Annotated in this window: 56 protein-coding genes, 1 tRNA gene and 2 riboswitches (1 of these 59 only partly in view); of the genes, 22 read left to right on the top strand and 35 right to left on the bottom strand. The window is 66.0% G+C overall.

Annotation, left to right across the window (positions count from 1 at the left end):
* Positions 1-1160, bottom strand: the 5' portion of a protein-coding gene (locus tag R5H30_RS09660) for a hypothetical protein (RefSeq protein WP_318328066.1). Its footprint begins 361 nt before the window's first position; the window shows 1160 of its 1521 coding nt (coding positions 1-1160); it begins with the start codon at positions 1158-1160; its stop codon lies beyond the left edge, outside the window.
* Positions 1161-1531: 371 nt separating this feature from the next.
* Positions 1532-1607: transfer RNA gene (locus tag R5H30_RS09655), tRNA-Lys, on the bottom strand.
* Between the two features lie 96 nt (positions 1608-1703).
* Here R5H30_RS09655 and dapF point away from each other — a divergent pair.
* From dapF to R5H30_RS09640, 3 genes are all read left to right on the top strand, one after another.
* Positions 1704-2546 (top strand): diaminopimelate epimerase, encoded by an 843-nt coding sequence (gene dapF, locus R5H30_RS09650; protein WP_412105125.1) that lies wholly within the window; start codon positions 1704-1706, stop codon positions 2544-2546.
* On the top strand, positions 2543-3796 hold the full coding sequence (mtaB, locus tag R5H30_RS09645) for a tRNA (N(6)-L-threonylcarbamoyladenosine(37)-C(2))-methylthiotransferase MtaB (RefSeq protein ID WP_318328064.1): 1254 nt from the start codon (positions 2543-2545) through the stop codon (positions 3794-3796). The genes dapF and mtaB overlap by 4 nt, the downstream gene beginning before the upstream one ends.
* 275 nt (positions 3797-4071) lie before the next feature.
* Positions 4072-4749, top strand: a complete 678-nt coding sequence (locus R5H30_RS09640) for a Crp/Fnr family transcriptional regulator (RefSeq protein WP_318328063.1) — start codon at positions 4072-4074, stop codon at positions 4747-4749.
* A 393-nt stretch (positions 4750-5142) separates the two neighbouring features.
* On the opposite strand, the gene R5H30_RS09635 is transcribed toward R5H30_RS09640, so the two are convergent.
* From R5H30_RS09635 to R5H30_RS09615, 5 genes are all read right to left on the bottom strand, one after another.
* Positions 5143-5928 (bottom strand): cytochrome c1, encoded by a 786-nt coding sequence (locus tag R5H30_RS09635; RefSeq protein WP_318328062.1) that lies wholly within the window; start codon positions 5926-5928, stop codon positions 5143-5145.
* A gap of 13 nt (positions 5929-5941) precedes the next feature.
* Entirely contained in the window at positions 5942-7270 is a 1329-nt protein-coding gene (petB, locus tag R5H30_RS09630; protein ID WP_318328061.1) for a cytochrome b, read from the bottom strand.
* 12 nt (positions 7271-7282) lie between these two features.
* Positions 7283-7843, bottom strand: coding sequence for a ubiquinol-cytochrome c reductase iron-sulfur subunit (gene petA / locus R5H30_RS09625; RefSeq protein ID WP_318328060.1), 561 nt, complete (start codon positions 7841-7843; stop codon positions 7283-7285).
* 166 nt (positions 7844-8009) lie between these two features.
* The gene (locus R5H30_RS09620) at positions 8010-8621 is read right to left on the bottom strand and encodes a glutathione S-transferase (RefSeq protein ID WP_318328058.1); all 612 of its coding nucleotides are present in this window, start codon (positions 8619-8621) and stop codon (positions 8010-8012) included.
* Positions 8622-8708: 87 nt separating this feature from the next.
* Positions 8709-9326: an FMN-binding negative transcriptional regulator gene (locus R5H30_RS09615; protein ID WP_318328056.1), complete on the bottom strand. Its 618-nt coding sequence runs from the start codon at positions 9324-9326 to the stop codon at positions 8709-8711.
* A 62-nt stretch (positions 9327-9388) separates the two neighbouring features.
* Positions 9389-9554: riboswitch (FMN riboswitch) on the top strand.
* Positions 9555-9605: 51 nt separating this feature from the next.
* Between R5H30_RS09615 and R5H30_RS09610 the strand changes: the two genes are divergently transcribed.
* Positions 9606-10082: a 6,7-dimethyl-8-ribityllumazine synthase gene (locus R5H30_RS09610; RefSeq protein WP_318328054.1), complete on the top strand. Its 477-nt coding sequence runs from the start codon at positions 9606-9608 to the stop codon at positions 10080-10082.
* Positions 10083-10146: 64 nt separating this feature from the next.
* Here the strand turns inward: R5H30_RS09610 and R5H30_RS09605 are convergent, their stop codons facing one another.
* Genes R5H30_RS09605 through R5H30_RS09595 form a run of 3 tightly spaced genes read right to left on the bottom strand, consistent with a single transcriptional unit; the run spans position 10147 to position 13341 of the window.
* Positions 10147-10839, bottom strand: coding sequence for a thiamine ABC transporter ATP-binding protein (locus tag R5H30_RS09605; RefSeq protein WP_318328052.1), 693 nt, complete (start codon positions 10837-10839; stop codon positions 10147-10149).
* On the bottom strand, positions 10826-12382 hold the full coding sequence (locus tag R5H30_RS09600; protein ID WP_318328050.1) for a thiamine/thiamine pyrophosphate ABC transporter permease ThiP: 1557 nt from the start codon (positions 12380-12382) through the stop codon (positions 10826-10828). Before R5H30_RS09600 ends, R5H30_RS09605 begins: the two co-directional genes overlap by 14 nt.
* Positions 12358-13341: a thiamine ABC transporter substrate-binding protein gene (locus tag R5H30_RS09595; RefSeq protein WP_318328049.1), complete on the bottom strand. Its 984-nt coding sequence runs from the start codon at positions 13339-13341 to the stop codon at positions 12358-12360. Before R5H30_RS09595 ends, R5H30_RS09600 begins: the two co-directional genes overlap by 25 nt.
* A gap of 38 nt (positions 13342-13379) precedes the next feature.
* A riboswitch (TPP riboswitch) is annotated at positions 13380-13481 on the bottom strand.
* A gap of 93 nt (positions 13482-13574) precedes the next feature.
* Here R5H30_RS09595 and aroC point away from each other — a divergent pair.
* The 6 genes from aroC (at position 13575) to R5H30_RS09565 (ending at position 18100) form a co-directional block, all read left to right on the top strand.
* On the top strand, positions 13575-14675 hold the full coding sequence (gene aroC / locus R5H30_RS09590; protein WP_318328048.1) for a chorismate synthase: 1101 nt from the start codon (positions 13575-13577) through the stop codon (positions 14673-14675).
* Between the two features lie 28 nt (positions 14676-14703).
* Positions 14704-15642, top strand: a complete 939-nt coding sequence (locus R5H30_RS09585) for a DMT family transporter (RefSeq protein ID WP_318328047.1) — start codon at positions 14704-14706, stop codon at positions 15640-15642.
* A gap of 11 nt (positions 15643-15653) precedes the next feature.
* Entirely contained in the window at positions 15654-16253 is a 600-nt protein-coding gene (cobO, locus tag R5H30_RS09580; protein ID WP_318328046.1) for a cob(I)yrinic acid a,c-diamide adenosyltransferase, read from the top strand.
* 10 nt (positions 16254-16263) lie between these two features.
* The gene (locus R5H30_RS09575; protein WP_318328045.1) at positions 16264-17022 is read left to right on the top strand and encodes an SDR family NAD(P)-dependent oxidoreductase; all 759 of its coding nucleotides are present in this window, start codon (positions 16264-16266) and stop codon (positions 17020-17022) included.
* 332 nt (positions 17023-17354) lie between these two features.
* Positions 17355-17540 (top strand): hypothetical protein, encoded by a 186-nt coding sequence (locus R5H30_RS09570; protein ID WP_318328044.1) that lies wholly within the window; start codon positions 17355-17357, stop codon positions 17538-17540.
* 119 nt (positions 17541-17659) lie between these two features.
* Positions 17660-18100, top strand: coding sequence for a hypothetical protein (locus R5H30_RS09565; RefSeq protein ID WP_318328043.1), 441 nt, complete (start codon positions 17660-17662; stop codon positions 18098-18100).
* On the opposite strand, the gene R5H30_RS09560 is transcribed toward R5H30_RS09565, so the two are convergent.
* The gene (locus R5H30_RS09560) at positions 18010-19560 is read right to left on the bottom strand and encodes an alkaline phosphatase D family protein (protein WP_318328042.1); all 1551 of its coding nucleotides are present in this window, start codon (positions 19558-19560) and stop codon (positions 18010-18012) included. The genes R5H30_RS09565 and R5H30_RS09560 overlap by 91 nt on opposite strands.
* Before the next feature lie 202 nt (positions 19561-19762).
* The gene (locus R5H30_RS09555) at positions 19763-20632 is read right to left on the bottom strand and encodes a branched-chain amino acid aminotransferase (protein ID WP_318328041.1); all 870 of its coding nucleotides are present in this window, start codon (positions 20630-20632) and stop codon (positions 19763-19765) included.
* 172 nt (positions 20633-20804) lie between these two features.
* Between R5H30_RS09555 and R5H30_RS09550 the strand changes: the two genes are divergently transcribed.
* From R5H30_RS09550 to dxs, 5 genes are all read left to right on the top strand, one after another.
* Complete coding sequence (locus R5H30_RS09550; RefSeq protein ID WP_318328040.1) at positions 20805-21317, top strand: MarR family winged helix-turn-helix transcriptional regulator; 513 nt, start codon at positions 20805-20807, stop codon at positions 21315-21317.
* Entirely contained in the window at positions 21314-22015 is a 702-nt protein-coding gene (locus R5H30_RS09545; protein WP_318328039.1) for a response regulator, read from the top strand. Before R5H30_RS09550 ends, R5H30_RS09545 begins: the two co-directional genes overlap by 4 nt.
* A gap of 84 nt (positions 22016-22099) precedes the next feature.
* A complete protein-coding gene (locus R5H30_RS09540) occupies positions 22100-22342 on the top strand; it encodes an exodeoxyribonuclease VII small subunit (protein ID WP_318328038.1) in 243 nt (80 codons plus the stop codon).
* Between the two features lie 5 nt (positions 22343-22347).
* Positions 22348-23253 carry a polyprenyl synthetase family protein gene (locus R5H30_RS09535; protein ID WP_412105124.1) on the top strand — a complete coding sequence of 302 codons (906 nt, stop codon included), beginning with the start codon at positions 22348-22350 and terminating at the stop codon, positions 23251-23253.
* A 14-nt stretch (positions 23254-23267) separates the two neighbouring features.
* Positions 23268-25196: a 1-deoxy-D-xylulose-5-phosphate synthase gene (dxs, locus tag R5H30_RS09530; protein WP_318328037.1), complete on the top strand. Its 1929-nt coding sequence runs from the start codon at positions 23268-23270 to the stop codon at positions 25194-25196.
* 3 nt (positions 25197-25199) lie between these two features.
* Here the strand turns inward: dxs and R5H30_RS09525 are convergent, their stop codons facing one another.
* The 16 genes from R5H30_RS09525 to R5H30_RS09450 form a co-directional block, all read right to left on the bottom strand.
* On the bottom strand, positions 25200-26054 hold the full coding sequence (locus R5H30_RS09525; protein ID WP_318328036.1) for an SDR family oxidoreductase: 855 nt from the start codon (positions 26052-26054) through the stop codon (positions 25200-25202).
* Positions 26055-26171: 117 nt separating this feature from the next.
* Positions 26172-26399, bottom strand: coding sequence for a hypothetical protein (locus tag R5H30_RS09520; RefSeq protein WP_318328035.1), 228 nt, complete (start codon positions 26397-26399; stop codon positions 26172-26174).
* Positions 26400-26638: 239 nt separating this feature from the next.
* A complete protein-coding gene (locus R5H30_RS09515; protein WP_318328033.1) occupies positions 26639-26866 on the bottom strand; it encodes a hypothetical protein in 228 nt (75 codons plus the stop codon).
* Between the two features lie 48 nt (positions 26867-26914).
* Positions 26915-27625 carry a YjbF family lipoprotein gene (locus R5H30_RS09510; RefSeq protein ID WP_318328032.1) on the bottom strand — a complete coding sequence of 237 codons (711 nt, stop codon included), beginning with the start codon at positions 27623-27625 and terminating at the stop codon, positions 26915-26917.
* Positions 27604-29760 (bottom strand): YjbH domain-containing protein, encoded by a 2157-nt coding sequence (locus tag R5H30_RS09505; protein WP_318328031.1) that lies wholly within the window; start codon positions 29758-29760, stop codon positions 27604-27606. The genes R5H30_RS09510 and R5H30_RS09505 overlap by 22 nt, the downstream gene beginning before the upstream one ends.
* 162 nt (positions 29761-29922) lie before the next feature.
* Positions 29923-31824: a polysaccharide biosynthesis protein gene (locus R5H30_RS09500; protein WP_318328030.1), complete on the bottom strand. Its 1902-nt coding sequence runs from the start codon at positions 31822-31824 to the stop codon at positions 29923-29925.
* Between the two features lie 223 nt (positions 31825-32047).
* A complete protein-coding gene (locus R5H30_RS09495) occupies positions 32048-32662 on the bottom strand; it encodes a sugar transferase (RefSeq protein WP_318328029.1) in 615 nt (204 codons plus the stop codon).
* Complete coding sequence (locus tag R5H30_RS09490; RefSeq protein ID WP_318328028.1) at positions 32659-33507, bottom strand: NAD-dependent epimerase/dehydratase family protein; 849 nt, start codon at positions 33505-33507, stop codon at positions 32659-32661. Before R5H30_RS09490 ends, R5H30_RS09495 begins: the two co-directional genes overlap by 4 nt.
* Positions 33504-34757 carry a glycosyltransferase family 4 protein gene (locus R5H30_RS09485; protein ID WP_318328027.1) on the bottom strand — a complete coding sequence of 418 codons (1254 nt, stop codon included), beginning with the start codon at positions 34755-34757 and terminating at the stop codon, positions 33504-33506. The genes R5H30_RS09490 and R5H30_RS09485 overlap by 4 nt, the downstream gene beginning before the upstream one ends.
* A 67-nt stretch (positions 34758-34824) precedes the next feature.
* Positions 34825-35604: a carnitinyl-CoA dehydratase gene (locus tag R5H30_RS09480; protein ID WP_318328025.1), complete on the bottom strand. Its 780-nt coding sequence runs from the start codon at positions 35602-35604 to the stop codon at positions 34825-34827.
* Complete coding sequence (locus R5H30_RS09475) at positions 35592-37631, bottom strand: acetate--CoA ligase family protein (RefSeq protein WP_318328024.1); 2040 nt, start codon at positions 37629-37631, stop codon at positions 35592-35594. The genes R5H30_RS09480 and R5H30_RS09475 overlap by 13 nt, the downstream gene beginning before the upstream one ends.
* A 270-nt stretch (positions 37632-37901) precedes the next feature.
* The gene (locus R5H30_RS09470) at positions 37902-39062 is read right to left on the bottom strand and encodes an acyl-CoA dehydrogenase family protein (RefSeq protein WP_318328023.1); all 1161 of its coding nucleotides are present in this window, start codon (positions 39060-39062) and stop codon (positions 37902-37904) included.
* Complete coding sequence (locus tag R5H30_RS09465; protein WP_318328022.1) at positions 39059-39517, bottom strand: DUF1810 domain-containing protein; 459 nt, start codon at positions 39515-39517, stop codon at positions 39059-39061. The genes R5H30_RS09470 and R5H30_RS09465 overlap by 4 nt, the downstream gene beginning before the upstream one ends.
* Before the next feature lie 18 nt (positions 39518-39535).
* The gene (locus R5H30_RS09460) at positions 39536-40288 is read right to left on the bottom strand and encodes a class II aldolase and adducin N-terminal domain-containing protein (RefSeq protein ID WP_318328021.1); all 753 of its coding nucleotides are present in this window, start codon (positions 40286-40288) and stop codon (positions 39536-39538) included.
* 117 nt (positions 40289-40405) lie between these two features.
* A complete protein-coding gene (locus R5H30_RS09455; RefSeq protein WP_318328019.1) occupies positions 40406-41401 on the bottom strand; it encodes a DNA topoisomerase IB in 996 nt (331 codons plus the stop codon).
* 51 nt (positions 41402-41452) lie between these two features.
* Entirely contained in the window at positions 41453-41926 is a 474-nt protein-coding gene (locus tag R5H30_RS09450; RefSeq protein ID WP_318328018.1) for a VOC family protein, read from the bottom strand.
* Here R5H30_RS09450 and ade point away from each other — a divergent pair.
* From ade to R5H30_RS09435, 3 genes are all read left to right on the top strand, one after another.
* Complete coding sequence (ade, locus tag R5H30_RS09445; RefSeq protein WP_318328017.1) at positions 41925-43727, top strand: adenine deaminase; 1803 nt, start codon at positions 41925-41927, stop codon at positions 43725-43727. The two genes, R5H30_RS09450 and ade, sit on opposite strands and share 2 nt — an antisense overlap.
* The gene (locus R5H30_RS09440) at positions 43724-45187 is read left to right on the top strand and encodes an AMP nucleosidase (RefSeq protein WP_318328015.1); all 1464 of its coding nucleotides are present in this window, start codon (positions 43724-43726) and stop codon (positions 45185-45187) included. Before ade ends, R5H30_RS09440 begins: the two co-directional genes overlap by 4 nt.
* Positions 45188-45335: 148 nt before the next feature.
* The gene (locus R5H30_RS09435; RefSeq protein ID WP_318328013.1) at positions 45336-45623 is read left to right on the top strand and encodes an HU family DNA-binding protein; all 288 of its coding nucleotides are present in this window, start codon (positions 45336-45338) and stop codon (positions 45621-45623) included.
* Positions 45624-45686: 63 nt separating this feature from the next.
* Here R5H30_RS09435 and R5H30_RS09430 read toward each other — a convergent pair whose 3' ends face one another.
* Both R5H30_RS09430 and R5H30_RS09425 read right to left on the bottom strand, forming a co-directional pair.
* A complete protein-coding gene (locus R5H30_RS09430; RefSeq protein ID WP_318328012.1) occupies positions 45687-46220 on the bottom strand; it encodes a cysteine dioxygenase family protein in 534 nt (177 codons plus the stop codon).
* Between the two features lie 65 nt (positions 46221-46285).
* The gene (locus R5H30_RS09425) at positions 46286-46939 is read right to left on the bottom strand and encodes an ATP-dependent Clp protease proteolytic subunit (RefSeq protein ID WP_318328011.1); all 654 of its coding nucleotides are present in this window, start codon (positions 46937-46939) and stop codon (positions 46286-46288) included.
* Between the two features lie 99 nt (positions 46940-47038).
* Between R5H30_RS09425 and R5H30_RS09420 the strand changes: the two genes are divergently transcribed.
* The gene (locus tag R5H30_RS09420; RefSeq protein ID WP_318328010.1) at positions 47039-47932 is read left to right on the top strand and encodes a DMT family transporter; all 894 of its coding nucleotides are present in this window, start codon (positions 47039-47041) and stop codon (positions 47930-47932) included.
* 162 nt (positions 47933-48094) lie between these two features.
* The gene (locus R5H30_RS09415; protein WP_318328009.1) at positions 48095-48295 is read left to right on the top strand and encodes a hypothetical protein; all 201 of its coding nucleotides are present in this window, start codon (positions 48095-48097) and stop codon (positions 48293-48295) included.
* 30 nt (positions 48296-48325) lie between these two features.
* Here the strand turns inward: R5H30_RS09415 and R5H30_RS09410 are convergent, their stop codons facing one another.
* The 3 genes from R5H30_RS09410 to R5H30_RS09400 all read right to left on the bottom strand — a co-directional run bounded on the left by R5H30_RS09410 (position 48326) and on the right by R5H30_RS09400 (position 51108).
* Positions 48326-48952, bottom strand: coding sequence for a class I SAM-dependent DNA methyltransferase (locus R5H30_RS09410; RefSeq protein ID WP_318328008.1), 627 nt, complete (start codon positions 48950-48952; stop codon positions 48326-48328).
* A gap of 37 nt (positions 48953-48989) precedes the next feature.
* Positions 48990-50504 (bottom strand): DUF1254 domain-containing protein, encoded by a 1515-nt coding sequence (locus R5H30_RS09405; protein WP_318328006.1) that lies wholly within the window; start codon positions 50502-50504, stop codon positions 48990-48992.
* An 82-nt stretch (positions 50505-50586) separates the two neighbouring features.
* Complete coding sequence (locus R5H30_RS09400) at positions 50587-51108, bottom strand: glutathione peroxidase (protein ID WP_318328005.1); 522 nt, start codon at positions 51106-51108, stop codon at positions 50587-50589.
* Between the two features lie 138 nt (positions 51109-51246).
* Here R5H30_RS09400 and msrB point away from each other — a divergent pair, with 138 nt between their 5' ends.
* Together msrB and msrA are read left to right on the top strand one after the other, a co-directional pair.
* Positions 51247-51696 (top strand): peptide-methionine (R)-S-oxide reductase MsrB, encoded by a 450-nt coding sequence (msrB, locus tag R5H30_RS09395; RefSeq protein WP_318328004.1) that lies wholly within the window; start codon positions 51247-51249, stop codon positions 51694-51696.
* On the top strand, positions 51693-52214 hold the full coding sequence (msrA, locus tag R5H30_RS09390) for a peptide-methionine (S)-S-oxide reductase MsrA (protein WP_318328002.1): 522 nt from the start codon (positions 51693-51695) through the stop codon (positions 52212-52214). The genes msrB and msrA overlap by 4 nt, the downstream gene beginning before the upstream one ends.
* Before the next feature lie 6 nt (positions 52215-52220).
* Here msrA and R5H30_RS09385 read toward each other — a convergent pair whose 3' ends face one another.
* Complete coding sequence (locus R5H30_RS09385; RefSeq protein WP_318328001.1) at positions 52221-54230, bottom strand: hydantoinase/oxoprolinase N-terminal domain-containing protein; 2010 nt, start codon at positions 54228-54230, stop codon at positions 52221-52223.
* Positions 54231-54246: 16 nt separating this feature from the next.
* Entirely contained in the window at positions 54247-55281 is a 1035-nt protein-coding gene (queG, locus tag R5H30_RS09380; RefSeq protein ID WP_318328000.1) for a tRNA epoxyqueuosine(34) reductase QueG, read from the bottom strand.
* Between the last annotated feature and the right edge of the window lie 53 nt (positions 55282-55334).

The following is a 55334-nucleotide window of genomic DNA, read 5'->3' as shown; positions in this document are numbered from 1 at the left end:
ACGGTCTCGTTCCGCTCGAGCGCGCCGCGCTGCCAGGACGTGTCGCCTGACCGCTCGCAGGCAAAGCTGCGCGCATCGAGCCGCGCCAGCGCAACCAGGTTCGCGCCCGCCGCCGTTGTCTCGAGCGCCGTCAGCTCGACCCGCGATGCGCAGTCATCGACCAGCAACGCGCCCTCGGCACGCTCCGGCAGGGCCTGCTGCAGCTCGCGCAGATCGAGCAGAGCGTCGACGCCGATCCGCGTCGCGGACTCCGCCCTGAGACCCAGATCGACCCGGTAGCCGACGGGCGGATCCACGCCCGGAAGCGTGTCCTCGATCCGGATGGCGGCGCTGCCCTGCGGCGCGTTCGGATCACCCGCCAGCAGGCCGCGGGCCTGTCCCAGCCGCAAAAGGTCGATCAGCCGCGCCGCGTCCGTGGTGATACGTCCCGACAGCGTCGCCCCGAGGCCGCCCGCGCCGATTTCCATCGGCGCTCCGTTCTCGAACTTTGGGGAAAGCACGGCCAGACCGGGCGGAATCTCGGGACAGATCGGCGCGGCCTGCAGTGCCTTGTTCACTTGAGCGAAACCGGCTTTCCGGACACGCTCGGTGATGCCGAACACTGTGCCGAGCCTGCCCAGCACCCCCTGTGGATCCAGCGCGAGGTCACGCAGATGGAAATCGAGGCAATCACCGTCGAGTGCTGCACCGAAGGACGCTTCGAAGGCGATGTCTTCGCTCCAGATCCGGAACCCACGGTCCCGATCGGCCGTGCCGCCGCGGCACCTGTAAAGCTCGGCTTGCACGCTGCCGCGCGTGCGGACCGCGTCGTTCACGGCCTCGACCGTGGCGAGCGTGACATCAAGGCCCAGCCCGCAGGAAGGATCGTGACGCCCGGAGACGAGTTGCGGCAGCTGCCGTTGCAACTCGCGCAGGTCGAGCGCGGTTTTCACGGCGATCTGCGTCCGGTTCTCCGGGGTCAGACCGATTTTCAGAACGAACGGTATGTCCGCAGTCTCTGTCGGAAGGGTTTCGGCGATGCCGAAGACAAGCTCGCCGGCGTAGCTTGCAGGGTCGAGCGGCGCATCGGTGATGACCTGCTCGGTCACCGGCTCCCTGCGCTCGTCGCACCCGGAAAGCGCGAAAAGCAGAAGGCCACCCAGCGCCAGACCCGATGCCAATCCCCTGCCCCGCCTCGGGATCCCCATCACGCCTGAACCTCCGCCTTCTTCCGGCAACCATAGAACCGCGCAGCCGCTGCGCCAACACCGGTGTGGAAGGCGGGCGAATGCCAGGACGAAGAGTCCGAGGGGAGCGAAACGAGCCGGCGCTCTTGGACGCAGGCACCGAGCCCATGGCGTCGGGCCCAGCGCGGCGGTGCACGCCGGTCGCATAGCAGCGTTGACCGACACCGTTTGCAGAAACTTTCGGATCGCAGAACAAGCGGCAGCCGACGCCAAGCCGTTGCTCAAGGCGCCAAGTGTTCGCCGTAAGCGTCCCGACCAGGACCCGACGCCCCAAAGGGACGCGCGCGAATGAAAAGATGTAAATGTGGTGAGCCCGTCGGGGTTCGAACCCGAGACCTACTGATTAAAAGTCAGTTGCTCTACCAGCTGAGCTACAGGCCCACTCGGCGGCCTACTTAGAAAGGGGCAGGGACCGGGTCAAGCCCAATTCCGCACTTTCTGAAGCAGGCTCTGGATAACGCCACGGCGAGAGTCTATATGCGCGCAATGCAGGATGGAACCCCGATCGGCTTGCCCTTCATGAAGATGCACGGGCTGGGCAACGACTTTGTCGTCGTTGACGCGCGCGCGCGCGTCATCGAGGTCTCACCGGCGCTGGCGCGGGCGCTTGGGGACCGGCATCGCGGGGTCGGTTTCGACCAACTGGCCGTAATGACGAACGGGTCGGACAACCTGCACCTGGCCTTCTTCAACGCCGACGGGTCACCCTCGGCAGCCTGCGGCAACGCCACGCGCTGCATCGCGCGCTACGTGATGGACGAGACCGGGCAGAAAGCGCTGCGCCTGACCACCGACCGCGGCCCGCTGGAAGCCGTCGATGCGGGCGACGGGCTGACCTCGGTCAACATGGGCCAGCCACAGCTCGACTGGCGCGAGATCCCGCTGGCAGAGGCTGTCGATACGCTGGAACTGCCGATCGAAGGCGCTCCGACGGCGACCGGGATGGGCAATCCGCATTGCACCTACTTCGTGGCGGATGCGGACGCCGTGGACCTGGCAAAGGTCGGCGCCGCTCAGGAGCATCACCCGCTGTTTCCCGAACGCACCAACGTCCAGATCGCACAGCTGGTCGGGCCGGATCACCTGCGGATGCGGGTCTGGGAACGCGGCACCGGGATCACCCTGGCCTCGGGGTCGTCGAGCTGCGCAACCGCCGTGGCCGCAGCGCGGCGCGGGCTGACCGGCCGCAAGGTGCAAATCGACCTCGACGGCGGTACGCTCGTCGTCGATTGGCGCGAAGACGGGGTCTGGATGACCGGGCCGACGATGCACGTGTTTTCCGGCACGCTGACCTCCGCGTTCCTGGAGACGCTGGAATGAGCACGCCGGTTTTCTCCACGATGGGCTGCCGCCTCAACGCCTACGAGACCGAGGCGATGAAGGACCTTGCGGCGCAAGCGGGCCTTGGCAACGCGGTCGTGGTCAACACCTGCGCGGTGACGGCCGAGGCCGTGCGCAAGGCCCGGCAGGACATCCGTCGCCTGCGCCGTCGGCATCCTGATGCCCGGCTGATCGTGACCGGATGCGCGGCCCAGACCGAGCCCGAGACCTTCACCGCCATGGCCGAAGTCGACGCCGTGATCGGCAACACCGAGAAGATGAATGCCGCCACGTGGCAGGGTCTCGCCGCCGATTTCATCGGCGAGACCGAGGCGGTCCAGGTCGACGACATCATGTCGGTGACCGAAACGGCCGGCCATCTGATCGACGGCTTCGGCACCCGCAGCCGGGCCTACGTGCAGGTTCAGAACGGCTGCGACCATCGCTGCACCTTCTGCATCATCCCTTACGGCCGCGGCAATTCGCGCTCGGTTCCGGCCGGGGTTGTCGTGGATCAGATCAGCCGACTCGTCGACAAGGGGTTCAACGAGGTCGTGCTGACCGGCGTCGACCTGACGAGCTGGGGCGGCGACTTGCCCGGAACGCCTCGGCTGGGCGACCTGGTCATGCGCATCCTGCGGCTGGTGCCGGACCTGCCGCGATTGCGGATCAGCTCGATCGATTCGATCGAGGCCGACGAGAACCTGATGTGCGCCATCGCGACCGAGCCGCGCCTCATGCCGCACCTGCACCTGTCGCTTCAGCACGGCGACGACATGATCCTCAAGCGCATGAAGCGACGCCACCTGCGTGACGACGCCATCGGCTTCACCGAAGAGGCCCGTCGACTGCGACCCGACATGACCTTTGGGGCCGACATAATCGCGGGCTTCCCGACCGAGACCGAGGCGATGTTCGAGAATTCCATGCGGCTCGTCGAGGAGTGCAGTCTGACCTGGTTGCACGTGTTCCCTTATTCGACGCGGCGCGGCACGCCGGCGGCGCGGATGCCGCCGGTCGACGGAGCGGCGATCCGGGACCGTGCGGCGCGCCTGCGGGCGCGTGGCGACACAGCCGTCGCAGCACACCTCGCGGCGCAAACCGGCCGGGTGCACAAGGTGCTGATGGAAAGCACGATCATGGGTCGGACCGAGCAGTTCGCGCCCGTCGTCTTCGACGTGCCGCAGACTGAGGGCAGTATCGTCCAAGCCACGGTGACGGGCATACGCGACGGTCAGTTGCTGGCCTGACAGCGCGCCACGCGACGAAGGAATCCCGTGACAGCCTTTCCGTTCCATCGCATGGTCGTCGGACAAGCGGAGGCTACGACAATGTACAAGGGAACGGGCTGGAGGCCGCTCGCCGACCTCCCGAGCCGGTCGGCGCGTGCGTTTGCGGACGACATTCGGCCGCACGCGCACCGCATGTTTACGCTGTGCCGCCGCCTTACGGGATGCGACATCGCTCGATGGGGCGTTCAATCGCGCAGAGACTTTGCTAAGATCGCCCGGAGGTCCTGACAGGAATGACAAAAATCGTATCCCTTCCGAAATCCGGCTTTCTCGCGAATGCATCGGCAGATCTGACCGAGTTGCTGGAGTCGTTGGCGTCGGACACCCGCCTCGACGAGGGGCAGGTGCTGTTCGAAAAGGGTGACGAGGGCGATTCCATCTACGCAATCATTTCGGGATCGCTCGAATTCAGCATCATCTCCAGCGAAGGCCGCAAGCTGTCGCTCGACGTGATGCGCCCCGGGGCGCTTTTCGGCGAGATCGCGCTTTTCGATCCGGGTCCGCGCACGGCGACTGTGACCGCGCTGGAGCCCAGCATCGTCCGCGAAATCCGCAGCGCCGATGTGTTGCGGGCCGTCAGGAAATCACCGGAATTCGCCGTCGACCTGATCCAGCTTGCCGGCCAGCGCATGCGCTGGATGAACAGCCAGCTCAACGAGCAGGTGTTCCTGTCGATGCCCGCACGGCTGGCGCGCAAGATCCTCTATCTTTCGAAGGCCAATACGGACGAGTTGAGCAAGCTGCCCTTCTCGCAGGCCGAGCTTGCCGAATTCGTCGGCGCGACGCGCGAGGCGGTCTCGAAGACCCTGTCGATCTGGAAACGCGCCGGCGTCATAGACGCGACGCGCGGCGGGCTGATCGTGATGGACCGCGAGGCGCTCCAGGTCATGGCCGATCTCCACCAGATTTGAATTAAATTTTCGGAAAAGTCGGATTCTGTGACCCAGTTCACAGACCCGCCACAAGTTCCAAGGCAATGTCCCGGTCATTGGAAGCAAAGAGTTGTGAGTGACGCCTCGCATTTCCGGGGCACAGTGAAGAGGAAGTGACGTAACCGATAGAAAGGTCAAGGATGGAACGGATCAAGACGAGCGGGCCGTCCTCCTCCAAGATGAAGAGTTTCTTCGACTGGATGGTTGAGACCCACCGCGAATTGGCTTCGGCTCAGTCCTATATTGAAAGCCTCAACGATCGTCCGTAATTAGCCTCCCCAGGTGCGGACTAGAAAGCCCCCGAAGCGGCGCTTCGGGGGCTTTCGATGTTTTCGGGGTCGGATATGGGCCCGCCTGGGCGCTCCGCGAAGATCAGTCGATCTTCTTGCCCTTCACCGGCGCCCACAGACGCTTGTTCGTGAGATAGAGCAGCACCGACAGCAGCGTGAGGAACAGCACGCCGGCAAAGCCTGCCTGCTTGCGCGCCATCATCTTCGGCTCGGCGGTCCACATCAGGAAGGCCGACACGTCCTCGGCGAGGTGATGCAGATCGTTTTCGTGCCCGTCGTCGAATTCGACCATGCCATCAAAGAGCGGCGGGGCCATGCTGATATAGCCACCCGGGAAGGCGGTGTTCTCGTAAAGAATCGTCCCGGCCTCTTCCTTTTCCTCACCGGTGTAGCCGACAAGGAGCGAGGTGATGTATTCCGGACCGCCGATGCCCTTGAAGAACTGGTTGATGCCAAGGCCGTAAGGGCCGTGGAAACCGGCCCGCGCCTTGGCCATCAGCGACAGGTCGGGCGCACCGACCGCGTCGTTGACCGGAAAGTTGTCCGACGGGCGCGCGGGGCGAAAGTCGTCGATTTCCGGATCGAAGACTTCGAAGTTGGCGGCATAGGCCCGCACCTGGTCTTCCGGAAGCTGCGGCCCGCCTTCGTCGGCCAGCGTGCGGAACGGCACGTAGCGCAGCCCGTGACAGGCGGCGCAGACTTCGGTGTAGACCTTCAGGCCACGCTGCAGCTGGTTCTGGTCGTAGCTGCCGAACGGTCCGTCGAAGGAAAAGCGGACATTCTCAACGTGGCCGCCTTCACCGGCGGCCATTGCAGCCGATGCAAAGCCGAGGGCCGCCACGGCGCTGAGAGCGAGAGTTCTGAACATTGCGGCGTTTCCCTTATTCGGCAGGCGTTGCATCGGATTTCGCACCATAGTGTTCGGCGAAATCCTCTTCGATCGTGGCAGGCTGCTTGGCCGGCTTCTCGATCACGCCGAGCAACGGCAGGATCACGAGGAAGTAAGCGAACCAGTAGGCCGAGGCGATCAGCGAGAAGCTGGCATAGGGCTCTTCGGCCGGCATGGCGCCAAGCCACATCAGCGCGAAAAAGTCGATCACCAGCAGCCAGAACCACCACTTGAGCATCGGCCGGTAGCGGCCCGAACGCACCGAGGAGGTGTCGAGCCAGGGCGCCAGCGCCAGCGCGAGGATCGCGCCGAACATAGCCATCACGCCAAAGAACTTGGCGTCGATGATGCCGCCCGTCACGAAGGACGCGATCTGCACGACCCAGACCTCGGAGGTGAAGGCGCGCAGGATGGCGTAGAACGGCAGGAAGTACCATTCCGGCACGATATGCGCGGGCGTCGCCAGCGGGTTGGCCTCGATGTAGTTGTCGGGGTGGCCGAGGTAGTTCGGCATGAAGCCCACGATGGCGAAAAACACGACCAGGATCACGGCCAGCGCGAAGAGGTCCTTGATCACGAAGTAGGGCCAGAACGGCAACGTGTCCTTCTCGGCCTCGGCCTTCGAGCCGCGGCGCACTTCGACACCCGTCGGGTTGTTGTTGCCCGTGGTATGGAAGGCCCAGATGTGCACGATCACGAGGCCCGCGATCACGAAGGGCAACAGGTAGTGCAGCGAGAAAAAGCGGTTCAGCGTGGCGTTGTCGACGGCCGGCCCGCCCAACAGCCAGGTCTGGATGCTTTCGCCGATGAACGGGATCGCGCCGAAGAGGCCGGTGATCACCGTGGCGCCCCAGAACGACATCTGTCCCCAGGGCAGCACGTAGCCCATGAAGGCGGTGCCCATCATCAGCAGGTAGATCAGCATGCCGATGATCCAGGTGATCTCGCGCGGGGCCTTGTAAGAGCCGTAGTAGAGACCGCGGAAGATGTGCAGGTAGACCGCCACGAAGAACAGCGAGGCGCCGTTCGAGTGCAGGTACCGCAGCATGTAGCCGCCGTTCACGTTGCGCATGATGTGCTCGACCGAGGCGAAGGCAAGGTCGACATGCGGCGTGTAGTGCATCACCAGAACGATGCCGGTGATGATCTGCAGCGCCAGACAGAAGGTCAGCACGATGCCCCAGATCCACATCCAGTTGAGGTTCTTGGGCGTCGGGATCATCAGCGTGTCGTAGAGCAGTCCCAGGATCGGCAGACGGGAATGGACCCACTTTTCGCCGCTGGACTTGGGTTCGTAATGGTCATGAGGAATTCCGGACATCAGGTCTCTCCCTTAACCAAGTTTGATCGTGGACTCGTCCACGAATTCAGCGACCGGAACCGGCAGGTTGGTCGGGGCGGGGCCTTTGCGGATGCGGCCCGCGGTGTCGTAATGCGATCCGTGGCAGGGGCAGAACCAGCCACCGAAGTCACCCGCATCGCCGAGCGGCACGCAGCCGAGGTGAGTGCAGACACCCATCATCACCAGCCACTCCTCGTTGCCCGGCATGGCGCGGTTCTCGTCGGTGGCGAGCTGCTCGCCGGCGAGGTTCGCGTTCTCGGCCGAGGGGTCCGGCAGGGTCGAGACGTCGACGTCGCGCGCGGCGGTGATCTCTTCCTCCGTGCGGCGCCGGATGAAGACCGGCTTGCCGAGCCATTTGACAGTCAACTGGGTTCCGGGCTCGACCCCGCTCACGTCGACGCGGATCGAGGCCAGCGCCCGAACGTCGGCCGAAGGATTCATCTGGTTGACCAGCGGCCAGACGGCGGCGCCGGTCGCGACGATCCCGGCTCCGGCCGTTGCATAATAAAGGAAATCTCTCCGGGTGCCTGAGTGATCTTCTGCTTGGGACACGGGTCTACTCCAGTTCTTGGCCTTGAGGCGGCCGACGCAAGCCGCGGCCGCGCAGGGGCACAGCCGATCTTAGGGGGCTATGTATCGTTGTCGCTTTGCCCCGTCCAGACATGTTAGTGCCGCAAAGGGTCGCAGGGAACCGCCGATCCGGATGTGACCGAAAGACTCAGGCGGCGGGCGGCACTGTGGCCTGCATCGACGGGCGCTGCGCGAAGGTTTCGTACCACGCCGCAAGGCTATCGTTGCCCGCGCGCCAGTTGCGCGCGTCGTGCCGGAAGTCGAGATAACCCAGCGCACAGGCGACCCCGATGTGGCCGATGTCGCGCGGCCCCTGCAAATGGCTCATCCAGCGCGCGTTGAGTGCCGCCACCGCGCGCGAGACCTTTCCCCATTGCGCGTCAAGCCATTGGTCGAACTGCTTGTCTTCCGGGCGCAGGCGCACCTCGTAGGCCATGTTCACCGCAGCATCCATGATCCCCTCGGCCGTCGCCTCCAGCGTCAGCACGTCCCAGCGCGCCGCCGTCTTGGGATAGAGCCCGCCGTGGAACAGGTCGTCGAGATAGGCGCAGATCACGCGGCTGTCATAGAGCGTCGGACCCTCGGGCCGTTCCAGCGCCGGGATTTTGCTGAGCGGGTTGCCGGCCGTCACCGCCTCCGACGGCGCGAACGTCGTCGTGGTCACCGTCTCGAGGCTGACCGCGTCGGCACGCTCGAGTTCGTGCAGCAGGACGACGACCTTGCGGACGTAGGGCGAGGCGGGGGAATGGAATAGCTTCATGGCACGCTCCTGAAGGGGTCGCGGGCACACTAGCAGAGGCCCGGCCACTGTCCATCCGGGGCGGGACCCGGCCCGGCGGTCCGAAGCTCAGGCCTCGCGCATCAGGATGGCGAGCGCGGCGAGATCCGTGCCGATGCCGTGGGCCTCGACGGCATCGGCGGCCCGCAGGCGCACCTCGTCGGGCTTGTTCTGGTTGAGCTTCCAGGTCCCGTCCACCCCGGTCACGGTAACGCGACAGGGCACGATGGAGCGCATCATCCGCTCGAGCGTGTCGCCTGTCATCTTGTCCGCGGTCCAGGGCGTCTTGGGCGCGAGGCGCTCCTCGAACTGCGCCGATTGCCGGTCGAGCAGCGCGCGCAGCTCTTCCTGCGGCCGCAGCGACAGCGTGCCGGTGAGATGCACGGCGACATAGTTCCAGGTCGGCACTTGGTCGTCGATGCCGTACCAGTCGGGCGAGACATAGCTGTGCGGGCCGGTAACGGCGATCTTGCAGGGCAGGTCCGTTCCGCGCAGCGCACGGGCGATCGGGTTGGAGCGTAACAGATGCAGCGCCGCCGTCACGCCGGTCTCGTCGAGCACGAAGGGGACGTGGCTCAGAAGCGGTCCGTCGCCGCCGCAGACCGTCAGCGTGCCGAAACCGCGCGCGCGGGCATAGGCGAGATTGGCGGTATCCGATTCGGTGTGAAAGACGGGATTGGGGTGCATCTGCGGGTCTCCGGGTCGCCTGTCTCCGCTCTTGCAGCGAACCGGGCGACTTGGCAAGCTGGATGGGTTCTCAGGGCGGGGCGAAATTCCCCACCGGCGGTATGCAGGCCCAGTCATCCGGTGACCTGCGAGCCCGCGAGCGCCTTGCAGGCGGCATGCCTGCAAGGGTCAGCAGATCCGGTGCGAAGCCGGGGCCGACGGTGACAGTCCGGATGGAAGAGAATGCAGACGGCGGCCGCCCGCGGGCGACCGTTTCATGCGTGATCGCCTTGGGTGGACGTGTCCGTTTCGAAAAGGAGATCGCAGATGACACACACCCGTTTCGCTTTCGTGAAGGCCCGCTGGCATGCCGAAATCGTCGACCGCAGCCTCGAGGGGTTCCTCGAGATCGTTCCTGCACGCGAGGTCGATGTCGTCGACGTGCCCGGGGCCTTCGAAATGCCGCTGATGGCGCGTGACCTTGCCGCGACGGGGCGCTATGCCGCCGTGGTCTGCGCCGCCTTCGTCGTCGATGGCGGCATCTACCGGCATGACTTCGTGGCGCAGGCCGTCGTCGACGGGCTGATGCGCGCCGGGCTGGAGACCGGCGTGCCGGTGCTTTCGGTGTCTCTGACCCCGCACCAGTACCAAGAGACCGCGCATCACGACGCGATCTTCCGCGCGCATTTCCGCGAGAAGGGGCGCGAAGCCGCTCGGGCGGCGCTGGGGATCGTCGACGCCCGATTCCGAATCGCGGCACCCGAGGCCGCCGCGTGATCCGTTTTCTTGCAAGAAAACGGGCCGGAATTTTTCAAAATTCCGGGTCCCCGGTGGCCGCAGGTCAGCCCAGATAGGCCCGAAGAGCCGGTGGCGGATTTTCAAGGAGATCTGCCGCCGGCATCGGGGCCTGCGCGCGCCCGGCGTCGACAAAGATCACGTCGTCAGCGATGCGGCCCACGTCTTCGGGCGCATGGGTGATCATCATAAGGGTAGCCCCGGTCTCCGCGACGAGTTCGCGCACCAGCTCCAGCATGTCGCGCCGAAGCGCGGGACCCAGAGCGGCGAAAGGTTCGTCGAGAAGCACGAGCGGGCGGTCCTGCACCAGCACCCGCGCCAGCGCCGCCCGGCTCTGCTGTCCACCGGACAGCGCCGCAGGCTTCTTGCCGGCATGGTCCTGAAGTTCGACGCGCCGCAAGGCATCAACAACCTGCGCTTTCTGCGCGGCTTCGAGCTTCAGGTCGGGCCGCAGGCCGAGGCCGACGTTCTGCATCACGCTGAGGTGCGGAAATAGGTTGTTGTCCTGAAACAGCATCGAAACCGGCCGGTCTCCCGGCCGCTCCCGGGTGATCTCGTCGCCCTTCCAGAGGATTTCTCCACGCACCGGCGCGACGAAGCCCGCGATGGACGATAGCAGCGTCGACTTCCCGGACCCCGACGGCCCGATGACCGCCACGCGACGCCCCTCGGCGATCGAGAAATCCGCGGCGAGCTCGAAGCTGCCGAGGCGAACCCGCATGTCTTCAATCTGCAGCATTCCAGCGCCCTCCCCTCTCGCAAGCCACAAACACGGCCAGCGCCAGCAGCAGTAGCAGCAATGCTGCCCCGGCGGCATCCTCGAGCCGGTAGGCGGCCATCAGGCGATACATCTGCAGCGGCAGTGTCGCGCTGTCAGGATCGGCAAACAGCGCGATCACCCCAAGATCGCCGATCGAGAGCGCACCGGCGAGGCCGGCGGCAAAGCCGATCTGCGGCCGGATACGCGGCAGGATCATCCAGCGCCAGGCGGTCCAACCACGCAGGTTCAGCGCCGCACCAAGACGCCCGTAGGTGTCGAGCGTGTCGCGCAGTTGCGGCACGAGGATGCGCAGCGCGAAAGGCAGCGACATCAGCGCGTTGACGAGCGCCGTCACCGGCAACGCCAGGCTCGCCGGATTCACCAACGGGTTCAGCAGGATGAACCAGCCGGTGCCGATCATCAGCGGCGAGGTCGCCAACCCGAGAATGCCGACAGTCTCGGCCCCGCCGCGCCGGCGCGAAGCGATCCAGCCCGCCATCGGCAGCGCCAGCGCCAGCAGGAGCGTCACGCTCAGCCCGGCGACCCAGAGCGAGGTCAGCGTCGCGGACCAGACGCTTGCCGGCATTCCGGGCAGCGCGGCAAGGCCCGACACCGTCACCGCGAGAAGCGGCAACAGCAGGAAGGCAGCGGCGAGCGCGATCGTCCCGGCGTCCGCCGCGCGCTGGTGCCCGCCGCGCGCGTCCCAGCGCTGCGGTGGCCGGTCGAGCCCCCCGCCGATGCCGAAGCGTGGCACGATCCAGAGCGTCGCCAGCGCGGCGCTCCCGGCAAGCAATAGCTGCACAAGCGACAGCAGCGAGGCCCGCGCCAGATCGAAGTCGAAGCGGAAAGCCTGATAGATGGCGAGCTCGATGGTCGTGGCCCGCGGCCCGCCGCCCAAAGTCAGCGCCACGGCGAAGCTGGTCAGGCAGATCACGAAGATCAGGCCGAATGCCCCTGGCAGGATCCGCACCAGCACCGGCCATTCGAGCGTCCGGAACACCGTGCGCGGCGGCAGGTTCAGCTGTGCGGCCAGCCGAAAGCGTTCGGCGGGCACCGCCTGCCAGCCCTGCAACAGCAGCCGCGTGGCGAGCGGCAGGTTGAAGAAGACATGCGCCAGCACGACGCCCTGCAACCCGTAGATCGACAGCTCGGTCAGGCCCAGCGCGCCGAATAGCGTATTCAGCCACCCCGAGCGGCCAAACACGGCCAGCAGGCCCAGGACCGCGACGATGACCGGCAGGATGAAAGGCGCGCCGAGCAGCGTGACCAGCAAGCCGCGCCCCGTAAAATCGCGCCGGGCAAGTGCGCGGGCAACCGGCACCGCCAAAAGGCAGGACAGGAACGCGGAGAGGAACGCCTGCCAGGCGGTGAAGCGGATCGCCGCCCAGTCGGCCGGGCCGAGGCCCCGGCCCACCTCGGCCCGGGTCGCGATGCCGGCAAAGGCCGCCAGCACCAGCGCCGCGACGCAGGCCGCGGCGACGGGGCCGGGCCGCGTCCCTACTGCGACAGCGCGCGGCGCCATGCCTCGATCGCCTCGACCTGAACCGCGGCTGCTTCCTGCTCGTCATAGAACAGCACCTTCTCGGGCAGCGGCAGGTCGGACCAGGCCTCGGGCCAGTCCGCTTTCGGCAGTGCCGAGGGCAGCGACCAGTTCGCCGTCGGGATCAGCTTCTGGAAATCCTCGGACATCACGAAGGCCATGAACGCGTCAGCCAGTTCCGGCTCCTCGGTGCCTGCGATCTTGCCGACGGTCTCGACCATGAAATAGTGGCCCTCGGGAAAGATCGCGGCATGTTTCGAGAAATCTTCCTCGGCGATCATGTGGTAGGCGGGCGAGGTCGTGTAGCTCAGCACCATGTCCACCTCGCCATCGGTGAAAAGCCCATAGCTTTCCGACCAGCCCTTGGTGACGGTCAGGATCTTCGGCGCGAGCTTTTCCCAGGCCGCCTCGGCCTCGTCGCCGTAGACCGCCTGCACCCAGAGCACCAGCGCGAGCCCCGAGATCGAGGTGCGCGGGTCCTGGATCGCGATCTTGACGTCTTCCGGCATCTCCAGCAGCGCGTCGAAGCTCTGCGGCGGCTGGGGCGTGCGCGTCTCGTCATAGACAAAGGCCGTGTGGCCGTAGTTGAACGGCAGGAAGGTGTCGTCGGTCCACTCGATCGGCAGGGTCAGCGCCGCGTTGTCCTGCCCGTGCGGTGCGAAGAGCCCCGTCGCGCGCGCCTTGGCGCTGACATCCGAGGTCAGGCCGATCACGATGTCGGCGCGGGTGCGCTCGCCCTCGAGCATCAGGCGGGGGAGCAGGTCACCGGTGGCATACTGCACGTCGCAGTCGCAACGGGCCTCGAATTCCCGCTCGATGATCGGGCCGGGACCCCATTCGGAGGTGAAGTAGTCGCCCGCGTAGATCGTCAGCACGGGCGTCTCGGCCACGGCGGCCGAGGCAAGCCCGGTGACGAGCGCGGCAAGGGTGAGCGTTTTCATCGCATACTCCAAGGATTATGCGGCGAAAGAAAAAGAATGGAGTGCGTCCAGACCTTCCCTCCGCCGGTGTTAACCGGTTCAGGTTCAACGGGTCCGCGCGTCGCGCATCTCAGCCTTTCGAGGCCCCCCGAGGTGGGGCAAGACCTAGAACGCGCTCCGGGGATTGGCAAGCGATAAGGCTTGAGGCTGTCGGATCGCGCGGCTAACAGAGGGGGCGAAGGAGCCGCCTTTCCATGTCCATCAACAGTTTCGGCCACCTCTTCCGCGTCACCACCTGGGGCGAGAGCCACGGACCCGCGCTTGGCGCAACCGTCGACGGCTGCCCGCCCGGCGTGCCGATCGATGCGGCGACGATCCAGCACTGGCTCGACCGCCGGAAACCGGGGCAGAACAAGTACACCACCCAGCGCCGCGAGGCCGACGGGGTGAAGATCCTGTCCGGCACCTTCGAGGGCGTGACAACCGGCACGCCCGTTCAGCTGATGATCGAGAACACCGACCAGCGGTCGAAGGACTATTCCGAGATCGCCGAGAAATTCCGGCCCGGACATGCCGACATCACCTACTGGCAGAAATACGGCATCCGCGACTATCGCGGCGGCGGGCGCTCGTCGGCGCGCGAGACCGCGGCACGTGTCGCCGCAGGCGGGCTGGCGCGTGAGGCGATCCGGACGCTGGCGCCCGAGATCCGCATCAACGGCTACATGGTGCGCATGGGCGAGCACGAGATCGACCGCGACCGCTTCGACTGGGACGAGATCGAGCGCAACCCGTTCTGGACGCCGGACCCGACAGCCGCCGAAACCTGGGCGGATTATCTCGACGGTTTGCGCAAGTCGGGCAGCTCGGTCGGTGCGATCATCGAAGTCACCGCCCGCGGCGTGCCGGCGGGGCTGGGCGCGCCGGTCTACGGCAAGCTCGACACCGATCTTGCCACGGCGATGATGAGCATCAACGCGGTCAAGGGCGTGGAAGTCGGAGAGGGCATGTCGGCAGCGATGCTCACCGGCGAGGCCAACGCGGACGAGATCTTCATGGGCGAGAACGGGCCCGAGTTCTCCTCCAACCACGCGGGCGGCATCCTTGGCGGGATCAGCACCGGGCAGGACATCGTCGTGCGCTTCGCGGTCAAACCGACCTCGTCGATCCTGACCCCGCGCCGCACGATCACCAAGTCCGGCGAAGAAACCGAGATCGTCACCAAGGGCCGGCACGATCCCTGCGTCGGCATTCGCGCCGTGCCGGTGGGCGAGGCGATGATGGCCTGCGTGATCCTCGACCACATGCTGCTGCATCGCGGGCAGGTCGGCGCGAACCGCGGCATGATCGGGTGAGCGGCGACACCGCGAAAGCCACCGCGCCGTGAAGGTCGCCGACCACTCGACGCGCCCGGCGCTCGGCGTGGGGCTCAAGGTCACGGCGATGGCCCTGTTCTCGGTCATGTCGGCCCTGATCAAGGCCACCTCCGACGAGGTACCGGCAGGCGAACAGGTCTTCTTTCGTTCGCTCTTTGCCATCCCGATCATCCTGGTCTGGCTGGCCCAGCGCGGGGAGTTGCGCAACGGGCTCAAGACCAGCAACCCGATGGGTCACTTCTGGCGCGGACTCTTGGGGACCACGGCAATGGGCCTGAGCTTTGCCGGTCTCGGCCTGCTGCCGCTTCCGGAGGTCACGGCCATCGGCTTCGCGACACCGATCTTCACCGTCATCCTCGCCGCCGTGATGCTGGGCGAGCGCATCCGGCTATTCCGCATCAGCGCGGTGGCGCTGGGACTCGTGGGCGTGATCATCATCCTCTGGCCGCGCTTTTCCAGTTGGGGCGGGTTCGAGGATGCCGCGGCCCTGGGCGCGTTGCTGATCCTCATCGCGACGGTCATGCGCAGCTTCGTGCAGATCCACATCCGCCAGCTTGTCCAGACCGAGCACACGGCCGCGGTGGTCTTCTACTTTTCCAGCTTCGCCACGCTGCTGTCGTTGCTCACCCTGCCCTTCGGCTGGGTGATGCCGCAGGGCGATACGCTGGCCTTGCTCATCACCGCCGGTCTGCTGGGTGGCGTGGCGCAGATCCTCGTCACCTCGGCCTACCGGTTCGGCACCACCTCGATGCTGGCGCCTTACGACTACACCGCGATGATCTTCGCCATCATCATCGGATACGTCTGGTTTTCGGAATTGCCGACACTCGTCATGCTGATCGGATCGGCCCTTGTCATCGTGGCGGGCATTCTGGTGATCTGGCGCGAACACCGTCTGGGCCTGCCGCGCGGCAAGGCGCGGCCGCTGATGGTTCACAAGGGTTGAAAGGAGAGGCCATGTCGACCGCCGAGCAGCACAAGGAAGACCGCCAGCGCAAGCAGGCCGAGAAGGCAGCCAAGCGCGCCGAGTTGCGCGACCCCGACAAGGGTCTCGTGCTGGTTCATACCGGCGCCGGCAAGGGCAAGACCTCGTCCGCGATCGGAGTCATCGTCCGGGCGCTCGGCTGGAAGCAGAGCGTCGGCGTGGTGCAGTTCATCAAGGGCAAGTGGGTCACCGGCGAGCGGCGGTTCTTCGAGGATCTCGGCGGGGTGACCTGGCACACGATGGGCGAGGGTTTCACCTGGGACACGCAGGACCGCGACCGCGACATCGCCGCCGCCGAGGCGGCCTTCGCCAAGGCCGAGGACATGCTGATGAGCGGCGATTACGACCTTGTCGTCCTCGACGAGATCAACATCGCCCTGCGCTACGACTACCTGCCCGTGGACCGGGTGCTCGCGGCGCTCGAGGCGCGGGACAAGCGCACGGCGGTCATCTTGACCGGGCGCGACGCCAAGCCCGAGATCATCGAGCATGCCGACCTGGTTACCGAGATGGGCGAGGTCCGGCATCCCTACAAGGCCGGCATCAAGGCGCAGCGCGGCGTGGATTACTGAGGAGGGCGCGATGACGGAGAAGGTTGCACTGGTCACCGGGGCGGCGCGCGGAATCGGACTCGCCACGACCCGGCTGTTCGTCGATGCGGGCTGGAAGGTCGCCATGGTCGACCGCGATCTCGACGAGCTCGACATCGCCGCGGCGGAGTTCGACGAGGCGACGGCCGATTTCGCCTGCGATGTCTCCGACCCGAAGGCGGTCGACAGGATGGTTGTGGCGGTGACCGATCGCTTCGGCCGTATCGACGCGCTGGTCAACAACGCCGGGGTCGCCGACTTCGCGCCCATCGAAAAGACCGACTTCGCCATGTGGCGTCGTGTTATGGAAACCAATCTCGACGGCGTCTTCCTGGTCTCGCAGGCCACGGTTCCGGCGCTGAAAAAGACCGGCGGCGCGATCGTCAACATCGCCTCGATCTCGGGCCTGCGCGCCTCGACCCTGCGCGTCGCCTACGGCACCTCGAAGGCCGCCGTGATCCAGCTGACCAAGCAGCAGGCCGCGGAACTGGGCGAGGACGGCATCCGCGCCAACTGCGTCTGCCCCGGCCCGGTGCGCACCAAGCTCGCGATGGCGGTGCACAGCCAGGCCATCATCGACGCCTACCACGACGCCATCCCCCTGAATCGCTACGGGACCGAGACCGAGATCGCCGAGGTCATCGTGTTCCTCTGCTCGGACAAGGCCAGCTACGTCACCGGCCAGATCATCGCCGCCGACGGCGGGTTCGAAAGCACCGGCGTCGGACTGCCGGCCCTGCGCCAAGGCTGAGCGGTCGCCTGCAGGCGGCGGGAGCGAGTCGGACGTGCGTTCATCTTCAAAAGGCGCGGATTTGGCAGAAAGCTTCATCAGCCCGCTCCGGCCAATGAGGATGACGGCGCCGCGCCCGGTTCCCTCCATGCTGAACCCGCTTGCGGGTGCGCCAAGCGCACGCGACACGACTTTCGCATCTACAATCCGGAAAAATCTCCGCGAACGTGACCAAGGTCACATACACGCGACGCGCAACGGCGGTATCCATTAATCGCGCAATACGTGTAGCGCCGCATCCCACTCCCGGTGCGCAAGTCCATTAGTCGCATTCGTTCAAAGGATTTCGAGAAATGATCAGCCCGACCGCAGCAAGTATGGGTGAATTTTATTACCCGCAGGATGCCGCAGATCCATGCGTCGGGCCGGGTGATGTATGTCGCGACCTGACCGTCGAAACCATCGACGCCTTCGCGAGCAGTTGTAACGAGTACCGGACACGGGCCGGCGAAGAGTCGCTTCTTCCCGCCGCCGCCTGATCCGCGCAGTCGGCGGGACCGGTGCCTCCCGGTCCCGCCACTTCCCCAAGCAGGGCTTGGCGCCCTCGAACACGCAAGCGGCGCCGGCATCACGAGAAAAGGGCAAAGGACAGCAATCGATGCGCGATCAGGTGACCGAGACGACCTTCCGAACCGCAGGCTGGCAGAAACAAGGGGCGGACTGGTACTGGTTTCACCCCGAAACGACGGCGACACGGGTGCGCGTGCGCGGCACGCGACGCGGCGACGAGGTGAAGGTCATCAGCATTTCGGTCCGGGTGAACGACGAAAGCACCGGAACGCTCTGGAACGGGGCGATGAGCAACTGGGCTCTTCTGGACGATCTCGATCCGGCTGTCGCGAGCGTTTTCCACGGCGGACTGGCCGCCGTTGGGCTCATCCCGCCCGGCCATCGCGCCGCGACCGGACCGCAGGGCACCGGCGTCTCCGGAGCCCTGCGCCGCATCGCTCAGATTGCAGCGTCGGCCGGATCGAGAGTGATCTTCCACAGCTCGGTGTCGGCCCGGTCCATCAGCCGCACGGTCATCTGCTGCGTCTGAGCATCGATATCCACCAACCCGAAGAACTGCAGACCGGCCGACGGCGGCAGGTTCGCCTGACCTTCCGGGGGCGCTTTGAAGAACCGGACTTCGGGGCCGAACGTCGCGTCGAGCGCGTTGGGCCCAAAGGATCCGGCATGCAGCGGACCTGACACGAATTCCCAGAACGGCTCGAAATCCTGGAACTGTGCCCGGTTCGGATCGTAGTGGTGCGCGGCCGTGTAGTGCACGTCGGCCGTGAACCAGACCGTGTTGCGCACGCCAGCCGTCTTGATGAACCGCAGCAGCTCGGCGATTTCCAGTTCGCGTCCCTTCGGCGCGCCGCCGTCGCGGTTGCCGATCGCCTCGATCAAGTCGCCGTCCGGAACGACAAGTCCGATGGGCATGTCACAGGCAATCACCTTCCACGTCGCCTGGGACATCGACAGTTCCCGCTTGAGCCAGGCCAGCTGGTCCGGCCCGAGGATGCGGCTGTCATCCGTCATCTCGTCCTGCAGTCCGGTGCTGTTCGGCCCGCGATAGCTGCGCAGATCGAGAAAGAAGATATCGAGCATCGGTCCGTAGGCGATCTTGCGATAGACCCGCGAGGGTTCCGCCGGGGTCATCCGCAGCGGCACCATCTCGTGGAAGGCACGTGTTGCGCGGGCTGCGAGGACATGCACCGATTTCTCGCTGTAGCGGTCGTCGTCGGCGAGGTTCTTGGCATCGGACCAGTTGTTGACCACCTCATGGTCGTCCCATTGCATGAAAACCGGCACCTCCGCGTTCATCGCTCGCACATGCGCATCCATCATGTTGTATTTCCACTGACCGCGGAACTCGTCGAGCGTTTCGGCCACCTTGCGCTTTTCCGGGATCAGCAGCGCGTTCGTCCAGGTTCCGCCATCCGGCAGCGACACCTCGTCTTCCATCGGGCCGTCGGCATAGACGGTGTCGCCGGAATGGATGAAGAAATCGGGCCGGTGACCGGACATCGTGGCATAGGTCAGCATGCCCTCGGGATCGATCCCCCAGCCCTGCCCCGCTGTGTCGCCCGACCAGGCAAAGCGGATGTCGCGCCGCGCGTTGGGCGCGGTGCGGAAACGACCGGTGATCGATTCGGAGGTGACGGTCGGGTCACTGAGGTCGGCGGCGACGAAGCGGTAGAAGATCTCCTGATCCGAGGGCAGCCCCTCGACCAGGCGCTTGATCGCGAAGTCGCTTTCCGGCAGCGCGTCCATCGGGGTGAGCCTGCGGGCGTCTTCGAAGGTTTCGGTGGTCGAGACTTCCATCATGATCCGCGCCGGACGGTCGACCCGCGTCCAGATCATCCCCGATCCGGTGTCGACATCGCCCGACTGTACGCCATGCGTGAATGCCGGGCGCTGCGCTGCGCGGCTGAGCGACGGCATGGCGAGGGTAGCGGCGAAGGCGGATGTACCGGCAAGTATGGCGCGCCGGGTCGGTCGGATCAGGGTCATCTCGTTCAATCCTCTGCGGGCTGGGGCGGCGAAAGGCGCGCCGCATCTCTGACCGCACCAGACGTGCCGGCGGCATGTAACCGGCACACTACCACAGAGTGAATTTTTGCTGAAGAATTGGTGACGCCGGTCCGGGGTCCTGAACGCGAAAACCCCGCCCTTGTCGGGGCGGGGTCGCAGCAGCGCTCGATTGACTGCAGGGTCAGGCGCGGACCAGTTTCTCGTAGGCGGTGGCGATGTCGCGGGTCATCTCGCCGACCTCGAAGTTGTAATCGCCGATCTGCCCGACGGGCGTGACCTCGGCCGCGGTGCCGGTCAGCCAACACTGTTCGAACCCTTCCAGCTCGTCGGGCATGATGTGACGCTCGTGCACCTTGACCTGACGCTCCTTGAGCATCCCGATCACCGTCTGGCGTGTCAGGCCGTTGAGAAAGCAGTCCGGGTCGGGCGTATGCACCTCGCCGTTCTTGACGAAGAAGATGTTGGCCCCGGTCGCCTCGGCTACGTAGCCGCGGTAGTCCATGAACAGCGCGTCCGAGCAGCCTTTGGCCTCGGCGGCGTGCTTGGAGGCGGTGCAGATCATGTAGAGGCCCGCGGCCTTGGCATGCACCGGGATGGTTTCCGGGCTCGGGCGTTTCCATTTCGAGATGTCGAGCTTGGCGCCCTTGAACTTCGAATCGCCGTAGTAGGCGCCCCATTCCCAGGTCGCGATCGCCAGCCGCACCGGGTTGCGCGACGAACTGACGCCCATGTCCTCGCCCGCGCCGCGCCAAGCGACCGCGCGCACATAGGCGTCGCTCAGGTTGTTCGCCTTCAGCGTCTCGTACTTCGCCGCCTCGATCTCGTCGACGGTGTAGGGGATCTCCATGTCGAGTTCGCGTCCGGAGAACAGCAGCCGCTCGGAATGCGCGCGGCTCTTGAAGATCTTGCCGCCGTAGCTGCGCTCTCCCTCGAATACCGACGAGGCGTAGTGCATGGCATGGGTCAAAATGTGCACGTTGGCCTCGCGCCAGTCCACCAGCTTGCCATCCATCCAGATGTACCCGTCGCGGTCGTTGTAGGCGCCAGCCATGATGTTTCCTTCCCTTGCTTGAGCCTTGCGTTTCCTTTTGTTGCGCAAATCAGGGCCGTATCGGACACAAAATTGCGCAAAACCTGAAAGTCGATACGCCTTCGCTCTTGGAATGTCAATAACGCTGACTTATGCTGGGCTCGCGGCGTAACAATCGGCGACGAGGCGCGAGATGGCAGAAGGACGCGGGAGCGCGCATTACAGCGGCGAAACCCTGCTGTTTTTGACCGACGAGCAACTGCGTCAGGGGATCGAGGCGATGTTCTTCGCCTACCGGGGGTTCACCGCCGATCCGGACAGGATCCTGTCGGACATGGCATACGGTCGTGCGCATCACCGGGCCATCCATTTCATCAACCGCGCGCCCGGAACCACGGTGAACAACCTGCTGAACATCCTCGGCGTCACCAAGCAGTCGCTGAACCGGGTTTTGCGGACCCTGATCGAGGACGGGCTGGTCGAAAGCCGGATCGGACAGAACGACAAGCGCGAGCGGCACCTCTACCTCACCGAGCCCGGGCGCGAGCTGGAACAGACGCTGTCGGATGCGCAGCGCGCACGCATGCGCATGGCGTTCCGCGACGCCGGCCCGGAGGCGGTCGCGGGCTTTCGCACCGTGCTCGAGGCGATGATGGATCGCGAATTGCGCCAGACCTACACGCGGCTTAGGGATACGGGCACATGAACGAGGTCGACGCACACCTGCTGATCGTCGATGACGACGAACGCATTCGGACGCTCTTGCAAAAGTTCCTGATCCGCAACGGGTTTCTCGTGACCGCTGCGCGCGATGCCGAACATGCCCGCAGGATCCTGTCGGGTCTCGAGTTCGATCTTATCGTTCTCGACGTGATGATGCCCGGCGAGGACGGCGTCGCGCTGACCAAAGCCCTGCGGGCGGACAGCGCGGTGCCGATCTTGCTGCTGACCGCACGGGGCGAAACCGGCAACCGGATCGAGGGGCTTGAGGCCGGGGCCGATGATTATCTCGCCAAGCCCTTCGAGCCGAAAGAACTGTTGCTGCGCATCAACGCGATCCTGCGCCGCGTCCCCGAGACTCCGGCCGAAACGCTGACCCCGAAGGTGCTGAACCTCGGTCCGATCCGCTACGACATGGAGCGCGGCGAATTGTGGGACGGCGACGAACTGGTGCGCCTGACTGCGACCGAGATGCAGTTGATGAAGATTTTCTCGGCCAATTGTAACGAACCGATCAGCCGCGCGCGGCTGGTCGAGGAGCTGGGCCGGGACCGGGGCCAGGCGCAGGAACGCGCCGTCGACGTGCAGATCACCCGCCTGCGGCGAAAGATCGAGGCCGACCCGAAACAGCCGCGCTACCTGCAGACGGTGCGCGGCGCGGGATACATGCTGGCGCCGGAATAGGATCGCCGGGACGCCGGCGGCGACTGGCATGTGACCGGCAGGACCGGTAATGTCGGTCCGACGAAGAGGCGAAGAGGCAGCGACATGAACGATACCCCGGTCGACCAGATGACATTCGAGCAGGCGATGGCCGAGCTCGAAAAGGTTCTCGGTCAGCTCGAGCGCGGCGACGTGGCGCTCGACGAGAGCATCGCGCTTTACGAACGCGGTGCGAAGCTCAAGGCCCGGTGCGAGGCGAAGTTGAAAGAGGCCGAGGAAAAGGTCGCGCAGATCACGCTCGATGGCGAGGGAACCCCCGTCGGCACGACCCCGGTGGAGGGGCTCTGAGCTTGGTGGCCGCGGCGCCGGAGATCCTGTCTGCACCGGAGGGAGCAACCGAATTTCCCGCGGCGCTTGCGGCCGCGCGACAGGCCGCCGAGGACTGCATCCGCGACGCGCTGGGCGACCTTCGCGACCCGGTCGCCGAGGCCATGCGATACGCCACCGAAGGCGGCAAGGGCTTGCGCGGGTTCCTGGCTCTGGAAAGCGCGCGACTGCACGGGTTTTCCGCGCAGGCGGCCTTGCCCGCGGCCGCCGCCATCGAATGCCTGCACGCCTACAGTCTCGTTCACGACGACCTGCCCTGCATGGACGATGACGACCTGCGCCGGGGCCGGCCCACCGTGCATCGCCGCTGGGACGAGGCGACCGCAGTGCTGGCCGGCGACGCGCTGCAGACCCTGGCATTCGAACTCGTGGCGCGCTGTGCGTGTCCGGCGCAGGCCCGGCTGCACCTTGTCTCGGAACTGGCCCGGGCCGCGGGCGTGCGCGGTATGGTCGGCGGGCAGGCGATGGACATCGCCGCCGAGACCGCAGACGAACCCCTGACGCTTGCCGAGATCACCGTACTGCAGGACGGCAAGACCGGGGCACTGATCCGTTGGGCCGCCACGGTGGGTCCGCGCATGGGCGATGCCGATGCCCGGCCACTCGAGGCCTACGCCGCCGCCCTCGGCCTCGCCTTCCAGATCGCCGACGACGTCCTCGATGTCGAAGGCAGCGCCGAGACGGTCGGGAAGGCCACCCGCAAGGACGCCGCGGCGGGCAAGGCGACCTTCGTGTCCCTGCTCGGACTGGAGCCCGCAAAGCGGCGCGCCGCGGACCTGATCGACGAGGCCTGCGCCGCGCTTGCACCCTACGGCGCAGAGGCGGACTGCTTGCGGCAGGCGGCACGCTTCGTTATTGCGCGCGACAGGTAGCCCAGAGGACATACATGACCGAGCGACCGAAGACACCGCTGCTCGACACGATCCAGCGTCCCGCCGACCTCAAGCGCCTCAGCGACCGCGAGTTGGAACAACTGGCCCACGAGTTGCGCGCCGAGACGATCTCGGCGGTGTCGGTGACCGGCGGGCACCTCGGCGCGGGCCTGGGCGTGGTGGAACTGACCGTCGCCCTGCACGCGGTTTTCGACACGCCCCGGGACAAGCTGATCTGGGATGTCAGCCACCAGTGCTATCCGCACAAGATCCTGACCGAGCGCCGCGACCGGATCCGCACCCTGCGCCAGAAGGGCGGGCTGAGCGGGTTCACCAAGCGCTCCGAATCGCCTTACGACCCGTTCGGGGCCGCGCACAGCTCGACCTCGATCTCCGCGGCCTTGGGCTTTGCGGTGGCCCGTGATCTCGGCGGCAACACGGCCGAGGGGCTTGGTGACGCCATCGCGGTGATCGGTGACGGCGCGATGAGCGCGGGCATGGCCTACGAGGCGCTCAACAACGCCGGCCACCTGAAAAAGCGGCTGATCGTGATCCTGAATGACAACGAGATGTCGATCGCCCCGCCCGTGGGCGCGATGTCGAACTATCTCAGCCGGCTCTACGCCGAAGAGCCGTTTCAGGACTTCAAGGCCGCCGCCAAGGGCGCCGTCAGCCTGCTGCCGCCGCCGTTCCGCGAGGGCGCCAAGCGCGCCAAGGATATCCTCAAGGGCATGGCGATGGGCGGCACGCTCTTCGAGCAACTCGGGTTTTCCTACATCGGCCCCATCGACGGGCATGACATGGGCCAGTTGCTTCCGCTGATGCGCACGGTCAAGGCCCGCGCCACCGGGCCGATCCTGATCCACGTGGTGACGAAAAAGGGCAAGGGCTACGCCCCGGCCGAGGGCGCGCGCGACAAGGGGCATGCCACGGCGAAGTTCGACGTGGTCACTGGCCAGCAGAAGAAGGCGAAGTCCAACGCACCGAGCTATACGCGGGTCTTCGCGGAAAGCCTGTTGCAGGAAGCAGCGGCGGACGACCGGGTCTGTGCGGTGACCGCGGCGATGCCCGACGGAACCGGTCTTGACCTTTTCGCCGAGCGTTACCCCAGCCGGTGCTTTGACGTGGGCATCGCCGAGCAGCACGGGGTGACCTTCTCCGCCGGCCTCGCGGCGGGCGGCATGAAGCCGTTCTGCGCGATGTATTCGACATTCCTGCAACGCGGCTACGACCAGGTCGTGCACGATGTCGCGATCCAGCGCCTGCCGGTGCGGTTCGCCATCGACCGCGCCGGCCTTGTCGGGGCCGACGGCGCCACCCACGCCGGTGCCTTCGACGTGGCCTACCTTGCCAATCTGCCAGGGTTCGTCGTGATGGCCGCCGCCGACGAGGCGGAGCTCAAGCACATGGTCGCCACCGCCGCCGCGCACGATGCCGGCCCCATCGCCTTCCGCTATCCGCGCGGTGAGGGCAATGGCGTCGACCTGCCGGACCGCGGCGTGCCCCTGGAAATCGGCAAGGGCCGGGTGATCCGCGAGGGCGGCCGCGTGGCACTCTTGTCCTTTGGCACGCGCCTCTCCGAGGTTGAGACGGCCGCCGAGGCGCTCTCGGCCCGCGGCATTTCGCCCACTGTCGCAGACGCGCGCTTCGCCAAGCCGCTCGATCGCGACCTGATCCTCGGTCTCGCCGCGACCCACGAGGCGCTGATCACCATCGAGGAAGGCGCCATCGGCGGGTTCGGCAGCCACGTGGCGCAACTGCTTGCCGAAGAGGGCGTCTTCGACGGCGGGCTGAAGTACCGCTCGATGGTGCTGCCCGACATCTTTATCGAACAGGCCTCGCCTGCCGAGATGTACGATGTCGCGGCGATGAATGCCGGTGATATCGAGAAGAAGGTGCTCGAGGTGCTCGGTGTGGCTCGGATCGGCGAGGCCCGCGCCTGAGACCTAGGCCTCGGAGGCCAAAAGCGCCTGTAGCCCGGTCCGATAATCAGGATAAAGCAGCGTCACGCCCAGTTCGTCCTTGATCCGGTCGTTCCGCACTTTCTTGCTTTCGGCATAGAAACTGCGCGCCATCGGCGACATGTCGGCGCTTTCGAAATCCTGCGCCGGCGGCAGCGGCAGGCCCAACAGTTCCGCGGCGTAGGCGATGACATCCTGTGGCGGCGCCGGATCGTCGTCGCAGAGATTGTAGACCGCGCCGGGGTTCGGCCGGTCAAGCGACGCCTCTAGGGCCTGCGCGATATCCTCGACATGGATGCGGCTGAAGACCTGTCCGGGCTTGATGATGCGCCGCGCGGTTGCGTTGCGGACCTTCTCGAAAGGACCGCGACCGGGGCCGTAGATGCCCGCGAGCCGGAAGATATGCAGCGGCAGGCCGGGGATCGCGGCCCAGGCAGCCTCCGCCTCCATCCGCGCCATCCCGCGCTTCGTCGACGGAGCAAGCGGCGTCGTCTCGTCCACCCAGTCACCGCCGTGATCGCCGTAAACGCCCGTAGTCGAGAGGTAGCCCACCCAACTGAACCGCCGCGCGTGCTGCGCAATCTCGTCCCGGAAAGCGTGCAGTACCGGATCGCCATCCGGACCTGGCGCGGCCGAGATCAGCAAGGCGTCGGCTTGCGCCAGGACCGCACCCGGATCGTCACCGGGCCAGATCAGCGGCTCCACACCGGTGGCCGCGATTTCGGTAGCCTTGTCGTCGCTGCGGGTCGTGCCGATCACGCGCCAGTTCCGCGCCAACAGCCTGCGGGACAATGCGCGGGCCGAGTATCCGTGACCGAACGAAAGAAGTGTGGAACTCATCTGAAGAGGCGTGTCTTGACGCGGCGCGAAGGTCAAGGCCCCAAAACGAGGACGGCCCCCCGATCTGGGAGGCCGTCTTGTTAGACTCTTCCGACGGAAGGTCCGGAGGGTTCCGGATCAGTCCTGCGTCGTCGTATCTTCGTCGTCGTCGTCGTCGGCGATTGCAGCGATCAGCAGTGCGGTGCCTGCGGCGATGCCTGCGATTGCCCACGGGCCCAGACCGGTGTCGTTCTCCACGAAGACGTCCGGCTCGACCGGAACGGGTGCCGGCGAACCAGCAAATGCGGAGGTCGACAGGGCTGCGACGAGTGCGGCCGAGGAGACGAGTTTGGTCAGGTTCTTCATAGCTATTCCTTTTCGGATCACGACTTACTCCACGGAATAACTAGCCGACGTGACGCTAAGTTCAAAGCCCGTTTTTGTTTTTTTTCCCGCTTTCGGTGGACTGTTGCAGAGAATCCCAGTTTTTAGGCAACCGGGATTCCCGCCCGTACCGGTTGCAATCCGGTGACAGGCCGGGTTCCGAATCACGTTTTCCGGGGCTCGAAATCCATATTTGCCGTGCCGAGTGTCGACCCAAGACGCTATGTAGTGGGCTCTTCGTCGCCGTCGTCGTCCTCGTCAGCGATGACGCCCACGATCACGGCCAGCCCCGCCGCGATGCCCGCAATCGCCCAGGGTCCGAGACCAACGTCATTTTCGACGAAGACGTCAGGCTCGACCGGTGCAGGAACTGGAGAGCCCGCCTGAACGCTGCCGGCCAGACAGGCCGAGCAGATCACCAGCGCGAAACACGATTTCAATGTTCTCATATCTTCCCCTCCGAGTTTTCTCTCGTGACGGGAGCATATCCGCCGGGTCTAGGACTTGAGAAGAACGAACTCGAAATAATCGTTCGAGGGCCCCATCCATTGCCGCGACTTGCGAATCAAGCCGCTGCGGTAGTCGAGCCAGTAGTCGTAAACGAAGGGCGCGCCCTCGGCCTCGCAGGATTCACGGAAATGGCGCACCGGGAAGGTCTGGTCGACGATGGTGACCGACTCGGCCCCAAGATCCGCCATGTTGCAGCTCATGTTGACGACCACGGGCGCATTGTCGCCGCGGATGAAATGCAGCTGCTTCCGGGTCGGCCCGCTTTGTCGTGCGGCCAGGCGCGACAGGGTCTGGCTGACGTCCGAAGACTGGATGTCGGCGCCCAGGCCCTTGCTGCCGACCACGACGCCGTCGCGGAAGGAGACCTGCGCCGCGTTGCTGGCAAGCCAGACCTCCAGCGTGCCGGGATAGGGATCGTTGCGGCGCGCGACACGGCGCAGCAGCGCGGCCTGGCCGGTGATCTCCGGCGTGCCCATCAGCACCGCTTCCTTGGTGTTGTCGAGCAGGCGGCGGTTGATCTTCAGCGGCTTGGGCTCGCCCCGGCCCTGCTGGCTGGCGACCTGGGTCACGGTCTGGCGCATGAAGTCGTAGTTGCTCAGCGCCTCGTCGCCTGAGCTGCAGGCGCTCAACACTAGCAGAGACAGGGCGGCGCCCAGCGCTTTCAGGCTTTTCTGCATCAGTTCCATACGCGCGACCATTCGTCGGTGACGGCATTGCGGTGACCGCTGCGGACCTGCTCGTAAAGCCGGCCGGGCACGTCGAGCCGCTGGCCGCCGTCGCGCTGCACCGGTCGGATCGTCTGTTCCGCCGACCGGGTCGACGGCGTGCCTGTGAACCAGCTCAGCGGGATGGTCAGGTTGATGCCCTTGTCGAAGGAGCCCTCTCCGAAGTCCTCGGCAGAGACGTCCGTAAGGGTGAAGAATCCGCCGATTTTCCAGCCATTGGCGAATTCGCGGGTCAGCGTGAAAGTCGCGCCGTAGTCGCCTGCAAGGTAGCGTCCGACGTCGACCTGCCCGATATAGCCTTCGCCCATTTCGTAATAGGCCGAAACGTGGCCCGTCGCCACGTCGTAGTCCTGGAAACCGAAATGCCGGTCGAACTCGCGTTGTGCGACGTAGTTGGCCTCGACCCCGATGGCGAGCGGGCTCTCTTCCTTCTTCCACAGCACCTCGCCCGATATGCCGCCGAACATCGACTCGAGATACCCGGCCGAGACGCGGGCATAGACATCCTCGCTCATCTTCCATTGGTAGCTGGCGTAGAGGTCCTCGATATAGGTGTCGCTGGCCCGCGCGTAGAGTGTCGCATCGGTGCGCACGCGCGGCAGGACGGAGTCCGAATTCGCCTCGGCGTCCGCGATGTCCCCGAAGAGCCTGTGCCGCAGTTGCCCCGCCAGCACCCAGCCACGCGCCGGGCGGAACTTGCCGCGCAGGGCAAGGCCGACATCGGCCCGGAACGGCTTGTCCGGGTCGAAATAGCTGGTGGCGAGATAGGGCGCCAACGACCAGGTGAAGTTCGGGTAGGTATCTTCGGGCGTGTAGGCGTCCTGCAGGGACGGCGCGGCCTCGTCGAAGGCCGTCGAGGCCAGCAGTGCCCCGGCCGCGTTCGGCGCGAACTCGTACTGTTCGAGCGCCGAGCGTTGGATCACCACCGCCGAGAGCGCCAGCCCGTCGGAGACAGGGACCAGCCGGAAGGTCTCGACCGAGGGCGGCATGGTCGCGGCCATGACGCGGGCCGCGCGACCCAGCGCGTTCGAGATGGATTCGTACCGCAGGTTCAGGAACCGCAACTCGGCCTGCGTGCCGCTCACGGTCAGCGAGTCGAGCCGCAGACCTTCGTTCCGCAGAAGCGGGTCCATCTGCTTGGCAAGAAAGCCCGGCGCCTTCTCGGAAGTCGACCACTCCGTCGACCACAACTCGGGGTTCGAGCTGCGCGATGGGCGCTGCGGCACCGGCGCGGGTGCGGGCACGCGCAGGGGCGTCAGGCGCTTGCGCGGGTTGATCTGCCACTGGGCCGAGACACCGACCTCGCTGCCGTAGAGATAGTAGGCACCGACGCGGAGGGCGTCGGTCACCTGGTACTCGGCTCCGAAGTTGAAGCGCGAGTCCTTGTCGAAAACGTCGCGGCGCTCGGTTTCCCGAAAATAGGCGTCCGAGGAGTATTCCGCCTTCAGACCGATCCGGTCGTTGACCTGCCACTCGACACCGGCGAAGGGCGCGAAATCGCCGCGGAACCACTGGTCCGTGGAGAACTCGCCGCCCTGCCCGCTGAGATCGACGTTCGGGCGCGTGCCGGTCGACCCGATGCTGCCGGCGCTGCCAAGCCGGCCCCAGCCGAGACCCGCGGTCACCCGGACCGACCCGTTGCCGCTGCCGACCGAGGGAACGGAAAAGCTCTTCGACGCCACGATGTATTCCGCCGAGGAAATCCCGGTGCCGGCGAGGTCCTGAAGGCCGATGGTCAGTTCGGGCGCGTACTGACCTTCCTTGAGCACGCGCAGGCGCACGTCGAAGTTCCGGTCGTAGTAGTTCTCGAAGCCACCCGTGTTGAAATCCGAGATCCGCGAGTAGCGGAAGCTGCCCGACAGGAACGGCGTGAACTGGAAGCTGAGCGTGCCGCGGGTGATCCCGCCGAAATAGGACAGGGTCGTCGCGTATTGCGCGTCGGGCATCGCGAAGGCGCTCGGCATGTCCACGAGACCCGGCAGGCCGTAGAAGTTGAGGCTGGGCTGGCTGTTGACGTAGTAAACAGGGAAATACGGTGCTTCCTGGGCGCGCGCGCCGAAATACGTCATGCTGCCGGCGGCGCCGGCACAGGCTGCGACGGTACCCAACAGCAGTTTCCGCCCTCTGGAGATACGCCGCACGTCTCTCAGCCCCTCTGCCTCATTCTTCAGCCGTTACTGCCCGCACCGTTTCGCAAAAGCAACGACCCGGGAGGCGATTTTCATGGGATTGGCGCCAGACCGCAGCATTCCGGTGACACGTTTGCGCGATTAGGTGCCGAGGCGCTGCGCGTCGTCGGATTTCGCATCCGAAGCGGCGCGCATTCCCTCGACCCAGCGCATGACCACCTCGCGCGCCATGTCCTCGTCACTGGCAACGAACGCCTCGCGCAGGCTGCGCAGGGCCGCGGCGATCTCGATCTCCGACAGGCTGTCCTCGCGGGTCGAGAAGATCTTGGGATGACGCGTGCCATAGAGGTCACCCGACAGGGTCAACTCCTCGAAAAGTTTCTCGCCGGGACGCAGGCCGGTTATCTTGATCTCGATGTCTCCATCGGGGTTGGCCGCGTCGCGCACCGTGTAGCCGGCATTCTCGATCACCTGTCGCGCGAGGTGCAGGATCGACACCGGCTTGCCCATGTCGAGCACGAAGACCTCGCCGCCACGCGCCATCGCACCCGCCTGAAGCACCAGCTTGACGGCCTCCTGCACGGTCATGAAATAGCGTTTGACATTGGGGTCGGTCACGGTGATCGGCCCGCCGCGGCTGAGCTGGTCCTGGAACAGCGGGATGACCGAGCCCGAGGACCCCAGGACGTTGCCGAACCGGACCATGGTGAAGACCGGGCCGCTGCCCTCGGGCACGCGCCGTGCAAGATCCTGGACGACCTGCTCTGCGAGGCGTTTGGAGGCGCCCATCACGTTGGTCGGGCGCACCGCCTTGTCCGACGAGATGAGAATGAAACGCTCGACACCCGCCTTGGCCGCCTGGTGGGCCAGGGTCTGGGTGCCGATGACGTTGTTCACGAGGCCCGACAGCGGATTCGCCTCGACCAGCGGCACGTGCTTGTAGGCTGCGGCGTGCAGCACGACCTGCACGGCATGGTCCTGCATGACCTTGCGGACGTGGCGCGCATCGGTGATCGAGCCCAGGACCGAAACCACCTCGATCCCGGTGTCCTCGATCAGCTGGCGCATCTCCATGTCGATATTGTAGAGTGCGAATTCGCTGAGCTCGTAGAGGACGATCTTGGTCGGACGACAGTCGAGCACCTGCCGGCACAGCTCCGAGCCGATCGAACCGCCGGCCCCCGACACCATGACCACCCGCTTGGCATAGCAGTTCATTTCGGCGATCGATGTCTCGCGCACCTCCGCGCGATTGAGGAACTTGTGCGCCTTGACCGGCGTCAGCTTGTCGACCAGCGCCTCCTCGCCGATCAGCTGCGCGAAGGAAGGCAGCATCTGCACCTCGATCCCCATTTCCGACAGGCGCCGGACCAGTTGCGCCTGCTTGGGCTGGTTGAGCGAGGGAATGGCGACCAGCACCCGGTCGATCTTCTTTTCCTCCACGACTTCCGCGATGCGGACCGGCGCGTAGACCGGCAGGCGGGCGAGCCGCACGCCCCAGAACGCGGAATTGTCGTCGACAAAGGCGACCGGTTCTATGGTCTCATGGCTGCGCAGCGCCGAGGCCAGCTGCATCCCGGTCGTGCCGGCACCATAGATAAGCACCCGGCAGCGCCGCGGGGACCGGCGATAGACGGTCAGCAACATCTGCAGCATCACGCCACGGCTGATGACCGAGAACAGAAAGAAGGTGATTCCGAAGACGACATGCAGGCCGAACGGGAACCCGAGGCCTCCGATCCAGGAAAACAACGCCGAAAGCCCGACGAGGCCAGCCGACAGCAGGGCCGTCTGGCCCATGGCGTGAGTCTCGTAGTATTTCAACTGTACCTTGCAGACCCCGAGCCAGTACGAAAGCCCGAGAAGTGCCGCGAGCAGATAGGGTAGCACCGGCAGATAAGACTGCATGTTCGCGCTGATGGAACCGGGAAGCGACTGCACTGCGAAGGCGAAGACCAGCGACAGCGGGACGAGGATCGCGTCGACCGCCAGGAAAATCGTACGCTTCTGGCCGCTGGTCAACGACTTAACCAAACTCAGCATGTGCTAATGTCCCCGCACCTGTCCCACCCGCTTGTCGTCGGCCCAGCCCGGCCGCGGGGTCATGTCTGTCGTTTTTGCACCCACGGAAAGCGCGCCATTCACGGCGTTCATGTCCATTCCTCGGGCAGCGCCGCCAAGGTAGCGCAAAAAAACGGCAGCTTGCAAATGTCAACGGGCCCGGGTGGCATTTCCCCGGGCCAAGATGCAAAATGGGAACAATCCGTCACTTCCTGCGCCGAAACACGAAGCCGATCGTCTCGAAAACGAGATCGAAGTCGTAGCAGACGTTCTGGTGACGCTGATAGATCAGGTCGAGCCGTGCCTTGCGCGGAACGCAGATCCGGCAGTAGACGTCGTCGGTCTCTTCCGGGGTGCTGCAGCGCTCCAGCAGACGGTTCTCATGTTTGTGAAAGCGGATGCTGGCAAGTCCGGTCACGCCCGGGCGCGATTTGAGCACCTCGCGGTAGAGATCCGGAAATCGGTCGACGTATTCGCGCAGCGGCGGGCGCGGTCCGACGAAGGACAGATCGCCCCTGAGGATGTTCCAGAGCTGCGGGAATTCGTCGAGCCGCTTTGCGCGCAGCCACGCACCGGTCGGGGTGACCCGGCTGGCCTTGTTGCCGCCCGACACGCCGCTGTCGCCGTCGACGACGGTCATCGTCCGCAATTTCCACAGCCCGAAGGGTTTCTCGGGCGTCTTCATGCGTTCTGCGACGTAGAACAGCGGGCGGCCCTGCTTGATCCAGAGATAGATAAGCAGCCAGATCAGGATCGGACCGAGGATCACCACGAGCAGGCTGGCGAAGAAAAGGTCGAAGATGCGCTTGCGCCAGGTCATATCTCGTGTCGTGTCCGGTTGCGGTAATCCTGCCACTCCGAAACCAGACCTTCGGGCGTTCCGGCATCCGCGGCCAGCACGATATGCTGCGCCAGGCGCGCGGTGGCAAGCGCGACCTCGGCGATCACCTCTGGCCCGGCCGCACGAGGCTGCCAGCCGAGCCCGGCCGCGTCGAGCAGCGCGCCCATTTCGACCGCGCCGGGCGCCGCAACGTTGACGGCCTCCGGCAGGCGCGGCGCGTCGAGCAACCCGTGTACCGCACGGGCAAGGCTGTTCGGCCCGATGTAGCTGCGCCGGGGCGTCGTGCCGTCCGGTAGCGTGTCGAGCGCGAACCCGTCGCGCCATCCGCCGAGAATCACATCCGCGCCGGCGACGTTTCCTATCCTCAGGCTGCAGACCTCGACCCCAAGGTCGGCCCCCAGTTCGGTGCCGAGCCTTTCCATCTCGAGCTTCGATTTGCCGTAATCCGAAACCGGATCGCAATCTCGCGTCTCTTCCAGCAGCCCCGCTGCCTGTCCGTAGACGGCGGCCGACGAGGCCAGCAGCACCCGAGGCACACCGGCTGCACCGGCGGCGGCGATGGCGGCCCGCGCGACATCGATGTTGCGCCGCATCGGCGCGCCGCTCCGGGCTGCCTCGGCCGGCGTCACCCCGGCGAGACACAGGATTGCGCGTCGCCCTTGGGCGGCCTGCTGCAACTCGCTCGGAGACGCCAGCGGATCGAAGCTCAGGTATCCCGGCGCCGCGCTCCGGCTTTGCCAGGCAGCCGCGCCTTCCGTCCAGTAGCAGCGCAAGATGCGTCCAAGGCGACCGTAGGCACCCAGCACCAGCACATCGCCCCTCATCCCGGGAGATCCAGTCGCAGCCGCGCCGGAACCAGATCGTTGATCTTGCTTAGATGGACCGGAAGGCAACGGGTTTCGAAATCGTATTCGGACACCACGTGCGCGCGCGCCGCCGCCCCGAGTTCCGCGAAATCCGCGGGGCGGGCCAGAACCTCGATGACCTGTGCTGCCAGCGCGTCGGGATCGAAGAAATCGACCAGGAGACCGGTCTTGCCGTGGGTCATCACCTCGCGCACCGGGGCCACGTCCGAAGCGACGACCGTCGCCTGCATCGACATCGCCTCGAGCAGGGACCACGACAACACGAAAGGCATGGTCAGGTAGATGTGGCAACGCCCGAGCCGCACGATGCGGCAGAAGTCGGCATAAGGAACCCGCCCGAGAATATGCACCCGGTCCCAGTCGACGCGGTCGCCCAGTTCGGCCTCCATTTCGCCACGCAGCCCGCCGGGGTGGGTACTGGTCTCGCCATAGGAGGTCTCGTTCCCACCGACGATCAGGATGCGCGCCCGGGGACGTTCCTCGAGTATGCGCGGCAGCGCGCGCATCAGGATGTGGAACCCGCGCGTCCGCTCGAGATTGCGCGCCACGTAGGTCACGATCTCGTCGTCGCGCGTCAGCGGCCGGTCGAGACGGCCCAGCGCGAGGCTCACGTCCGGGTCGGGTGACAGGCGGTCGGTGCGGATCCCGTCGTGGCAGACATAGAGCCTGTCATGGAAGCTTGCGGGAAACCGGTCACGCTGCCAGACCGTCGGGCATTGGCCGATGTCCACGCTCTCGATGTTCATCGTCGGCACGACGTTTCGGGCGCGCGCGAAGAAACCCGCATGGTCCGACACCGGGTCCTCGGGATCGAAGCCCACAAGCCCCCCTGTAAGATTGTAGTAGTATTCGAAGAACCCGATGACCGGCACATCCGGCCAGACGTCCTTCAGGAAAGTGAGTTCGCCCCATCCCGCGTGGCCGATGACGATATCCGGCTTGAACCCTGTTTCCGCCTCCAGCTGACGCACCGCCAGCGCCGCGCCGACACCGGCCCCGGCAGCGTCTTCCCAGACCTTGGAGAGCCCGTATCCGTCCTGCGCGGCTTCGTGGTGCGCGCGGTAGACGACCGTCCGGACACCGTCGAGTTCCGGCGCATTGCGGCGCTGGGTGAGAAACACGATCTGGTGCCCGCCTCGGCGCGCCAGCCAGTTCACCAGTTCGCGGTACTGGCCCGGCATGTTCTGATGCACGAATAGAAGGTTCATCTTCGCCCGGTTCCGGTTCCCGCCCGCGCCATACTAAAGCGCGACAGGCCCGCCGATTGCAAATCGCTCAGCAGCCTTTCCAGACCGGATCGCGCTTTTCGGCAAACGCGCGCGCGCCTTCCAGCTGATCCTCAGAAGAATAGAGCCTGTCGACGGTTCCGAGCTGCCGTCGCGTGATCCGGTTCATCGCGTCCTGGAACTTGGAATCCTCGGCGTCGCGCACGATCTCCTTGATCGCGGCGTAGACCAGTGGCGGTCCGGAGGCAAGCAGGGCCGCCAGCGACCGCGCCCGGTCCATCAGGTCCGCCGCCGGCACGATCTCGTTCACCAACCCCCAGCGATGGGCCTCCTCGGCGTCGAACCAGCGCCCGGTGAACAGGAGTTCCATCGCGATGTGATAGGGAATGCGCTTGGGCAGCTTCACGCTGGCGGCGTCCGCAACGGTGCCCGAGCGGATTTCCGGCAGGGCAAAGGTCGCGTGGTCCGCGGCCAGGATCATGTCCGCCGACAGCGCCAGTTCCAGCCCGCCGCCGCAGCAGATGCCATTCACCGCGGCGATTACCGGCTTGTTCATCGCGCGCATCTCCTGCAGCCCGCCGAAGCCCCCGACGCCATAGTCGCCGTCCACCGCGTCGCCATCCGCCGCCGCCTTGAGATCCCAGCCCGGACAGAAGAACTTCTCGCCGCCGCCGGTCACGATCGCCACGCGCAGGTCCGGATCGTCGCGGAAATCGCGGAAGACTTCGCCCATGATGCGCGAGGTCGCAAGGTCGATGGCATTGGCCTTGGGCCGGTCCAGCGTGACCTCGAGCACGGCGCCATCGCGCCTGGTCTTCACGGTTTCCATTCGTCTCTCCTTTCCGGGGCTATCGAAATCAGCGCGTCGGCGGCGACGGCGCGGTCCGGGGTGCAGATCAGCGGATTGATCTCGACCTCGCCAACCCGGTCCACATGGGCCAGAACGAAATCCTGGACACCAAGCACGGCCACGATCACCGCGTCCAGCTTTGCGGCAGGCTTGCCCCGATACCCGGCAAGCAATGGCCAGATCCGCAGGCGACGCAGGGCGGCATCCACATCTTCGGCTGTGACGGGTAGCAAAAGCGCCACCGTGTCCTGCCAGAGCTCGGTCAGCACGCCACCGGCGCCGAGGGTCAGCAGGAAACCATGCGCCGGGTCGCGGGTCACACCGACAAGCAGTTCCGCGACGCCGCCCTCGACCATCTCTTCGACGAGATACTGCGCGGCGGCCATCTCACGGGCCGCTTCGCATAGCGCACCCGCGTCGAGGTTCAGGCACACGGCACCGGCCTCGGACTTGTGCGCGAACCCCAGACCCTTGAGCACCAGCGGACCTTCGAGTGCGCCGATCCCTTCCTTCGTCAACGCGGCATGGTCGATCACGATTCCCTTCGGGATCTCGACCCCATGCTGCTTCAGCAAGGCCTTGGCCGCATCTTCGCCCAGGACGACGCCTGACCGTTCCGGCCCCGGCGGCAGGGCCGGCGTCGCGGCGGGGGTCAGGGGGTTGGCCGCGATCTCGATCGCCATAATCGCCTCGTCGAGACCGCAGAGCGGGGTGACGCCCCCGGCCAGAAGCTCGCTGGCGACCTCCTGCGGCATGAGTTCGGGTAGCGTCGAGACCACGGCGAAAGGTCTCCCGGTCTGCGCCCGCGCGCCGATCGCCGCCTGCGTCGCACAGGCCCAGTCGCCGGCATCGGTATGCGGGTAGTCGACAACGCTCAAGGTCAGTCCGATGGTCTCCGCAGCCATCGCGCTCCAGGCATCGGTCATGCGCGCGGCGTCACCCCAGATGTAGGTGTTGTAGTCGAGCGGGTTCGACAGCGCGACCATCGGTCCCAACGCCTGGCGCAGATGTCGCGTCTGCGCCCCGGTCAGATGCGGAAACTCAAGCGCGCGGCCATACGCTGCGTCCGCGACCAAGCTCGCCTCCCCACCCGAACAGCTGATCGCCGAGAGCCGTCCGCTTTCCAGGTCGCCCGTGCAATGCAGCAGCTTCAGGGTCTCGAGAAAGGTCGGAAGATCGTGGACCCGCGCGATACCGAGTCGCCTCAGCAGCGCCGCCGCCCCGGCATCGTCGCCGGCCAGCGAGGCGGTGTGCGAGACGGTCGCCCGCCGCGCCTGTTCGGATGCACCGACCTTGAGGGCGACGAGCGGAACACGCCTCTCAGCGGCCTTCAGCGCAAGCGCGTGCCACGCCACCGTGTTGCCGAAGCCCTCGATATGCAGCCCGATGGCCGTGACACGGTCGTCGTCAAGCAGCGCCGCCGCGATCTCGGATTGCGCGGTCTGCGCCATGTTCCCGCAGGTGACCATGTAGGCGATCGGCAGCGCCCGGCGCTGCATCGTCAGGTTGATCGCGATGTTGGAGCTCTGCGTCAGGATGGCGACGCCGCGATCAACTGCAACGCATCCGTGCTGGTCGGGCCAGAGCAGCGCCCGGTCAAGCGCATTGATGTAGCCATAACAGTTCGGGCCGAGAATTGGCATGGCCCCGGCAGCCGCTACCAGCCGCGCCTGAAGCTCCGAAGCCGCGCCGTCCTCTGCCCATGCTTCCGAGAAACCGGAGGCGAAACAAACGGCGCCGCCGGCGCCCATCTCTGACCATTGCGCAACCATGTCGACCGTGGCGGCCCGGTTGACGCCGACGAACACCGCATCCGGCGCGTCGGGCAAGGCCGAGATCTCCGGGTAGGACAGGACACCGGCAATGTCTGCACGGGTCGGGTGAACCGGCCAGATGTCACCTTCGAACCCCATTTCGAGGCACTGGCTCACGACATTGCGGCACCAGGTCCCGCCGCCGACGACGGCGATCGATCTCGGACGGAAAAGCCGGGAAAAGTCACGCATGACGGCCTCTGCGCCGCACCGCGAGTTTCTTGCCTCCGGCGGGGATATTTTTGAACCAGAGAGGTAACGGTTTCTCAACCTTGTCCGGACAGATTTCCGGTGCGGTACAGGCGGGGACGCCGATGACCGCAACCGGAGAGGGCCTCCCGTCGCATCTTTCGGCGGGAGGCTCGACCGCCGTCGCACGTCTTCTCTGGTTCACAAATATCCCGGGGGTGCGGGGGCAGAGCCCCCGCGCCCGCCGACGTGACGCAGTCACGGCGGAAGACCTCATGCCCCGAGCGCTCGCAGCAACTCGCGGCTGATGATGTGACGCTGAATCTCGCTGGTACCATCCCAGATCCGTTCCACCCGCGCATCGCGCCAGAAACGTTCCAGCGGATAGTCGTCCATCAGCCCCATGCCGCCGTGGACCTGGATCGCGGCATCGGTGATCCGGGCCAGCATCTCCGAGGCGTAAAGCTTGGCCGACGCGATCTCGCGGTTCGCAGGCATGGCACGGTCGAGCCGATCCGCGGCGGCCAGCGTCAGCAGGTCGGCGGCGTCGATCTCGGTGATCATGTCCGCGATCTGGAAGCTCACGCCCTGGAACCTGCCGATCGGTTGGCCGAACTGCTCGCGCTCGGCAGCGTAGCCCAGTGCGTAGTCGAAGACCCGTCGGGCGCGCCCGACGGACATTGCGGCGACCGTGATGCGCGTGGCGTAGAGCCAGGTGTTCATCACCTCGAAGCCGCCGTCGACCTCGCCCAGCACCTGCGCGTCCGGCAGCCGGCAGCCATCGAAATCGAGGATCATGTTCTTGTAGCCGCGATGGCTGACGGAACTGTAGCCGTCACGGATCGTGAACCCGGGCGTGCCGCGATCCACAAGAAAGGCGGTGATCCGTTTCTTCGGGCCCTTCGGGGTCTGGTCCTCGCCGGTGGCGATGAAGACGATGACAAAATCGGCGTGATCGGCGCCCGATATGAAGTGCTTGGTTCCGTTAACCACCCAGTCGCCGCCGTCGCGTACGGCGGTGCATTTCATGCCGCGCACGTCCGACCCGGCGCCCGGCTCGGTCATCGCGAGGGCGTCCATGCGGTCGCCACGTACCGCTGGCATCAGGTAGCGGTCGACCTGGTCGCCTTCGCAGGCCATCAGGATGTTCTGTGGCCGCCCGAAGAAGTGGTTCAGCGCCATCGACCCGCGCCCGAGTTCGCGCTCGACCAGGGCGAATTCGAGATGGGTCAGACCGGCACACCCGACGCTTTCGGGAAAGTTGCAGGCGTAGAATCCCAGCTCGATGGTCTTGCGCTTGATCTCCGCCGCGATTTCGGCTGGCACCTCGCCGGTGCGCTCGACCAGCGCCTCGTGCGGGTAGATTTCCTTTTCCACGAAACTGCGGACCGTGTCCGCGATCATGGCGTGCTCTTCGGTCAGCCCGTAGTTCATTCCCTGCCCCTTGTGTTGCGGCTCTCCTGCCGCTGCTTTTCCAGTATCCGCATCGTCATCTGACAGGCCTCTCCACCGTAAAAGGTGTCGATCAGATCCGAGAACATGCCCCGTTTGGTGGAAACCTCGCGAAAGAGCGTGGCGCAGGAGCGCAGCTTCATCGCATCGACGGCACCCATGATCTGCGCGGCACTGCGGCCGGAATGGCCGAGAACCAGTGCCGCGCAGTCCTGCAGGCGTGGGCCGAGCGTGGCATGCGCGTCGTAAGCGCGGGCCTCGTCCGCATCGGCAAGCCCGTAGAGCTGCGCCATCGCCGAGGACCCGAGCCCGCGCAGTTGCGGGAAGACGAACCACATCCAGTGGCTCTCTTTGCGACCCGCGGCGAGTTCGGCGCGTACGCGCGCGATGACCGGCGCCTGCGCCGTCACGAACCGCTCCAGCCCGTCTTCGGTCATGTCCCGGAACCTTCGCGGCTACTTGTCGTAGTCGGAGCCTTCCTCATCGAGGATCGCCTTGAGCTCCGCCAGATGCCGCTCGTCCTGCTCGGGGTAGTCCTCGATCATCTGTGCGGTCTTTTCGGCCACATCGTCGGGCAGGTAGCGCAGCGCTTGCCCGGTCTGCAGCGCCCGGATGTAGGTTTCTGCCGCGCGTTCGAAATAGAACAGCCGGTTGAAGGTGTCGGCCACGGTATCGCCGATCACCATCAAACCGTGGTTGCCCATCACCATAACCTTCTTTTTCGGATCGTCGAAGAGCCGCGCGCAGCGGTTGCCCTCATCCTCGAGCGCAAGACCGTCGTAGTGATCGTCGACGACGACGCGGTTGTAGAACATCGCCGAGTTCTGGTCGATCGCGGGCAACCGGCTGTCAGCGAGGCTGGCAAGAACCGTCGCGTGGATCGAATGCACGTGCATCGCGCAGCGCGCATGCGGGCAGTGCCGGTGAATGCCGCCGTGCAGGCCCCATGCGGTTATGTCGGCATCGACGTCCTTCATGCAGTCCGGGTCGTTGGCGTCCATCTCGATGAGATCGCTCGCTTTTATCCGGCTGAAATGCATCTGGTTGGGGTTCATCAGGAACTTCGTGCCGTCGTCGTTAACCGCCATCGAGAAGTGGTTGGCCACGGCCTCGTGCAGGTTCAGGCGCGCGGTCCAGCGGAAGGCGGCGGCGAGGTCCACCCGCTCCTGCCAGTGGGTCATGTTCGGGCGCAAGCTGGTTACGGTCATCGGCTCTCTCCTCTGCGGTCTTGCATTCGCGCGCATGACACCACTTCCGGCGGGCAAAGACCAATCGAAAAGCGACCGGGACGGTCGCTGCAGGACAGGCCGTTGCGTGACCGAGGGTCAGCCGCCCGAGAGAAAGGACAGAAGCCGGGTCTCGGACTTTCGCAGACCGGCACGCTCGGCACCGTCGCCGATCGCCTCTTGGCGCGCGTCCGGATCCAGTTCGGCAAGCTCGATGATCGCCGGATGGATATAGCTCTTGCGGGCGATGGCGGGCGTGTTGTGCAACCGCTCGGCGGCGGCCTCGGACATCGCCCGGATGGTCAGCGGCTCGGGTTTCAGGGCGACCTCGAGGGCCGCGACGCTGCCGTTCCAGGTGCGGAAGGTCTTGGCCGTCATGGTCTCGTCGCCGGTGAACTCGGCAAGACGCGTGTTGACCTCTTCCGAAGTGACCTCGCGCGCATTGCCGTCCTCGTCGAGCCAGGACACCAGCGCCTTGCCCGGCAGATCGTGCAGGCGCGCAAGCGTGCGGTTCAACGTGGTGTCCTTCAAGTGCCGTTTCACTTTCAGACCGCCCTTTGCGGTGAAGTTCAGCATGATTTCGCCGTCCTTCATCCCGACGTGGTTGGCGCGCAAGGTCGTGGCCCCGTAGCTGCGGTTCTCCTTGGCATAGGCCGGGTGACCGACGCGCAGCGACAACCGGTCGATCAGGGCGAGCACGGCGGCAATCGCAAACCGCCGGTCGCCGGCCTCTTCCTTGAGGTCCCTTAAGATCGCGCGGCGCACGGCTGGCAGCGCCTCGCCGAAGGCCGGAAGGTGGTGGAACTTGCGCTGGGCACGGAACTCGGTCCAGTCGGGGTGATAGCGGTACTGCTTGCGACGCCGCGCGTCGCGGCCCGTCGCCTGCAGGTGGCCGTTGGCGCGCGGCGAGATCCAGACGTCCTCGTAGGCCGGCGGAACGGCAAGGGCGGCGATGCGGGCGCGCTCGTCGGGACAGTCGATGCGGGTGCCGTCGGGCGCAATGTAGCTGAACCCGCGCCCCTGCCGCCGGCGCGTGATGCCCGGCGCGGTATCGGGATAGTAGACAAGTCCGGGTATCTTGCGTTCGGCCAGCATGGTCGGGGTCACCTCGGCGGGGAAACGCCAACGGCAGCACGCCGGTTCCCGTCAGAGCGGGCGGCTTGGCACCCAGGCGTATCCGTCGGCGCAGAGGATATAGGCCTCGCGCAGACCGTGCGGCTTGTCGGTGGGCGGTTGCAGGATCGTGCCACCCGCCGCCTCGGCCTTTTGCGCCGCAACATCCGGATCGCTGTCGTAGAGCCTGATTTCGAGGCCCGCACCGCGCGGCGGGGTCTCGGGCAGCAGGCCAAGCAACGGGTTGGAGTGATAGGTTCCGTCCGCGTGAATCTGGAACAGCATTTCGCCGTAGCGCAGGATGGCGAAGTCCCGGCTGACCCTGTGCGCTGTCATGCCGAAGACCTCGCCCAGAAACGCGGCCTGCGCCGGAACGTCGCGCACCAGCAGGTTCAGGCCGATGCCGCGCAAGGACGCGCCGAAGTCCTCGGCGCTGACAGTCTCGAGGTCCTGCGCGTCCGCTGCCACCGCTTGAACCTTTCCCGGCCCCGTGCCACCAAGGGACATGACGAACCTCCCCGTTTCTCCCTGGCCCGACGTCGCCGCCGAGCTGATCGCGACGGCCACCGGCCGACGCCCTGCCGATACCGTGATCAAGGGCGGGGTCTGGGTCAACGTGCACAGCCGCGAAATCCTGCCGGGTCACGACATCGCCATTACCGCGGGGCGCATCGCCTGCGTGGTCCCCGACGCGGGCTACTGCACCGGACCCGACACGCAGATCATCGAGGCTGACGGGCGCTACATGGTCCCCGGTCTCTGCGACGCGCACATGCACATCGAAAGCGGGATGCTGACCCCGGCCGAGTTCGCGCGGGCGGTGATCCCGCACGGCACCACCTCGATGTTCACCGACCCGCACGAGATCGCCAACGTGCTGGGTCTCGAGGGCGTGCGGATGATGCATGACGAGGCGCTGATGCAGCCGGTCAACATTTTCACGCAGATGCCCTCCTGCGCGCCGTCCGCGCCGGGCATGGAGACCACCGGGCACGAGATCACGCCCGAGGACGTCGCCGAGGCGATGCAGTGGCCCGGGATCATCGGGCTGGGCGAGATGATGAATTTTCCCGGCGTCTCGAACGCCGATCCGAAGATGCTGGCCGAAATCGCGGCCACGCAGGCCGTAGGCAAGACGGTTGGCGGGCATTACGCCTCGCCCGACCTCGGCCCGGCCTTCGCGGGTTACCTCGCGGGCGGCCCGGCGGACGATCACGAAGGCACCTGCGAGGCCGACGCGATCGCGCGGGTCCGCGGCGGGATGCGCGCGATGATGCGGCTGGGTTCGGCCTGGTACGACGTCGAAAGCCAGATCACCGCGATCACCGAGAAGGGGCTCGATCCGCGCAACTTCATCCTCTGCACCGACGATTGCCACTCGGGTACGCTGGTCGGCGACGGGCATATGAACCGGGTCGTGCGCCACGCCATCGCCTGCGGCTGCGACCCGCTGGTTGCGCTGCAGATGGCCACGATCAACACCGCCACGCATTTCGGGCTCGAGCGCGAAATCGGCTCGATCACCCCCGGGCGCCGGGCCGACGTGATCCTGACCTCGGACCTCGAAACGCTGCCCGTCGAGACCGTCATCGCCCGCGGCCGCATCGTGGCCGAGAACGGCGAATGCCTTGTCGACTGCCCGCATTACGACTGGCCCGATGCCGCGCGCTGCACGGTGCACATGGCGCGTGACCTCACGGCGGAGGATTTCGTCGTCGCCGCGCCGGATGGCGCCAATGCAGTGCAGGCCAACGTCATCGGCGTGGTCGAGAACCAGGCCCCGACCAAGGCGCTGAAGTTCGAGCTTCCCGTGACCGCGGGCCGCGTGCAGGCCACCGGCGAGGTCTGCCAGATCGCATTGGTCGAGCGTCACCGCGCCACCGGTGGGGTCATCAACGCCTTCGTGTCGGGCTTCGGCTATGAGGGGCGGATGGCGATGGCCTCGACCGTGGCACACGACAGCCACCACATGATCGTCGTCGGCACTGATGACGAACAGATGGCGCTCGCCGCCAATCGGCTCGGCGCGGTCGGCGGCGGCATCACAATCTGGCGTGACGGAGAAGAGCTGGCGCTGGTCGACCTGCCGATCGCCGGGCTGATGTCGGACGCGCCGGCATCGGAGGTCGCGGCCAAGGCAGACCGGATGATGCAGGCGATGCGCGATTGCGGCTGCACGCTCAACAACGCCTACATGCAACACTCGCTGCTGGCGCTGGTCGTCATCCCCGCGCTGCGGATCTCGGACCTCGGCCTCGTCGACGTCCGCAGCTTCGAATTCATTCCCGTCCTAGAGTCTGTTTCATGACCAAGATCGTCAAACCCGAGGTCCCGGAGGCCGAGGAATTTCACCACGCCGAAGCGGCCGTTGAGCGCCTTATCGAGCTTTACAAAAGCGCGACCCAGTTCCTCAGCGCGCAATTCGTCGACGCCATGACCAAAGGCGCCCCGAAGGGCCGCGTGCGCGCCTATTACCCCGAAATCCGGTTCCGCACCGCGAGTTTTGCGCGCGTCGACACGCGCCTGTCCTTCGGCCACGTCTCGGCTCCGGGTGTCTATGCCGCGACGATCACGCGGCCGGATCTTTTTGCCAACTACCTGCGCCAGCAGATCGGCCTGCTGATCGAGAACCACGGCCAGCCGGTGATCATCGGCGCGTCCAATACGCCGATCCCGGTGCATTTCGCCGTCGCCGGCGATGCCTCGATTACCATCCCGCACGAGGGCGTCGCCGATTTCACCCTGCGCGACGTCTTCGACGTGCCGGACCTGACCACCACAAACGACGACATCGTAAACGGCACCTACGTGCCGGCGGACGGAGTCGGCCCGCTGGCGCCGTTCACGGCCCAGCGCATCGACTATTCGCTCGCGCGCCTGTCACACTATACCGCGACCGATCCGGACCATTTCCAGAACTACGTGCTGTTCACCAACTACCAGTTCTATGTCTCCGAGTTCGAGGCCTACGCGCGCAAGATGCTCGACGACCCGCAGTCGGGCTACACCGCCTTCGTCTCGACCGACAACGCGACGATCACCAGCGGCGACGGCGAACTGGCCCGGCCCACGCGGACGCCGCAGATGCCGACCTATCACCTCAAGCGAAAGGACGGCTCGGGCATCACGCTGGTCAACATCGGTGTCGGTCCGTCGAACGCCAAGACCGCCACTGATCACATCGCGGTGCTGCGCCCGCATGCCTGGCTGATGGTCGGGCATTGCGCCGGGCTGCGCAACAGCCAGGCCCTGGGCGACTTCGTCCTGGCCCATGCCTATCTGCGCGAGGACAAGGTGCTCGACGACGACCTGCCGGTCTGGGTGCCGATCCCGGCGCTGGCCGAAATCCAGATCGCGCTCGAGCAGGCGGTGGCGCAGATCACGGCGCTCGAAGGGTACGAGCTCAAGCGTATCATGCGCACCGGCACGGTGGCCTCGCTCGACAACCGCAACTGGGAATTGCGCGACAATTCGGGCCCGGTGCAGCGCCTCAGCCAGTCCCGCGCCGTGGCGCTCGACATGGAGAGCGCGACCATCGCCGCCAACGGGTTCCGCTTCCGCGTGCCTTACGGCACATTGCTCTGCGTGTCCGACAAGCCGCTCCACGGAGAACTGAAACTGCCCGGCATGGCGACGGACTTCTATCGCACGCAGGTGGCGCGGCACCTGATGATCGGCATCCGTGCGATGGAGCGCCTGCGAACCATGCCGCTGGAGCGCATCCACAGCCGGAAATTGCGTTCGTTCGACGAAACCGCCTTCCTGTGACCCGGTTGACCGTGCGAAACAGGCGGAAAACAGCGGAAAATGCCACGTTTTTCCTTGCAAACGTACACTAATCGTTGTGTTGATACACAACATCCGGGTAGATTTCGGCAATTGAGCCCAAACTGTCGGGCAGACGAAGGAGAAGAAAATGGCCAAACCGATGACAAAAACCCAGCTCGTCGCCGCTCTGGCGGAGGAAATGGGCTCAGACAAGAAGACGGCCAGCAGCGCGCTGGACGCCGTCTGCACGCTGATCACCAAGGAAGTCGCCGGCGGCGGCGCGGTGACACTGCCGGGCGTCGGCAAGATCTACTGCCGCGAGCGTCCAGAGCGCATGGTGCGCAACCCCGCGACCGGCGAGCAGTTCAAGAAAGACGCCGACAAGGTCGTCAAGATGACCATCGCCAAGGCGCTGAAAGACAGCGTCAACGGCTGATCCCAAGCGGATCGCGATGCTCCAGGGGCCGCCGTCAGGCGGCCCTTTCGCATTCCGGCCGGTTCAGTCCGCGAACATCGCCTTGACCCGCGCGATATCGAGCGCCTGCTCGGTCAGCCTTTCGGGATCCCATTCGCTGCGCTCGGTCTCGAAGAAGTCCCCGCCGTAGACATGGATCGCGCCCGTCAGCTTGGGGATGGGATTGGTGACCGAGTGAATGATGTCCGGACCCAGCGGGGCGACGTCGCCCGTCGACAGCGCCCGCGCACCGGCGGCTTCGATCAGGCCCGCGGGGTCGTCCTTGACCCGGCGCCAGAAGATGTTGTCCTCGCGTCCGCCGTAGATGCCGATCACGGCCCACATCTCGTGATTGTGCGGCATGACGGTCATCTCGGGTTTCCAGACCACGTTGACGATGGTCAGGTCGTGCGACTTGTAAAGCGGCGTGATCCCGCTTTCCTCCGGTTCGCCCAGCGCCGCCGTGATCCCAGAGGGATCACGGAACGCCTTTTGCATGATCTCCGCAACGCTCTTGTGGGTGCTGTCCCGATCCACCGCGCTGCGGCAATCGGAAACGAAATTGGCCAAATCAAACATGGTGCCCCTCCGGTAATGCAGGGACAGTGTACCACAAAGCCGCCGGATCGCTGAGACCGGTCGCCCTAGGCGAGATCGTCCACCGAACTGATGATCCGGCCGACCAGCCCGTAGTCGAGCGCCTCGGGGCCGGTGAGCCAGAAGTCGCGTGCCGTGTCGGCGGCGATCTTCTGCGGTGTCTGCCCGGTCGCATCGGCGAACAGCCTGTCGAAGCGTTCGCGCATGATGCGGATCTGTTCGGCCTGGATCATCATGTCGCTGGCCTGCCCGCCGATCCCGCCCGACGGCTGGTGCAGCAGGAATCGCGTGTTGGGCAGGCAGTAGCGGTTCTCGCGCGCCGCGCCGATGAAGATCAGCGCCCCGGCGCTGGCCACCCAGCCCGAACCGATGCAGCGCACCTTCGGCCGGATGAACTTGATCACGTCATGCACCATGTCGCCGCTTTCGACATGCCCGCCGGGCGAAGAGATGAAGACGTTGATCGGATCGTCGTTCTCTTCGGCCAGCGCCAGCAGGTGCGTCACCGCCTTCTGCGCCACTTTGTCGTTGATCTCGCCGGTCACAAGGACGTTCCGGCTGCGGAAGAAGAGGCTGTCGATCTGCCCTGCCGGTGCCTTTTCCGGCTGCAGACCCGTGTCGTCGAGCATCTGGTCGGTCATCGCGGTCCCTTTCCATGCCACCACGCCACCTACCCTAGCCGCGTCGGCGGCAGTGTCCATGCCACCGCCGGCGCGTGGCGGACGATGGCGCACACGGCCTTGCCCTCCCCCGGGATTTGGGAAACTGTCCGCCCGAACGCGCAAGACGAGTGGGACACGATGGATCTCAAGGCAATCCTGGCCGGCCTGGCCTTTGCGATCATGTGGTCCTCGGCCTTCACCTCGGCACGCATCATCGTCGCCGACGCCTCGCCGATGCTGGCGCTGACCCTGCGCTACGCGATCTCGGGGCTGCTCGGGGTCGCCATCGCCCGCGCGCTGGGGCAGTCGTGGTCGCTCACGCCTGCGCAGTGGCGCGCCACCATCGTCTTCGGCGTGCTGCAGAACGCGGTCTATCTCGGGCTCAACTTCGTTGCCATGCAGACGGTCGAGGCCTCGCTTGCCGCTATCGTCGCATCGACCATGCCGCTTCTGGTCGCGCTGGCCACCTGGATTGTCCTGGGTGAACGCCTGCGCCCGCTGGGGATCGCCGGGCTGGTGGCCGGCCTTGTCGGTGTGGTCATCATCATGGGCGCCCGGATCAGCGGCGGCGTGGACCTTTTCGGGCTGGCCCTGTGCGGCATCGGCGTGCTTGCGTTGACCGTCGCCACGCTGTCGGTGCGCGGAGCGACCTCGGGCGGCAACTTCCTGATGATCGTGGGCCTGCAGATGCTCGTGGGATGCCTCGCCTGCGGCATCGCGCTTGCGCTGTTCGAGACGCCGCGACTGGAACCGAGCCTGCCGCTGGCGCTCGCGTTCGCCTATACGACGCTGGTGCCCGGGCTTGCCGCCACCTTCGTCTGGTTCTGGCTGGTGAACCGGATCGGCGCCACCCGGGCCGCGACCTTCCATTTCCTGAATCCATTCTTCGGCGTCGCCATCGCCGCACTACTGCTGTCCGAACCATTGGGTGGCCGAGACATTCTCGGGGTTGCTGTCATCACGCTGGGCATCCTCGCCGTCCAGATCGCGCGTCAGCCGAGGCGCGACCGCGACCGCGCGCCGGCATCCTGAGAATACACCGGGTCACGTCGATCCTCTGACGGACGTTCACGAAACGCGGAGAACGCGCGGATTCGCGCGTAGCGCGACAAATCCCCGGGAACCGTGTCGTGTCGTGCCGGTTAGTTTCCTGCATCCAAAGTGGAATACGGAGACAACAAACGGAGAGAGACAATGGATATGGGATTGATCGTCATTCTGTCGCTGTTCACGTTCGGCGCAGTCATCCTGATCGCACTTCGCAGCAAATCGATGACCGAAGAGAAACTGCACGATCCGAATTCGAAGCAGTCTTCACTGGCCCGCAGCCGGCCTGATCCGAAGTTCAAGCCAGATCGGCGCGTAACCAACCCGGAAAACGTGGCGCGCAACTAAAGTGACGTCGGTGCGGCCTGTCGGACCGACTCATCGCTTGCGGAAGACACCGATCATGCTGGTGTCGTCCGCATGCGACGGGTCGGGATTCGAAGCGTAAATCGGCACCTCTTGTAGTTTGAAGTCCCTAATTCGATTTTGAATTTCATCGAACTTCCGCGCAAACCCGAGCGCTTCGAAATGCTCGGCATTGATTGCCAGCACAAACAGCGCGTCCTTGGCCGCAATCCTCAAAATTTCATCGACAGCATCCGGCCCGACGTGGCCGTGCGTGAAGGTGCCCGCCGACACGACCGACGCGTAAGTCTCGTCCTCGATGTTCAAGGGTTGCGTCAGATCCGCCTCAAGCGTTTGGCGGTATCTTCCCTTCCGGGCGGCGACCGCCAGCATCTCGGCGGAGATGTCGAGTGCATCCATTTCCAGCGTACCCGTCTTGTACAACTCGTCTGCCACAAGCCCGGTGCCGGCCCCGAGGTCCATCAGCGGACCGAGACCGCTTTCCTCCCTGAAAATCCGGGCGATATGCGCCGGCAGAAGGTAGCCGGTCTCGCGTGCAAAACCGTCCTCATAAGTGTCCGCCCATGCGGCGTAGCGCCGCCGGCTGTCCTCCGGGGTCTTCAGTGCATAGGCCGCGTCGAGGCCCGGCTTTTTCGCCATGTCATCATCCCTGTTCTGGCTCGAACTCCACGCGGCGTCAGGACACGCGCCGGAAGTCAGGCAACTTGAACCTTCGGCTGTTCAACGCCTCCGTCGGGCCGTATAGCCGCATCGCCGGCAGCGGACGCTTGCCCGCCGTTGGGATCCAGTTCGCGGTCTGACCCTCGGGCGCGTTGGGTCCGATCCAGATTGTCACGCCGCCATCGTCATTTTTTTCCATCCCATCGACGTCATAGGAGGACAGCGTGGTTCGGTCCTCGGCGGTATAGATGAAGCCCATCGTCGCGCGGTCATAGACCGTCAGCGCCCAGAACTGTTCCACCGGCATGTCCGCCGGCACGTCCAGCGCGTAGGTCTCGCCGGCCTCGAACGGGTCGCCGGCCGCATCCTTCAGGGCCATGAGGTACTGGGTCGCCGGGTTTTCGGACAGCATGCGAGGCATGTAGGTGCACCAGAAATACTCGGCCGCGCGCTCGATCGTGTCGACGCGGTCCTCGTAGGTCCAGGTAAAGGTATTATTGTCGTCCGCCTGCAAAAGTGACGCGTAGTGGCGGTCTTCCCAGAACAGCTGGTCCTCGGGGAAGTTGTCGTACCAAGCCTGCATGTAGAACCAGACGTCGTAGCTGGCCTGGGTCATGGCGCGCTCGGCGACCGGGTCGGGCGCGAAAGGCTCGCCGTGCCGGATGCCCAAGGTTGCCAGCATTCCCATGATCAGCTTGTCTTCGGCTTTCACAGGCTCGACCGTCACAATGGCATGCACGTTCTCGAAATGCGCCAGACCCCAGAGCGGCATCGTCGGATAGCGCGTGTCGATCGGATCGAAGAACACCTGCTCGGGCGGGTTCGCGGCCTCAGCCAGCGGATACATCCGCAGCCTTTGGGCATAGGTGTATGCATCCGCCTCGCTCATCCCCGGTCCGCGCACCGAGCGGAAGGCAAAGGCCACACGGTAGTTCGGTGAGGGCACGTGGATGTAGCCGTCCGGAATTTCGTCGTCATAGCCCGGCGGCGTGAAGAGGTACTTGCCGCCCTGACCGCCGTCGAGACCCGCGGGACCGACGTCGGCGATCGTGTATTGCCAGGCATCCACGACCTGACCGTAGAGGCTGCCATCCGGTCCCGCAGGCGGGATCTCGAGAACCGTCGGCCCGGCCTGCAGATCGGTGAAGGCCGTGATGTAGGGCGTGGAGGCGTTGGCGGTCGTCGCCTCGAGTTTCGCAGTGGCGACCCCGGAATAGGCGATGATGTCGTTGTCGCGCAGGCCAAGATCCTCGAGTGCCGCCGCCCGGAAACGATAGATCGCGAGCGCGGGCATCGCCCAGAGCGCCGCCTCGAACGCCCGTTGGTACTTTATCTGATAGTCGAAGTCCTGCACCGAAGGCATCGCGCCCTGCGGCGGCTGCCCGCCCAGCGGTTCGAAATCGCGATTGCTCAGGGGACCGGCGGAGCGCAGGGCCTCGGCCCAGGCAGGCCGTTCCTTCGCACCGATGCCCAGAAGCGCACCCGCCCCCAGCGCGACACGGAACAGCCCCCGGCGTGACAGATCAAACATCGGCAATCTCCTTGAGGTTTTCGCGGCCAACCTGCTGCCGAGTGCAGCACAGCGGAGCCGGAACGACAAGGAGGCAGCCCGGCTATCTCAGCAGGCGTTCCACCGCGTTGACGATCTCGGGCGACATCGGTTGCACGGACGATCCCCAGGTTTGCGCGACCGAGCCGTCCGGCGCGATCAGGACCTTATTGAAGTTCCACGCCGGCTCGAAACCGGCCTCGGCCCGCACCTGGCGGTAGAACGGGTGCGCCGCGGCACCGCGGACATGGGTGATCTCGGTCATCGGCAGGTCGAGCCCAAAGGTCAGCTCGCAGAATTCCTTGACCTCCGCCTCCGAGGACAGCTCCTGCCGGAAATCGTCCGAGGGCACCGCCAGAACGACGAGGCCCCGGTCACGATAGCGGTCGTAAAGAGCCTGCAATCCTTCGTACTGGTAGGTAAACCCGCAGCGTGACGCCGTGTTGACGACCAGAACCGGGCGTCCGGCCCAGTCGCCGGTGTCGACCGTTCCGCCGTCGATCGATGCGAACCTGTGGGATGGCATCCCGGCGGCCAGCGCCGTCGCCGTCACCAGTGCCGCTACAAGCAAAATCAGTCGGGACATGGTATGTTCCTCCTGGCACCGGATACGCAGGTGTCCCGGCTTCGGATCAAGACACGCGGCGCGGGATCGGCAAGTTTCGGCCCTTTGAAAATCCGCCGTCTCGCCCCATTTATGCAACAAGTAAACCGGGAGTGTCACATGACCAGATACGAAAAATCCGCCGAGGCGATCGCCGCGCTGTCGCCGGAGGAATACCGCGTGACCCAGCAGAACGGCACCGAGCGGCCCGGCACCGGCAAGCTGCTGGCGAACAAGGAGCCCGGCATCTACGTCGACATCGTGTCGGGAGAGCCGCTCTTCGCCTCGGCCGACAAGTACGAAAGCGGCTGCGGATGGCCGAGTTTCACCAAGCCCATCGAGCACGCGCATGTGGTCGAGAAGCGCGATATCTCGCTCGGCATGATCCGGACCGAGGTCCGTTCGGCCAACGGCGACAGCCATCTCGGCCACGTATTTCCCGACGGCCCGCGCGATCGCGGCGGGCTGCGCTACTGCATCAACTCGGCCTCGCTGCGCTTCGTCCACCGCGACGACATGGAGGCCGAAGGCTATGCAGAATACCTGAACCAAGTGGAGGACATCGCATGAAGACCGAACGCGCAGTACTTGCAGGCGGATGTTTCTGGGGCATGCAGGACCTGATCCGCAAAAAGCCCGGTGTGGTGTCGACCCGCGTCGGTTACACCGGCGGCGACGTTCCGAATGCCACCTACCGCAACCACGGCACTCACGCCGAAGGGATCGAGATCATCTACGACCCATCGGTCACCAGCTTCCGACACCTGCTGGAATTCTTCTTCCAGATCCACGATCCGACCACGCCGAACCGACAGGGCAACGACCGCGGCCTCAGCTACCGCTCGGCGATCTACTACGTGGACGAAGGCCAGAAGCAGGTGGCGCTCGACACCATCGCCGACGTCGAGGCCTCGGGTCTCTGGCCCGGCAAGGTGGTCACCGAGGTCGAACCGGTGGGCGAGTTCTGGGAGGCCGAACCCGAACATCAGGACTATCTCGAGCGGGTGCCCAACGGGTATACCTGCCATTTCGCCCGGCCCGGCTGGGTGCTGCCCAAGCGCACGGCCGAGGTCGAAGCGGCGGACTGACGCCGTTCAGGTGCCGGTCGCCACGCGCGGCCGGCCCACCGCCTCGACCTCGATGCGCGCCTCGACGACGACCTCGCGCCCTTCCACGCCCGCGCTGCGGACGTCTCGGGTCGCCTGCACCGCGACCTCGCCGGCTCCGGCGTCCATGGCCGCCGCACGCGCCTCGTCGCGCAACACGCTTTCCAACAGCTCCAGCGCGCTCTCCAGGTCTGGGAAATCCTGTGGACCGGTGGCCAGATGCACCCGGAACCGACCCTCGCCCGGCACGGTGACGGTGCCGCTGCGCCGCATGTCGATCCGGCCCACGACAGCCCCGATCGCATTGGCCACGGCCGCATGGTCCGGCACGATGGCTTGCGTGCCCAGAGCGGCGGCGACCGCCGGGTAATAGCTTGCCGCCGACGCGCCTAGTGCGATCACCGGCACCTTGAGCCCTGTGTCGAGCCGCACGAATTCAGTAGCCGACGCCAATCTCCTCCGCATCAATTCGTGCCGCGCCAACTGCTCGGGCGGAGCGTCGAAACCGACGTGCTCTTCCCCGAAGGCCGTTTCCAGCAGCGCTTCGGCGGATTGTGCGGTCAACCGGTCCACGATCAGCCGCGCCATGTCCTGCGCGCTGCCCGCCAGCAGCGCGCCACCCCCCGTGCGCCTGCGTCCGAACAAGCGCAGCGCCTTGTCCGCCGCCGAAAGGTCCCAGGCAGAGGACAGGCCCAGCACATGCGCCGCGTCCGACGGGGTCACACCGCCAAGTTGCACGAGGCCGCGCTCGGCCAGCCGTGCGAGCGCCCCGTGATCGATGCGTGCTCGCAGGATGTCGGACAGCGGGTGGACCGCGTCGCCCACCCGGGCCAGCAGCGCAACCTCGCGCGGACCAAGCCCGGCCGGATCGGCGTCGAGAATCCCCCGGACAAAACGTGCATCGAGCTCTCCGGGCACCGCCGAGGCCAACTGCCGGTCGAGCGCGGCATGCACGATGGGTCCCGCCTCTGCGCCCAGCAGCGAGACCGGGAGTAGCCTGCGCGGCCCGAGCGTGACGCCACCCGCAAGCCCTTCGCCAACGATTTGCACCTCGCTGTCGCCGCCGAGACCTGTCGTGCGCATCGCCACAGCCTCGACCATAGTCCGGTAAGGTCCGACGCGCGCGCCCTCCGGGTCGATCGCCGGGCGGCCGTCCCGCAACAGGGCCACGTCGGTCGTCGTGCCTCCGATGTCGCTCACCAGCGCAAGATCGGCCGCGGTCAACCAGCGTGCGCCCACCGCCGAGGCCGCCGGGCCGCTCAGGATCGTCTCGATCGGCCGCTCGCGCGCCTGCGCGCTCGACATCAGCGCCCCGTCGCCCCGGACGACCATCAGCGGCGCCGCGATCTCGATCTCGCGCAGTATCGCTTCCGCCCGGCCGATCAGCGCCTCGATCATCCCGATGAGCCGCGCGTTCAGCAGCGCCGTCATCGCCCGGCGCGGCCCGTTGAGCCGGGCCGAAAGCTGATGCGAGGCCGAGACCGGACGGCCCGTGATGTCGCGCACCAGACGGGCAGCCTGCAACTCGTGCGCGGGGTTGCGCGTGGCAAACTGTGCGGCCACCGCGAAGGCGCCGACGTCGCGCCCGTGTTCCCGCAGAAACGCTTCGATGGCTGCTGCGTCGAGCGCCTGCGCCTCTGCGCCGGAATGACCGTGACCGCCCGCACAGGACAGGATCGGATCGCCGCGCAACGCGGCGCTCAGCCCGTGGCGCTCGGGATCGCCCTCGCGGAACCCGATGTAGATGAGCCCCACGCGCCCGCCCTGCCCCTCGACCAGCGCGTTCGTCGCCAGCGTCGTCGACAGCGACGCCATCGAGATCGCCTCCGGCCCGACCCCGGCCTCGGCCAGTACAGCGCGCACGGCGTTGCCGACGCCGATGGCGAGGTCGTTCCGCGTCGTCAGCGCCTTGGCCGATGCGACGACCGCCTGCTCGCCGCGCATCAGCACCGCGTCCGTATAGGTCCCGCCGGTGTCGATCCCCAGCAACAGAGTCATGTCCTGCCCTTCCCCGTCACCGCTCGGCCAGCCGTGCCACCGCCCAGCGCGCCGCCTCGGCCACGGTCGCGTCCGGATCCTCAGCGCAGGCCTGCGCCGACGGGCGCAGGCCTGCCTGTCCGGAGTTTCCGATTGCGTAAAGCACGTTGCGCACGAACCGGTCACGCCCGATCCGCTTGACGGGCGAGCCTGAGAACTTCGCGCGGAATGACGCGTCGTCGAGCGTCGCAAGCTCCGCCAGTTCCGGCGCCCGCAGGCTGCCGTCGCCGGCCAGGCGCAGATCCCGCGCCGCGGTGGCGAACTTGTTCCACGGGCAGATCGCGAGGCAGTCGTCGCAACCGTAGATCCGGTTGCCCATCTTCTCGCGCAACCCGATCTCCACCGGCCCCTTGTGCTCGATGGTCAGGTAGGAAATGCAGCGCCGCGCGTCGAGACGGTAAGGTGCCGGAAAGGCGGCCGTGGGGCAGATGTCGAGGCAGGCCCGGCAGGACCCGCAGTGGTCGCTCTCGGCCGGATCGGGATCCAGCTCCGCCGTGGTGAAGACCGATCCCAGGAACGCCCAGTTGCCCCACTCGCGGCTCAGCAGGTTGGTGTGCTTGCCTTGCCAGCCCAGCCCCGCGGCCTGTCCCAGCGCTTTTTCCGGTACCGGCGCGGTATCGACAAAGACCTTCACCTCGCAACCCGACTCCGCCACCAGCCAGCGCGCCAGGCGCTTCAGCCGCTTCTTGACCACGTCGTGGTAATCGCGCCCCTGCGCATAGGCCGAAATCGCCGCCCGGTCGCGCCGCCCCAGCACTTCGAGCGGATCGTAGTCCGGCGCGTAGCTTTCGACGAGCATCACCACCGAGCGCGCCGCGGGCCAGAGCGCTGCCGGATCGCCGCGCCAGTGCATCCGCTCGGCCATCCAGCCCATCTGGCCGTGGTATCCCGCCGCGACAAACGCCTCGAGCCGCGCGGCCACCTCGGGCACCGCGTCAGGCCGGCAAACCCGCGCCGCGACGAAACCCTCCTCGAGGGCCCGGGCCACCAGCCGGTCCTTCAGCGCGGCCATGTTTCTTCGGTTGAGAAATATCCTCGGGGGGAGCCGCCACCGGCGGCGGGGGG

This window comes from Roseobacter sp. FCG-D35 (assembly GCF_033436665.1).
GTDB lineage: Bacteria > Pseudomonadota > Alphaproteobacteria > Rhodobacterales > Rhodobacteraceae > JAWQFO01.
The sequence above is the reverse complement of the archived record's forward strand: the minus strand, read 5'-3'. Positions and strand labels throughout refer to the sequence as shown.

Coding starts and splice junctions, on each gene's coding strand:
- R5H30_RS09405 (WP_318328006.1), bottom strand. CDS start 50,504: ATGTTTGATCTGTCACGCCGGGGGCTGTTCCGTGTCGCGCTGGGGGCG.
- R5H30_RS09480 (WP_318328025.1), bottom strand. CDS start 35,604: ATGGAAACCGTGAAGACCAGGCGCGATGGCGCCGTGCTCGAGGTCACG.
- cobO (WP_318328046.1), top strand. CDS start 15,654: ATGTCGACCGCCGAGCAGCACAAGGAAGACCGCCAGCGCAAGCAGGCC.
- msrB (WP_318328004.1), top strand. CDS start 51,247: ATGACCAGATACGAAAAATCCGCCGAGGCGATCGCCGCGCTGTCGCCG.
- R5H30_RS09555 (WP_318328041.1), bottom strand. CDS start 20,632: ATGGCTGGCGCCTACAACGACCGCGACGGGTACATCTGGATGGATGGC.
- R5H30_RS09490 (WP_318328028.1), bottom strand. CDS start 33,507: ATGAGGGGCGATGTGCTGGTGCTGGGTGCCTACGGTCGCCTTGGACGC.
- R5H30_RS09545 (WP_318328039.1), top strand. CDS start 21,314: ATGAACGAGGTCGACGCACACCTGCTGATCGTCGATGACGACGAACGC.
- R5H30_RS09450 (WP_318328018.1), bottom strand. CDS start 41,926: ATGTCCCTTGGTGGCACGGGGCCGGGAAAGGTTCAAGCGGTGGCAGCG.
- R5H30_RS09500 (WP_318328030.1), bottom strand. CDS start 31,824: ATGCTGAGTTTGGTTAAGTCGTTGACCAGCGGCCAGAAGCGTACGATT.
- R5H30_RS09570 (WP_318328044.1), top strand. CDS start 17,355: ATGATCAGCCCGACCGCAGCAAGTATGGGTGAATTTTATTACCCGCAG.
- R5H30_RS09640 (WP_318328063.1), top strand. CDS start 4,072: ATGACAAAAATCGTATCCCTTCCGAAATCCGGCTTTCTCGCGAATGCA.
- R5H30_RS09495 (WP_318328029.1), bottom strand. CDS start 32,662: ATGACCTGGCGCAAGCGCATCTTCGACCTTTTCTTCGCCAGCCTGCTC.
- R5H30_RS09605 (WP_318328052.1), bottom strand. CDS start 10,839: ATGCTGCAGATTGAAGACATGCGGGTTCGCCTCGGCAGCTTCGAGCTC.
- ade (WP_318328017.1), top strand. CDS start 41,925: ATGACGAACCTCCCCGTTTCTCCCTGGCCCGACGTCGCCGCCGAGCTG.
- R5H30_RS09600 (WP_318328050.1), bottom strand. CDS start 12,382: ATGGCGCCGCGCGCTGTCGCAGTAGGGACGCGGCCCGGCCCCGTCGCC.
- R5H30_RS09540 (WP_318328038.1), top strand. CDS start 22,100: ATGAACGATACCCCGGTCGACCAGATGACATTCGAGCAGGCGATGGCC.
- R5H30_RS09520 (WP_318328035.1), bottom strand. CDS start 26,399: ATGAAGAACCTGACCAAACTCGTCTCCTCGGCCGCACTCGTCGCAGCC.
- R5H30_RS09420 (WP_318328010.1), top strand. CDS start 47,039: ATGGATCTCAAGGCAATCCTGGCCGGCCTGGCCTTTGCGATCATGTGG.
- R5H30_RS09595 (WP_318328049.1), bottom strand. CDS start 13,341: ATGAAAACGCTCACCCTTGCCGCGCTCGTCACCGGGCTTGCCTCGGCC.
- dapF (WP_412105125.1), top strand. CDS start 1,704: ATGCGCGCAATGCAGGATGGAACCCCGATCGGCTTGCCCTTCATGAAG.
- R5H30_RS09525 (WP_318328036.1), bottom strand. CDS start 26,054: ATGAGTTCCACACTTCTTTCGTTCGGTCACGGATACTCGGCCCGCGCA.
- R5H30_RS09460 (WP_318328021.1), bottom strand. CDS start 40,288: ATGACCGTAACCAGCTTGCGCCCGAACATGACCCACTGGCAGGAGCGG.
- R5H30_RS09575 (WP_318328045.1), top strand. CDS start 16,264: ATGACGGAGAAGGTTGCACTGGTCACCGGGGCGGCGCGCGGAATCGGA.
- R5H30_RS09435 (WP_318328013.1), top strand. CDS start 45,336: ATGGCCAAACCGATGACAAAAACCCAGCTCGTCGCCGCTCTGGCGGAG.
- aroC (WP_318328048.1), top strand. CDS start 13,575: ATGTCCATCAACAGTTTCGGCCACCTCTTCCGCGTCACCACCTGGGGC.
- R5H30_RS09515 (WP_318328033.1), bottom strand. CDS start 26,866: ATGAGAACATTGAAATCGTGTTTCGCGCTGGTGATCTGCTCGGCCTGT.
- R5H30_RS09455 (WP_318328019.1), bottom strand. CDS start 41,401: ATGCTGGCCGAACGCAAGATACCCGGACTTGTCTACTATCCCGATACC.
- R5H30_RS09410 (WP_318328008.1), bottom strand. CDS start 48,952: ATGGCGAAAAAGCCGGGCCTCGACGCGGCCTATGCACTGAAGACCCCG.
- R5H30_RS09425 (WP_318328011.1), bottom strand. CDS start 46,939: ATGGACACTGCCGCCGACGCGGCTAGGGTAGGTGGCGTGGTGGCATGG.
- R5H30_RS09385 (WP_318328001.1), bottom strand. CDS start 54,230: ATGACTCTGTTGCTGGGGATCGACACCGGCGGGACCTATACGGACGCG.
- R5H30_RS09550 (WP_318328040.1), top strand. CDS start 20,805: ATGGCAGAAGGACGCGGGAGCGCGCATTACAGCGGCGAAACCCTGCTG.
- R5H30_RS09430 (WP_318328012.1), bottom strand. CDS start 46,220: ATGTTTGATTTGGCCAATTTCGTTTCCGATTGCCGCAGCGCGGTGGAT.
- msrA (WP_318328002.1), top strand. CDS start 51,693: ATGAAGACCGAACGCGCAGTACTTGCAGGCGGATGTTTCTGGGGCATG.
- R5H30_RS09415 (WP_318328009.1), top strand. CDS start 48,095: ATGGATATGGGATTGATCGTCATTCTGTCGCTGTTCACGTTCGGCGCA.
- R5H30_RS09440 (WP_318328015.1), top strand. CDS start 43,724: ATGACCAAGATCGTCAAACCCGAGGTCCCGGAGGCCGAGGAATTTCAC.
- R5H30_RS09615 (WP_318328056.1), bottom strand. CDS start 9,326: ATGCACCCCAATCCCGTCTTTCACACCGAATCGGATACCGCCAATCTC.
- R5H30_RS09485 (WP_318328027.1), bottom strand. CDS start 34,757: ATGAACCTTCTATTCGTGCATCAGAACATGCCGGGCCAGTACCGCGAA.
- petB (WP_318328061.1), bottom strand. CDS start 7,270: ATGTCCGGAATTCCTCATGACCATTACGAACCCAAGTCCAGCGGCGAA.
- R5H30_RS09635 (WP_318328062.1), bottom strand. CDS start 5,928: ATGTTCAGAACTCTCGCTCTCAGCGCCGTGGCGGCCCTCGGCTTTGCA.
- R5H30_RS09400 (WP_318328005.1), bottom strand. CDS start 51,108: ATGTCCCGACTGATTTTGCTTGTAGCGGCACTGGTGACGGCGACGGCG.
- R5H30_RS09470 (WP_318328023.1), bottom strand. CDS start 39,062: ATGAACTACGGGCTGACCGAAGAGCACGCCATGATCGCGGACACGGTC.
- R5H30_RS09620 (WP_318328058.1), bottom strand. CDS start 8,621: ATGAAGCTATTCCATTCCCCCGCCTCGCCCTACGTCCGCAAGGTCGTC.
- R5H30_RS09560 (WP_318328042.1), bottom strand. CDS start 19,560: ATGACCCTGATCCGACCGACCCGGCGCGCCATACTTGCCGGTACATCC.
- dxs (WP_318328037.1), top strand. CDS start 23,268: ATGACCGAGCGACCGAAGACACCGCTGCTCGACACGATCCAGCGTCCC.
- mtaB (WP_318328064.1), top strand. CDS start 2,543: ATGAGCACGCCGGTTTTCTCCACGATGGGCTGCCGCCTCAACGCCTAC.
- R5H30_RS09465 (WP_318328022.1), bottom strand. CDS start 39,517: ATGACCGAAGACGGGCTGGAGCGGTTCGTGACGGCGCAGGCGCCGGTC.
- R5H30_RS09475 (WP_318328024.1), bottom strand. CDS start 37,631: ATGCGTGACTTTTCCCGGCTTTTCCGTCCGAGATCGATCGCCGTCGTC.
- R5H30_RS09565 (WP_318328043.1), top strand. CDS start 17,660: ATGCGCGATCAGGTGACCGAGACGACCTTCCGAACCGCAGGCTGGCAG.
- queG (WP_318328000.1), bottom strand. CDS start 55,281: ATGGCCGCGCTGAAGGACCGGCTGGTGGCCCGGGCCCTCGAGGAGGGT.
- R5H30_RS09510 (WP_318328032.1), bottom strand. CDS start 27,625: ATGGTCGCGCGTATGGAACTGATGCAGAAAAGCCTGAAAGCGCTGGGC.